Here is a 50703-nt window from a genome sequence, read left to right on the forward strand (position 1 = left end):
AAGATCGTCGACTGGTACATGGACCAGCAGATCCAGATCGACCCCTTGATCACCCACATCCTCAAGCTCGACGACATCAACGACGCCTTCGACCTCATGCACCAGGGCAAGTCGATCCGGTCCGTGGTCGTCTATTGAGCGTCTTCCGCTTCATCACCCACCCGGACGTCCGCATCGAGCCGGACGTCCCGGTGCCGGACTGGTCCCTGTCCGAACGGGGGCGGGAACGCATGGAGCGGGCTCTGGCCCTGCCCTGGATGGCGGACCTGCGCGCGATCTGGTCCAGCCAGGAGCGCAAGGCGGTCGAGGGTGCCGAGATCCTCAGCCGGGGCCTCCGCATCCCTCATCGCAGCATGGCCGAGCTCGGCGAGAACGACCGGACAGCCACGGGCTTTCTGCCCAAGGCCGAGTTCGAGGCCACGGCCGATGCGTTCTTCGCCCGTCCGGAGGAGAGCGTGCGCGGCTGGGAGCGGGCGGTGGACGCGCAGACCAGGATCGTCCAGGCGATGACGCGCATCCTGACACCCCGCCCCGCCGGCGACATCGCGATCGTCGCCCATGGTGCCGTCGGCGCACTCCTGCTCTGCTACCTCAAGCGCTGCCCGATCAGCCGCAGCGAGGACCAGCCGCCCGGCAATGGCGGCCACTATTTTTCCTTCGACATCGACGCCAGCCGGCTCCTCCACGGGTGGCAGTCCATCGACGCCTGAAAGCCCATTGGATCGCCTCCGAAGGGTGATCTGCGTCACCCCGAGCCAGCCGGTTTCCGGCGCATATGCTGCCCAGGCAACCGGCCGGCAGGAGGGCGTGGCCGGGCGAACGGGACAGTATCGAACATGGCCGATCCGGCGCATCACTGGCCGCAGAAGCAGCGCGACCTGCACAACCACCATATGGATTCGACCATCTGGGACGCGCTCGACTTCCGGGACGACGACATCGTCATCGCCACCTATGCGAAGTCCGGCACCACCTGGACACAGCAGATCATCGGCCAGCTCCTGTTCAGCGGATCACCGGACGTAGAGGTGGCTGAGCTTTCACCCTGGCTGGACCTGCGGGTGCCGCCCCGCGCGGTCAAGCTGCCGGCCGTGATGGCACAGCGCCACCGGCGCTTTCTGAAGACCCATCTGCCGGTGGATGCGCTCGTCTACTCGCCCAAGGCCAGATATCTCTATGTCGGCCGCGACGGGCGCGACGTGGTCTGGAGCCTCTACAACCACCACGTCCATGCCAACGCGCTGTGGTATCAGGCGCTGAACGACACGCCGGGGCGGGTCGGCCCGCCGATCGAGCCGCCGCCAGGCGACATCCGGCAGTATTTCCGCCAGTGGCTGGACGGAGACGGTTATCCGTTGTGGCCGTTCTGGGAGAACATCCGGAGCTGGTGGGAGATCCGCCACCTGCCCAACCTGATGCTCCTGCACTTCAACGAGCTGAAGGCCGACCTGCCGGGCCAGATCCGGCGGATCGCGGCCTTCCTGGACATCCCCATCGACGAGCGGGACTTTCCGCGGATCGTGGAGCATTGCAGCTTCGCGTACATGAAGGCCCATGCTGAACGGAGCGTGCCGGCCGGCGGCATCTTCTGGGAGGGAGGTGCCCAGACCTTCGTCCACAAGGGCAGCAACGGGCGCTGGCGGGACGTGCTCAGCGCGGCCGACATCCGGGATTACGAAGCGGCCGCCTTGAGCGAGCTTGGGCCGGACTGCGCCCGGTGGCTGGCCACCGGCGAGCAGCCGATGCCGGCCGGCTGCTAGGAACGCGGCCGGCCCGGACGGTCAGCCGGCCTGCTGGATCGCCGAGAGCACCCACTCGCCGCCACGCGGACGGCTGAAGGTCCAGATCTCGGTGATCTGCTCCGGCCGGTCCCGATCGCCCGCCACCACGGCACCGCTGGCGCGGTCCTCCGTCCAGTCCTTCATGCTGTAGCGCATCGCCACGGTGGCGTACTCGGTTCCGCCTTCCAGCCAGGCCTCGGCGAGATCGCCCTGCAGGAGGCTGATATCCGCCAGCCGGTTCACCCGGCCCTGCGCGTGGTTCGCCTCCAGTTCCTCGACGAAGTAGCCGAACATCTCGGGCGTGACGGCAGCGCGCAGGGCTGCCCGATCCTCCTGGCCATAGGCGGTCTGCACGGTCCGCAGGCTGTTCTCGAACGCGGAGTAGTCGGCCGTGGTGATGCCGATCTCGTCACGCACGCCGGGGCGTGCGCTCCTGCCAGCGCCGCCCAGGCCGCCGGCCATCGGCCCGCCCGCCGCGCGCTGGGCGCTGCGGACCGGCCGCCCGCCGGCCGCCCCGGCATAGGCCGGCGCGTGGCGGCTGCGGAAGAAGTTCATCGCCAGGCGGACGATGACCACCACCAGCACGATCTGCAGGAGGAAGCCCAGCACCCCGGCCAGGCTGCCGAGCCCGCCGAAGAAGCCGCCGCCGAACAGCATGCCGAACAGACCGGCACCCAGGAGGCCGCCCATCAGGCCCGGCATGAAGCCGCCGCGCGAGAACATCCCGCCGCGGGCCTGCTGCGCCGCCGGTGCCGCGGCACTCGGGCCGGCCTGCTGCTGTGTCGCCGAGCGCTGCATCGGCGCCGCCGTGCCAGGTGCGGTGGGCGTGGCCATCGGCGCCTGGTAGGTGCGCGCGCCACGGCTGCCGAACGAGCCGCCCTTGCGGGCCTCGGCCACCCCGGCACCCAGCGCCAGGACCATCACCAGCGTCAGCGCGGCCAGCCTATGCCACCTGCCCTTGCTGGACGTTGCCGACTTCCTCACCGTCACCTCCGCTCCGAATGTCATCGGCATCATATGGGCGCTGGACCGGCTCATTTTCAGGGGGAGCAGCCCCCTTCGTGCGAGCGCGCGCGGGCGACGAAAAATGTATCGGAAGACCCACCAACCCTCTTGAATCGAGGTAGCGACTTACCAAATCGCAGTCATCGGACGCCACTACGGGTCCGACGGCAAGGCTCAGAGCCCGGATGTTCCGGTCGGGACGGTACGGGCCGGCCTGCAGCAAGTCGCTCAATGGAGGACTTCTTATGCGTAACTTCGACCTTTCTCCCCTTCTCCGCGCCTCGGTCGGCTTCGACCGGTTCGACAAGCTGTTCGAGACTGCCTTCGGCGAGGCTGGTCGCGAGCAGGGCTATCCGCCCTACAACATCGTCAAGACCGGCAAGGACACTTATCGGGTGACGCTGGCGGTTGCCGGCTTCGGGCCCGAGGACGTCGATATCACCGTCCACGAGAACCAGCTGGTCGTGAAGGGCCAGATCTCCAAGCCCGAGCAGGGTGTGGAGTACCTCTACCGCGGCATCGCCCAGCGCGCCTTCGAGCATCGGTTCCAGCTGGCCGACCACGTCCAGGTGGTGAGCGCCAATCTGGTCAACGGCCTGCTCGACGTGCAGCTGAAGCGCGAGGTGCCCGAGGCCCTGCAGCCCAGGAAGATCTCGATCGGCGCCGCAGCGGAGCCCAAGGTGATCGAGCAGCAGGCCGAGAAGGCCGCCGCGTAACCGGGATCGCCGTCTGGATCAGGCGATCCACGCAGCCGCCGATGCATGAGCGGCGGCTGCGCTAGGCATGAAGAAGGAGCCGGTCGGGGCAGCGACCGGCTCCTTTGCTGTTTCTGGGCCCGACGGCAGCGCAGCAGCGCGCGATTGCCGTCGGCATGACGCGCGGGCCCGGCTGTTCAGCATTCCTCGTATTCCGCTTCATGGCCCCGCCAGCGGAAGGCGCGCAGTCGCGTCGGCAGCGGTCGATCACGCCGCACCCAGGGTCCGGGAACCCTTCGCCGTCGCCGCGAATTGAAGGCGACTGCGCAGGCTTGGCGGTCACGCCGACCGGCCGTCGCAGCCGGACCCGAGCCGCGGGGAACGACGTGCTGGACACAGCGGAAGCGAACGCGGCCCTGCCGGCCGCCGTCCCGATCATCCGGACCGTGTTGAACCAGACGCGGCGGATGGGGCACTATCATGGCGGCCACGAGGCGGCGTCCCACGCCGAGATCGCGCGGCGCCTGGCCCGCCTGCATGGCTATGTCTATGGCGGCTTCGCCAATCCCGCCGGGACCGATCCGGACAACCCCTATCTGGTGCCGAGCGACACGCTGGTGGAAGCAGGCAGCACCCGCTCGGTGCATGACCTGTTCGGCGGGCTGGTGCCCTGCCCGTTCGTCGCGACCAAGGCGATCAGCCATGGTCTGGTCCGGCCGGATGCCGCGGCACCCGACGGCTGGACGCCGATCTTCGCAGCCGCGGCCGGCGATGCGGTATTGGCGGGCTATTCGGTGTTCGAGCCGGGTGATGCCCGGCGCGCCGCCCGCCTGCTCTGGCGGTCCGGCCCGGTCCGGGCCAAGCTCGTCCACGGGGTGGCCGGGCGTGGCCAACGCGTCGTGGCGGACGAGCGGGCGCTCGACGCGCTGCTGGACGAGCTCGGTACGGCCCGGCTCGCCCGGGAGGGGCTGGTGCTGGAAGAGAATCTCGAGGAGGTCACCACGATCAGCGTCGGCCAGGTCGAGGCGGCGGGCCAGATCGTCTCCTACTGGGGCACGCAGCGCACCACCACCGACCATCTGGGGCAGACCGTCTATGGCGGTTCCGATCTCCGGCTGGTGCCGGGCCCGCTGAGCAGGCTGAGTGACCTCCCCCTGCCCCCGCCGGTCCGCCATGCGATCGGCCAGGCCTGCCGCTATGACCGTGCGGCCGATCTGGCCTGGCCGGCGCTGCGGGCGTCCCGGCGCAACTACGACGTGGCATTCGGCAGGAACGCAGCTGGTGCGTGGCGCTCGGGCGTGCTCGAGCAGTCCTGGCGGATCGGCGGCGCCAGCGGAGCGGAGATCGCGGCATTGGAGGCGTTCGGGGCCGACCCGCTGCTGCCGGCCATCCGCGCCAGTACCGTCGAGATCTATGGCACGGCCCCCTTGCCCGAGGATGCGGTGGTGTATTTCGATGGCATCGACGCAGAGAATGGGCCGATGCTCAAATATGTGACGGTCGGGCGGGAATGACGACCAGGGACGAGCCGATCACGCTCGAGGTCGACGACGAGACGGTCGTGGGCACGCTGGTGCGGCCGGCCAGGCAGCTGCCGGGCGTGCTGTTCGTGCATGGCTGGGGGGGCACCCAGGAACAGTATCTGGCGCGCGCCAGACAGATCGCAGCACTGGGCTGCATCTGCCTGACCTTCGACCTGCGTGGCCATGGCGGCTCGGCCGAGCGCCAGGAGAGCGTCACCCGCGAGGAGAACCTGCAGGACGTGATCGCGGCCTATGATCGGCTGGCGCGGCAGCCCTTTGTCGACCGCCAGGCGATCGCAGTGATCGGCAGCAGCTATGGCGGCTACCTCGCCGCGATCCTGAGCAGCCTGCGGCCGGTCCGCTGGCTGGGCCTGCGCGTGCCGGCGCTCTACCGGGACGAGGACTGGGCACTGCCCAAGCAGCAGCTCCGCAAGTATGGCCTCGCCGCCTATCGCCGGCAGATCATCAGCCCGGACGAGAACCGGGCGCTCGGCGCCTGCGCCCGGTTCGAGGGCGACGTGCTGCTGGTGGAATCGGAGCACGACGACATCGTTCCCCACGCAGTGTTCACCAACTACATGGCGGCATGCGAGAAGGCGCGCTCCCTGACCTACCGGATGATCCAGGGCGCGGATCACGGTCTGTCCGACGCGCGCGCCCAGCAGGACTACTCCTCGATCCTGCTCAAATGGGTGAGCGAGGTGGGGATCGGCCCTGCCAGGGCCGAGAATCCTGGCAGATAGTCGGTCGCTGGGTCAGCTGCCGTTCGCCATCCGCTTGCGCTTGCGCTTCAGCCACCACTGCTCGCCCCAGAGCAGTGCCCGCCGGGTGGGGCGCCGCAGCGGAGGGACGTCCTGGGCCAGGAGCAGGAGGCCCAGCGGCAGCATCCAGATGCCCAGAATCGGCAGGAAGCTGAGCAGGCCGCCGATGATCGACAGGATTCCTACGGGGATGCGGACCCAGCGCGACGAGGGCTCGCGCAGCCAGCGGAGCGTCCTGGCCGCCCGGGCGGGCAGCTCCTTCTCGATCCGCTGGAGCTGCCGCTCCAGCCGCTCCACTTCCCGATCGCTCATCGATCCCCCTGTCGGGCCCTGCCCGCCTGGCAGGGCCGATGCCGGGCCGGAGGCGGCTTCGGCTGCACAAGGTCCCGGACACAGGCGCCGGTTCCGACCTATTGGCTGTGGCCGGCTGCGTCCACCGAATTAGCCGGCACCGCCGGAGGTTTGCCGGCAGGCATCACCCGCCGCCCAGCGCCCGGGCCGAGATCAGCTTCGGCCGAGGCTGGAATCGGCTCTCGAATCGGGTGAAGGACAGCCAGGAGATCCCTACCGTCACCGCCAAATAGGCGATGAAGACCGCCAGGATCTGCGGGCTGAAGCGGCCATAGCCGGGCAGCCACGCCTCGATCAGCTGGAAGGTCACCAGCAGGATGGCGCCATGCATCAGGTAGACGCCGTAGGAGATCTTGCCGAGCAGGAGCAGCGGCGGCAGCGTCAGGAACCGGCCGAGCGGGCCGTCGTCGACCAGCGCCACGCAGATCAGCCCGGTGCAGCACAGGATCAGGAGGGTGTAACCCAGGCTCGCCTGGAGATGGTCGCCCATGAACAGGAGATAGGGCACGTCGCGGAACAGCAGGCCCACGCCCAGGAAGTAGCCGACGAACAGGGCGGCCGGCACCAGCAGGAGCCACCAGGCGCGCCGTCCCAGGCGCAGGAGATCGCGCTCGTGCAGCGCTGCGAGCCCGCCCAGCGCGAAGGCGTCGAAGTGAAAGACGGAGAAGAAGTAGACGAAGGCGGACGGGCGCACCGTCAGCGGCCCGGGCTCGGCCGAAAAGTACCAGAAGGCCGCCTGGCGCAGGATCGGGCTGATCAGCACGATGGAGAGCAGCAGGTTGCGCAGCGCATTGCGCCCCAGGAAGAAGGGCAGGAACGGGGCCAGGAGATAGAAGTGGATCTCCACTCCCAGGCTCCAGAAGTGGTCGTAGTAGAGCGTGTGCTGGACGGACGAGAATGGCTTGACCAGGTTGTGCACGAACAGGGCCAGGCTCGGTACGGTGACCGCCAGATGCTCCCAGTGCTGGAGGAGCACCACCACGGCCGTCATGATCAGGAGCAGCAGGTAGTAGAGCGGCAGGAGGCGCAGACAGCGCCGGACCATGAACTGGCCGTAGAACAGCCCGAACGGCATGTGCGGCTCTGCCTGCTTGGTCGCCAGCAGGTTCCGGAAGATGAAGAACCCGGACAGGGTGAAGAACAGCCAGACGCCGCTCCAGCCGAACGGCAGGTACTTCCAGTGGAACAGGATCACCAGGAAGACGGCGATGCCGCGCAACCCGTCCAGGGGTAGAAGACGGCCGTGTGCCGGGCGAGGCCGGGCGGTCGTTTGGTGGCTCACGCCGGACAGGAAGCTGATCGATTGCGCCATCTCGAGGCTTTCCTCACTGCCCCTGCGTCGCGGCGCAGGGCGGGGTGGCGGTGGTTGAGCGGCCGGACGGCCGGCCGGGTCAGCGGAACAGGAGGATCGGCACCTTGCAGGACCGGATCATCTCGGTGGTGGTGCTGCCGATGATCAGGTTGCGCAGCCGTGAGTGGCCAAAGGCGCCCATCACCAGCAGATCGATCCCCTGGGCCTGGACCTCCCGGGCGATGACCGTGTCGGCCTCGCCTGGGAGAAGCTGGGTCGTCACGGCATGGCCGGCCTGGCGCAACTGGCCGCTGGCCAGAGCGAGCTGGTTCTCCTCCCGCTCGCCTGGGTGGGAACCGGCCATCAGCAGCTGCAGCGGCAGCCCCTGGAACAGGCGGTCCTGCGCGATGTGGCTCACGGCCTTGCGGGCACTCGTCCCGCCGTCGAAGGCGATCATCACCCGCTCGATCGGGCTGAACGCCCGAGCCGCCACCAGGATGGGCCGCCTCGCCGCGCGGGCGATCCGCTCCAGGTTGGAGCCCAGATGCAGCCAGGCGAAGTCGGCGCCCTCGCCGCGCTTGCCGATCACCAGATAGGCGGCCTCCTCCTCGAACTCGTGGACCGCGTCGATCAGGTCACCATTGCGCAGCCTGGTCGAGACCTCTGCGACGCCGGCAGCACGCAGGCGCGCCGCGGCATTGTCCAGGATCAGCCGGCCGCGCCGCTGCGCCAGCCTGGCCTTCTGCTCGTCCAGCCGGGCGAGTTCGGCCAGAAGCGTGTCGCTCTCGTCGATGTTCAGGTTGCCGCTCAGGTCGGCCGGGGCGCTGGCGGTCTCGCGGCGGCCCAGCACGTGCAGCAGTTCGACCGGCTTGCCCAGCCGCCCTGCAGCCCAGGCAGCGAGATCGGCAACGCTCTGCGCGTAGATCGAGCCGTCGACCAGCGCCAGGATCCTGCTCGGCATGGCCGGCCTCCCCGTCAGTGACTGGCCAGGCGCTCGAGCGCGCCCGGCTTGTGGTGCTCGCCGAGGCGGTCGACGATGGTCTCGCTGGCCTGGTTCAGGCCGACCAGTTCGACCTCTGAGCCCTCGCGCCGGAACTTCAGGATCACCCGGTCGAGCGCTGCCACACTGGAGATGTCCCAGATATGGGCGCGGCTCACGTCGATGGTGACCTTCTCCAGCGCTTCCCGGAAGTCGAACGAAGCGGCGAACTCGTCCGCCGAGGCGAAGAACACCTGCCCTTCCACCACGTAGGTGCGGTGGGTGCCGTCCGGCGATAGCTCGGAGGTGACACGGAAGATCTGGGCGATCTTCCAGGTGAAGAAGATGCCGGACAGCAGCACGCCGATCACCACCCCGATCGCGAGGTTGTGGGTGATGACCACGCCGGCCACGGTCGCCAGCATCACGATGCTGGAGCTGCGCGGGTGGGTGCGCAGGTTGAGCAGCGAGCGCCAGCTGAACGTGCCGACCGAGACCATGATCATGACCGCGACCAGCGCCGCCATCGGGATCATCCCCACCAGGTCGCCCAGCACCACGATCAGGAACAGCAGGAAGATCCCGGCGCAGAAGGTGGACAGGCGCCCGCGGCCGCCCGACTTCACGTTGATCACCGACTGGCCGATCATGGCGCAGCCGGCCATGCCGCCGATGAAGCCCGTGCAGAAATTGGCGATGCCCTGGCCGAAGCACTCGCGCCGCTTGTCGCTCGACGTGTCGGTCAGGTCGTCGACGATCTGCGCGGTCATCAGCGATTCGAGCAGACCTACCGCCGCCACGCCCAGCGAATAGGGCAGGATGATCCGGAGCGTCTCGAGGTTGAACGGCACGTCGGGGACGAAGAAGGTCGGGAAGGAGTCCGGCAGGGCGCCCATGTCGCTGACCGTGCGCAGTTCCATGCCGGAGGCGACTGCCACGGCGGTGAGGACCAGGATGCAGACCAGGGGCGACGGGATCGCGGTCGTGATGCGCGGGAACAGGTAGATGATCGCGAGGCCGGCGGCGATCATCGGGTAGGTCAGGAGCGGCACGTTCACCATCTCCGGCACCTGGGCCAGGAAGATCAGGATGGCCAACGCGTTGACGAAGCCGGTCATCACCGAGCGCGACACGAAGCGCATCACGTAGTTCAGCCGGAAGACGCCGGCCAGGACCTGGATGATCCCGGCGAGCACGGTGGCGGCCAGCAGGTACTGGAGGCCATGGTCGCGCACGAGGCTGGTCATCAGCACGGCGGTGGCGGCGGTGGCGGCCGAGATCATGGCCGGCCGGCCGCCGGCGATGGCGCTGATCACCGCGATGGAGAAGGAGGCGTAGAGGCCGACCTTCGGGTCGACGCCCGCGATGATCGAGAACGCGATCGCCTCGGGGATGAGGGCGAGGGCCACGACCAGCCCGGCCAGCACATCCGCACGGATGTTGCCGAACCACTGTTCGCGCAAGGGGGCAACCTGCTGAAAAGGCATGAAGCTGTCCGTTGAACCGACGACGCCACCGCCATGGGCGGTGCGTGCTCGGGAAATGCTGCAGGGTCAGGGACGACAGGTCGTACAGGATCGCAGAGGCTCACCTGCGCCAGGAACGCGAGGTCGCTCGGGCTGCTGGAAGGCTGCAGCCGCTGGACACCGGGGCGCTATGGTAGCGGATCCTACATTGGCCTCTTCACGAGGAGGGTCGTCTTCGGACGGGCACGATCGGCGCCGACGGCCGGAGGGTAGAGGCAGTCACCGGTGCCGGCAACCAGGAGTATTCACCCCTGATCACATTTCGTTGTCGCACCCTTGACTACTCCGCCCGCGCTGTACGGCTTGGCCAAGTTGCGGCTTTGAAAGCACATGGTGGCAAACCGGACTGGAGCGAGTATCCTGCAAGGCTGTGATGCCGGATCGCGCTCTATGCCAAGCCCGGGCCTCAGATCTCGAAGGCCTGGCCCTTGGCAACGAAGCCCCGGAAGCCGTCGGCCTCGGCATCGGGCCGCCAGTCCGGCTGGTAGTGGTAGAGCCAGAGCTTGGCCCGCAGCCCGGCCGGCAGGGTCTTCAGCTCCTCGTAATGGGCATGGATGCCCGACGGTGCGGGCACGCCGTCGGTGCGGTAGGTGGTCTCGCAGTCATGGAAGATCATGTCGGCCCACTCGTAGAGCGCGCCGTAGCGCTCGGGCTCGAAGCGCGCGTCGCTGGTGATCAGGAAGCGGCCGCGGCCGGTCTCGAAGCGCAGGCCGAAGCTGATCAGCGGCACCGGGCCGTCCATGGCATGCAGCATCCCGGTCAACTCGAAGCGCTGGCCCTCCCACTCGAAGCCGCCGTCGGCCGGTACCGGCTCGACGTCGAAATAGTCCTCCAGCTTGGCCATCCCGCTGCGCGACATGCTGCCGCTCAGGCTGCTGGCCCATAGCCGGGCTACCCGGTTCTGCTCGACGAACATGCGTGGCCGGCCTGCTGCCGGATTGAAGAAGGTCGAGAAGCCCAGCCATTCCAGGCCGCCGATATGGTCGCTGTGCAGATGGCTGACATAGACCGCGTCGATGTCGGTCGCCCCCAGCCCCTGCTCGGCCAGGGACAGCCGCGCATCGCTGCCGCAGTCCACCAGGAGGCGGCGGCCGTCCTTGCTCTCGATCAGCATGTTGGACTGCCAGTTGCCGTCGCCGACGGTGAAGGCGTTGCCGCTCCCGAGGAACCTCAACCGCATCGCCATCGGTCCAGCTCCCGCCGTTGCCAAGTCGCCCACCCCTGGGGCCACCGCCTGTCGAGTCGCATGAGGTGAGCACTTCGCCCGGTGCGCGTAAAGCTCCTCCTCCGACCGGTCCGAACCGGAGGCGCCGGCAGGCGCCGCTCAGCCGGCCCCGGCCAGGAACTCGGCCAGCACCTCGGTCAGGAAGATGTGGTCCTCCTTCTGCGGCAGGCCCGAGACCGTCACCGTGCCGACCAGGCCGGTACCACGCACGGCGATTGGGTAGCTGCCGCCGGCCGGGGCGAACTCGGCAGGGTCCAGCAGGAACTTCTGGTGGAAGTCGTAGCCCTTGGCCCGGGCCAGGCAGCCCAGGTACCAGGAGCTGTGCCCGAACCGGCGCACCGCGCGTGCCTTACGCTGCACCCAGGCGTCGTTGTCGGCGCTGGTGCCGGCCAGGGCGGCATGGAAGATCTGCTGCTCGCCCCGCGTGACGTCGATGGTGACGCTGATCCCGCGCCGCCGTGCCGCTGCCAGAATGAATTGGCCGAGCTCCAGGGCGGTATCGTTGTCGAACCGTTCGAACTGCAGGCGCTCCTCTTCTGCCAGCAGTTCCTCCAGGTTCTCATGGTCGGACATGCCTCGCCTCCCCGCCTCAGCCCTTGAAGCCGATCGCCGCCATGGTCTGGTCGATCGACTTCTTCGCCTTGGCCGCGATCTCGTCGATCTGTGCCTCGGTGATGATCAGCGGCGGCGAGAGGATCATTCCGTCGCGCACCGCCCGCATCACCAGCCCGTTGCGCACCGAGAAGTTTCGGCAGGTGGAACCGACCTCGCGCTGCTCGTCGAACCGCTTGCGCTTTGCCCGGTCCTCGCTGAGCTCCAGGCAGGCGAGCAGGCCCTTGGTCCGGACTTGGCCGACCATCGGGTGGTCCTTGAAGGTCTGCTCCAGGACGTCCCGCCAATAGGTGCCGATCGGCCCGGCCGCCCGGGTCGCCAGCCCTTCCTCCTCCATGATTCGGATGTTCTCCAGCGACACCGCCGCTGCCACCGGATGGCCGGCATAGGTCACACCGTGGGCGTACTCTTTCTCGCCGGCGAAGATCGCGTCGCCGACCCTGGGCCCGAACGCCACCGCCGAGATCGGCACGTAACCGGACGAGAGGCCCTTGGCCATCGCCAGTATGTCCGGCTGGATCCCGTAGGTCTCGCTGCCCCACCAAGCCCCGGTCCGGCCAAAACCGCAGATCACCTCGTCGGCCACCAGCAGGACATCGTACTTCCGGCAGATCGCCTGCACGGCCGGCCAGTAATTGTCCGGCGGGATGATCACGCCGCCGGCCCCCTGGATCGGCTCGGCGACGAAGGCCGCGACGTTCTCCGGCCCCAGCTCCAGGATCTTGTCCTCTAGCGCCTGGGCGGCGCGCTGGCCGATCTGCTCCTCGGTCTCGCCGTCTTCCGCCTCGCCCCACCAGTAGGGGTTCATGATGTGGTGGAAGCGCGGCAGCGGCAGGTCGAACATGCCGTGCATGAACGACATGCCGGTCAGGCTGGCCGAGCCCACGCCCACGCCGTGATAGCCCAACTTGCGGGAGATGAACTGCTTCTTCTCCGGCTTGCCCATCAGGTTCCAGTAGTACCAGACCGACTTGATGACGGTGTCGTTCGCCTCGGAGCCCGAGGACGCGAAGAACACCCGCTTCATGCCGGCCGGCAGGATCTCGGCGAGCTTGGCGGACAGCTCGATGGTCGGCACCGACGCGCACTGGAAGAAATTGTTGTAGTAGCTGAGCTTCTTCAGCTGCTCGTATGCAATGCGCGCTAGGCGCTCGCGGCCATAGCCCACCTGGACGCACCACAGGCCGGCCATGCCGTCGAGCAGCTTGTGGCCGTCGGCTTCCCAGACATAGCAGCCCTCGCCACGCTCGATGACCCGGGTCCCCCTGCCCGCCAGCTCATGATGCGTGGTGAACGGGTGCAGATGGTGCTCCGCGTCCAGTTCCTGCCAGCGCTGCATCGCGCCCTGAAGATCCATGATCCACCTTCCAAGGTCCGCCGGGGAGGCACCCGGATCGGACGGCTTACCCTTCTGCCAGCCGAGGCCCCGGCTGAAACTGCTGCCGGTCACCAGCCTGACCATCCTGCCACGCCGGCCCGGACACCTGCCACCCCCAGCCGCAGGGCAAAAGGTGGCGAGCCGTTGGCAGAACCACTGCGGCATTCCCACCCGGCAGGGTAGGATGGAAGCCAGGGCCAGCAGCGGAGGATCCGGTCATGGCCGCAGGCGATCCGTGGGCAGTCGGTGATTCCTATGAACGCTATGTCGGGCGGTGGAGCCGGCAGGTGGCAGCGCGCTTCCTGGCATGGCTCACCGCACCTGCGGACCTGGACTGGCTCGATGTCGGCTGCGGTACCGGCGCCCTGGCCGGTGCCGTGGCGCAAACGTGCCGGCCGCGCAGGCTTGTTGGCATCGACCCGTCGACGGGTTTCCTGGACCTGGCGCGCCGCCAGCCGGGCCTGGCCCGGGCGGAACTCCGGCCAGGCGACGCACGGACCCTGCCCTTCCCGGACCGGACGTTCGATCGCGTCGTCTCGGGCCTGGCACTGAACTTCGTGCCGGATCCGGTGCTGGCACTGCAGGAGATGGCCAGGGTTACCCGACCGGGCGGGCAGGTGGCACTCTATGTCTGGGACTATGCCCGGGTGGAGCTGATGACCCATTTCTGGGCGGTGGCGGAGGCGCTCGATCCCGACGGGCCGGAGCTGGACGAGGCTGTCCGCTTTCCCCTGTGCCGCGAAGACGCACTGACGCAGCTCTTCGCCGGGGAAGGTTCGCTCGATCCCAGCGCCACCCGCGCCATCGAGATCGACACGCAGTTCCGGGACTTCGACGACTACTGGAGCCCGTTTCTCGGCGGCCAGGGCATCGCACCGGCCTACTGCATGTCGCTGCCCGAGGAACGGCGCGCGGAGCTGTGCCGGCAGGTACGGCGCCGGCTCCCGATCGCCGCGGACGGCAGCATCCGGCTGCGCGCCCGGGCCTAGGCGATCCGCGCCACCCGGCGCTGAACCCGGTCAGCGAGGCAGTGCCACCTCCACCAGCGTTCCCCCGCCCGGCCGGTCGAGCAGGCGGACCTCGCCGCCATGGGCGCGCACGATCCCGCGCGCCAGCGCCAGGCCCAGCCCGGTGCCGCCGGTGGCGCGCGAGCGCGAGGTCTCCAGGCGGAAGAACGGCTCGAACACCCGCTCGCGCATGGCAGGCGGCACGCCCGGGCCGCGATCGGCCACCGTCAGCTTGATCCAGTCGTCCTCCACCGCCAGGCGCACCTCGGCACTGCCGCCATAGGTGACGGCGTTGATCATCACATTGTCGATCGCCCGGCGCAGCGCGGTCGGCCGGCCGCGCAGGACCAGCCGGTCCGGCCCGTCATAGCTGGCCGCCCGGCCGGCATCTTCCAGGTCGTCAACCGCGGTGCGCACCAGGGCCGCGAAGTCCAGGTCGGTCGCCTGCTCGACCCCGGCCACGTCCTTGGCATAGGCCAGGGTCTCGCGCAGCATCGTCTCCATCGCATGGACATCCGCCTCCGAACGGCTGCGCGCCTCGTCGTCGGGCAGGTCCTCCAGGCGCAGGCGGAGCCGGGTGAGCGGCGTGCGCAGGTCGTGGGCAATCGCCGCCAGCATCGAGTTGCGCTCCTCCAGGAGGTCGCCGATCCGCTGGCGCATCCGGTTGAAGGCCGCCGTCGCCCGGCGGATCTCCGGCGGGCCGCTTTCCGGCAGAGGCTCGCCCGGCAGGCCGGCGGCGAACCGGTCGGACGCCACCGCCAGTGCGGTGACCGGCTGGGTGATGCGGCGGAACAGGAGCCAGGCGATCAGGGCCGCGGCCGCGACCACGCCGAACGCGATCAGGACCGCCCGCCGGAGCCATACCCGGGAAAGGGTGTCGGCTGGCACCGTGAAGATCAGCCAGGCACCGTCATCCTGACGGACTCCGACCTCGTAGCGGACGAAGGACGGCAGGAGGTCGGGCGGGTGATCGTCGTCGTCGCCGATGGACTCGCGATCGACCTCGCGCAGCACCACCTCGCGGCCCCGGAACACACGGCTCGGATGACGCGCGATCAGCCGCACCAGGTAGCGATCCAGGCGCGGGTCGTCGGTCGGCCGCCCGCGCGGCTCGTCGAGCATGCGCACCAGCAGGAGCGGGCCGGAGATCGCGCGCAGGGCCAGGCGCAGCTCGCTGGGCGGCAGCCGGTCGACCAGCATCTGGGTGGCGGCCATCCGGTCGACCGTGGCCAGCCGGACCAGGCGCTTGGCCATGTCGGCGCGCTCCCAGAAGGTCCAGGCCGCGGCGAACGCCACCACCAGCATCACCACGCCCACCGCCAGCAGCACCAGCCGGGTGGTCAGGTTGGCGGGCGCCAGCCATTCATGCAGGGTGGCCGGCAGCAGCCGCCTGGGCAGGGCATGGTCGCGCGGCACCCGCACCGGCCGGTCAGCCCTGCGTCACGGGTACGGACAGGACATAGCCGCCGCCGCGCACGGTCTTGATGAGCTGCGGCTCCTTGGGATCGTCGCCCAGCTTCTTGCGCAGGCGCGAGAGCAGCACGTCGATCGAGCGGTCGAACGGATGGGCCTGGCGGCCTTTGGTCCGGTCGAGCAGCTGGTCGCGGGTGAGCACCCGCCCGGCCGCTCCCGCCAGCACCAGGAGCAGGTCGAACTCGCCGCCGGTGAGCGGCACCAGCACGCCGGTCGGATCGCGCAGCTCGCGGCGCGCCGGATAGATCAGCCAGCCGGAGAAGCGCAGGGTCGGCTCCTGGCTGGTCCCCTCCTCGCCCGGGGCAGTCTGGCCGTCCTGGCGGGTGCGGCGCAGCACCGCACGGATGCGCGCCAGCAGCTCGCGCGGCTCGAACGGCTTGGCCAGATAGTCGTCCGCACCCAGCTCCAGGCCCACGATCCGATCGGTGGGATCGGCCAGTGCCGTGAGCAGGATGATCGGCAGCTGCGGCCGCTCGGCCCGGAGGCGCCGGCAGGCCGCCAGCCCATCCTCGCCCGGCATCATCACGTCCAGGACCAAGAGGTCGACCGGCTCCGCCGCCAGCACCGCATCCATGGCCTGGGCATCCTCGGCAGTGCGCACGGCCAGGCCGTGACGCGCCAGGAACGCCGCCACCAGGTCGCGGATCTCCTGGTCGTCGTCGACGATGAGCACGATGGGGTTCACGTCCATGCCACCAGTCTAGTGGAGCCGGCAGCATACCGGCAGTAGCCGTTGCACTTCGTCACATTCATGAAATCGTAGGCCTGATATCGTCGGCACGAACCGCGGGCACTGGGTGGGCTGCCTGGGAATCTGCCCGTTACTTCCGGCGACATCAATCGTTCACCGGACGGGGCCATAAGGAAGGTGCAGCAAGGAGGAGATGGAGATGCGCAACTGGACAGCAGCCGGTCTGGGTGCGATCGCCGCCGTCGCGGTGATAGGCGGCGCCGGTGTCGTCGCGGCGCCGCCCGAGGCCTGGGGGCCGGGCCATGGCCAGCGGCACGAGGTGCGGATGGGGCATGGCCATGGGCATGGCGGCATGCTGCGCGCGTTCTGCAGCGGCAATGCCGGCGAACGGCTGGCCGAGCGTCTCACTGCCTTCGAGAGCTTCGCCAAGTTCGAGGGGCGCCAGCAGGAGACCTGGGTCGCCTTGCGGGACACGCTCACTGGTGCCGAACCCCGCGTGCAGGAGATCTGCACCGACCTGAGCGAGCTGCGCGAAGGTAACTCGGTGGCGAAGCTGACCAATGTCGAGGAGGCGCTCGGCCGGGCGGCCGCGATTGCCGCGGACCTCCGTCCGGCTTATGCCGCCTTCTATGATACGCTGGACGACGCGCAGAAGCGCACCCTGGACAAGATGTTCGATCACCCGGGCCGGTTCATGCGGCGCGGCTGAGCCGCGCGCACGGCTGGACGCGGGCGGCCGGGTCGCGGCATGGCCCGCTTCCCGGTCGTCCGTGGCCCTGGCCTTCGGCGAACTTTGCGCGGGTCGTGGCGGGACGCACGGATGAGCATGCGCTACGACCGGATCGCCATGACGCTGCACTGGATGGTCGCTGCCCTGGTGCTGGTCCAGTTCATCACGGGCTGGACCTGGGGCATGTTCGAGCGGGGCAGCGACGGGCGCTTCTACCTGTTCCGCACCCATCTGGTCAGCGGCTGGGCGATCCTGGTCCTGGCCATCGCGCGCCTGGCCTATCGGCTGAGCGTGCCGCAGCCGCCCCTGCCCGACGACATGTCGCGGCTCCAGCGCAGCGCGGCAAACATCTCGCATGGCCTGCTCTACCTGGCGATCCTGGTCCAGCCGCTGCTGGGCATCGTCACCGCGTCCGCGTTCGGCAAGACCCTGGGTGGCTGGCCGGGTGCGATCCATGTGGCGCTCGCTTGGTCCATTGCACCCATCGTCCTCGTCCATGTCCTGGCAGCCTTCTGGCACCAGTTCGGCCGCCGCGACCGGCTGCTGGAGCGCATGCTGCCCGTGCGGCTGCCGTCGAGCTGAGCCTCAGACGCCCAGGTAGCGGCGCTGGAGGTCCCGGTCGCCCGCCAGCACGTCCGGGCTGGCGGCGAACACGATCCCGCCCTCGGCCAGCACCACGGCACGGGTCGCGACCTGCAGGGCCACCGCGACGTTCTGCTCGGCCAGCAGCACGGCCAGGCCGTCCTCCCGCAGCCGCCGGATCTGCTCGACCACCACGGCCTCGATGGCCAAAGGCGCCAGCCCTTCGGTCGGCTCGTCGAGCAGCAGGATGTCGGCGCCGGTAAGAAGGGCCCTGGCGATCAGGAGCATCTGCCGCTCGCCGCCGCTCAATGCCGCACCGGGCAGGCGCCGACGTTCGGCCAAGCGCGGGAACTCCGCATAGATGCGCGCCAACGTCCATGCCGAGGGCCTGGCCGCCAAGGTGGCGAGGCGCAGGTTCTCCTCCACGGTGAGCGCCGCGAAGGCACCGCGCCCCTGCGGCACCAGCGCCAGGCCCAGCCGGGCGATCCGGTGCGGCGGCCAGCTCGCCGGGACGTCCTGGCCCTTGACCAGGAATGAACCGCGCCTGACCGGACCCAGGCCCATGAGCGCATGGAGCAGTGTGGTCTTGCCGACGCCGTTGCGCCCCAGCAGGGCCACGACCTCGCCCGGACCGACCTCCAGCTCGATCCCGGCCAGGATCGGTGCGCCGCCATGGCCGACGGAGACCTCCTGCAGGCGAACGTGGCTCATGCCAGCTCTCCCAGATAGGCCCGCTGGACCCCGGGATCGGCCCGGACCGCGTCGGGCGGCCCCACCGCGATCAGCCGGCCCAGGTCGAGCACGGCCAGGCGCTGGCAGAAGCCGAACACGAGGTCCAGATCGTGGGCCACCAGCAGCACCGCCGGTGCCGGCCGCACCGTGCGCAGCAGGCCCAGCAGCCGCTGCGCCTCGTCCGTGGCGAGGCCGGCCGTAGGCTCGTCCAGCAGCAGGAGGCGCGGGCGCTGGGCGAGCGCTACCAGCACGTCCAGCACCCGCTGCAGGCCGTGCGGCAGGGCGCCCGCCAGGGTATCGGCCTTGCCCGCGAGGCCCGCTAGGTCCAGCAGTTCGGTCGCCCGTGCGGCCGCCTCCTCGGCCACCGCCCGGCCGCGCCACCAGCGATAGCCGCCGCCCAGGTGCAGGCGCACTGCCAGGGCCAGGTTCTCCACGACCGGCAGGCCCGGGAAGACCAGGCTCTTCTGGAAGCTGCGCACGAGGCCCATCCGGGCGCGTGCGGCCGGAGAGAAGCCCTGCAGGTCCCGGCCGGCGAAGGCGACGCTGCCGGCATCGGCCGGCAGGAACCCGCTGACCAGGTTGAACAGGGTGGTCTTGCCGGCCCCGTTCGGCCCGATCAGGCCCAGCGTCTCACCGTCCGCCATGTCCAGGTCGATGCCACGCAGCACCTCGAGCGCGCCGAACGAGCGGCGGATGCCGCGCAATGCCAAAAGGTTCATGCCTGTCTGCGCCACCAGCCCGGCCGGACGATCCCGTCGGGCAGGAAGATCACGATCAGCACGAACAGGATGCCGATCAGGAGCTGCCAACGGTCGGTGAAGGAGCTGAGATAGGTCTGCACCAGGAGGTAGAGGCCCGTGCCGACGAACGCGCCGTGCAGGGTGCCGACCCCGCCCAGGACCAGCATCACGATCATGGTCGCGGACATGCTCCAGTGGACCAGATTCGGCCCGACATAAAGGTTCACGAACGGGTAGAGGGCGCCTGCGGCCCCGGCGATCCCGCCGGCGAAGAGCATGGCCAGCAGGCGCAGGCGCCGCACCTCGTAGCCGAGTGCTGCCAGCCGCACCGGCTGCTCGCGGCTGGCGACGAGCGCCCGCCCGATGGGCGCTGCCAGGAAGGAGCGGGCCAGGAGATAGGCCACCAGCGCCAGGCCCGCGGCCAGCAGGAACAGGAACCGGGCACCGGTCGGCTTCCAGGCTTCGCCCCCCAGATGCAGCACGAGTGCCGGGATGCCGCGCAGGCCGTCGGCTCCGCCGGTCACGGTGCGCCAGTGGAAGGCCAGCTCGTAGACCATCTGGCCCACCACCAGGGTCAGGATCAGGAAGAACAGATCGACGCTGCGGGTCGCGACCAGCCCCATCACCAGGGCCAGCAGCATGCCGGTCACGATGCCGGCCAGGAGCACAGGCACCAGGCCCGCACCGGCGTGGATCGCCAGGAGCGCGCTGACATAGGCGGCACCGCCGAACAGTGCGGCATGGCCCAGCGACACCAGCCGGCCCTGGCCGACCAGGATGTCCAGGCTCATCACCGCCGTGCCGGTGATCAGGATCTCGGCGACAAAGCGCAGATGGTAGTCGTCGCCGAAGAGGGCCAGGAGGCCGGCCAGCGGCAGGCAGAGCAGCCAGGCATGGGTGCGCATCACACCTGCCTCAGCTTCGGCGCCACCAGCCCGTCCGGTCGGAGCACCAGCAGGAGTGCTATCGCCAGCAGGGTCAAAAAGCCCGCGAACTCCGACAGCCAGACCCTGGCGAAGGTCATGGCGAAGCCCAGGACCAACGCGCCCGCGACCGTGCCGCGGAACGTGCCGAGCCCGCCCAGCACCACGACGAACAGGGCGTGGAGCAGAATCTCCTCGTCCAGACCCGGATAGGCGGACAGCATGCCTACACCGAGCGCGCCGCTCAGCCCGCCCAGCCCCGCGGCGATCGCCATCACCAGGGCGAACACGCGGCGAGTGTCCAGGCCCAGCGTCTCGACCATCCGCCGGTCGGCGACGCTGGCGCGGACCACCGCTCCCCAGATGGTCCGGTCGAACAGGTACCAGAGCACCAGGGCCAGCACGCCGCCGGCCAGGATCAGGACGATCCGATAGATCGGGAACGGCATGCCCAGCACGAACACCACGCCGCGCAGCAGGTCGGGCAGCACCGGCGAGCGGATCTCGGCGCCGAAGCCCAGCCGCATCAGGTCGGCGAACATCACCGACAGGCCATAGGTGAGGAGCACCTGGGCCAGGTGATTGCGTCCGTAGAACCGGGCGAACGGGAAGCGGTCCAGGAGCAGCCCGGCCAGGGCGGCTGCCAGGAACGCTGCCGGGACGGCCAGCCACCAGGGTGCCCCCGACCCCAGCCAGACCACGGCTGCATAGCTGCCGAACAGATAGCTGGAGCCGTGGGTGAGGTTCACGAAGTTCATGAGGCTCAGCACGAGCGACAGGCCGAGCCCGCAGAGCATCAGCAGCACCGAGAATGCCAGCGCGTTCAGGGTCTGAATGAGATAGAAGCCCATGAGGCCGTCAGCCCGCCGGCCCCGGATCCTGCACGGCGGGAAAGGTGTGGACCACCGTGTTCAGCGGCTGCCCGTCCGGCCCCGCCACCAGCTCGTTCACATAGATGTCGAGCACCGCCTGATTGTTGCGCGGATCAAAGCGCATCGGCCCGATCACCGTCTCGATCGGCTGCTCCAGCAGGGCCTGGCGGAAGCGCTCCCGGTCGGACGGGTCGCCCGCCACCGCCTCCAGCCCAGCCCGGATCACTTGGCCGGTGACATAGCCGGCCGTGCTGGCCTCCCCCGGCAGCCGGCCGCCTGCCTTTAGATAGGCCTCGACGAAGCCATGGGCCGCCGGCGCGGTGGGCGACTGCTGGAAGGTGTTGATCCCGCCCAGCGCCGCCGAGCCGGCCGCTGGCACCACGTCCTCCTGGTCGAACAGGGCGCCCGGGCCGATCAGCTTCACCAGATCCTGGAGCTGATATTCCTGCATCTGCTGCAGGAAGCGCACCGCGTCGGCACCGGCGAAGAAGGCGTACACGAAATTCGGCTGCTCGGCAGCGATCGTGGTCAGGATCGGCGAGAAGTCGGTGGTGCCGAGCGGCGTCCAGAGCTGGGTCCCGACGCTGCCGCCCTGCTCCTGGAAGGTCTGGACGAAGTCACCGATATATTCGCGGCCGGCCGCATAGTCGGCGCCCACGGTGAGCCCGCCGTCCTTGGCGATGTTCTGGAAGGTCCAGAGCGCGCCCGTGTGCCCGAGCATCCAGCTGGTCTTGGTCGGCCGGAACACGAGCGGGCTCGCCGCCTCCCGGGCCAGCGCGTTGGCCGAGGCGTTGCTGATGAAGGTCGGCAGCCCCGCCTCGGTGACCACGTCGCGGATCGCGAGCGCCACACCTGCGCTGATCACCCCGCCCAGCACGTCGATCCCGTCCTGGGCGATCAGCTTGCGGACCTTGCGCAGCCCTTCCTCCGGCTTGCCGCCGTCATCCTCGACCAGCAGCTCGACCGGCCGGCCGCCCATCTGGCCGCCTGCATCCGCGATCAGCAGCTCCAGCCCGGCGCGCATGCTCTCGCCCAGCGAGGTGAAGGGCCCGGACAGGGAGGTGAGCAGGCCGATGCGCAAGGGTGTGGATCGGGCCACCGCCGGCGCGGTGCAGTGCGCCGCGAGCGCGACACCAGCCGTGCCCAGCAGAACTCCACGCCGCGTCAGGGGGTTGGGACGCACGATATAGCTCCTCAAGAATGATTCTCGGTTGTCTCGCGCTGATCCTGCTCACCAGGAACCGCAGTCTGGGCTATACTCTCGCTGTTGCGTCTCACCAAGGCCGAGCTTGCCGGCTCCACCGGCCACGTTCCGGTCTTGCCCCTTTAACGATCTTGTAACACTAGCCTGCTAAGACCATATTCATGAGCATGAACCGTAAACCATCCGTATTGCATCAACTCCACCACGAGTGGCCCTATGCGGCCGACAAGACTTCGCTGGTGCGCAGCCAGCTCGACCAGCGCGACCCGATCGACCGGATCGAGGAAGAGGAGGTCGCCAAGCTGCTCGAGAAGCTCACCGATCAGGGGCCCGAACTCCGCCCGGCCATCGCCGCCGCCTTGAGCGGCCACCGCTGGCGCCATGTCGCGGAGACCATCGGCCGGCCCAACTGAGCCGGTCCTGCCGACCTGTCCAGCCTGATCCTCCGGCGTGACGACTGGCCCTGGGTGATCTTCCCGTCGCGCGGGCGATCATGGTCGACGGCCGGCAGTGGCAATCGCAGGAACGTCGACCGACCGGACCCACCGGAGCCGGGGGATCCTCAAGGCGTGTTGGCTTGTCCGGCAGTGCGTCGCCGCCCTGTCAGGCAGTGACGATGCGCCGGATCATCGAACCGGATCGGCGTCCTGCCGCCATCATGATCGACACAGGGCGCGCCTCGGTCGATCGAGCCGTTGTGCCTGGGCTCGGCCAGGCGGCCGAGGCGCTGCCCGGGTAGATGAAGCCAACCAGGAAAGGATCGGCCATCCGATCCACCCGACCAAGGCCGGAGGTAACAACGTCCAGGCAAATTCCCGCAGCTGAACGACGGAACCCCCGGCGGCCTTCAGGCCATCGGGCGTCGGCAGCCGACCAGGGACGGGCGCGGTACGATCCGTCCTCCGCCCGCTCATCGGTGGCGAGCTAGAGCATCCTCCGACCTGATTGAATCGTTGGGGATTCCCAGGCGGCGCTGGCTCTGATTCAAGATGTCCGCCGGGATGGAGGCCGGCTGGATGTCAAAGGCGCTTTCCGTCGATCTTCGCGAGCGTGTTTTGAAATCAGTGGCTGAGGGCGCAAGCCACCGAACGGCAGCGTCGCGATGTGGCGTCAGCGCTGCGAGCGTGAGCCGGTGGCGCACGCTTATCGAGGCCGCAGGAGCGAGCTTGCTGTTCCTTCCGCCGTACAGCCCCGACTTCAACCCATGATCCGGCAGGACCCGGATCATCCGTACCCTGAAAGGGACCGGTCCAGCAGGACCGGAAGGCGAGAATGCCCTCGCCAAGCTCAAGGCCATGCTGCGCAATGCCACCGAGCGCACCATCGAGGGCCTCTGGACCGCCATCGGCCGCATCGCCGACGCCTTCGACCCTGAAGTGTGCACCAACTACTTCAGTGCATGCGGATATGATCCAGACTGATGGGATTCCGCTCTAGGCGGAAGCTGGCCCGCTGAATTGTGCCGTCTGCGATACCGACGATTGATCCCGTGCTGCCGAGCGGCGTGACATGGCGCAGCCTGCCGACAGGCTAGAACCCGGCCTGCCCGCGTCTGCGGCGATTTATCCGCTGCATCCGGTCAGCGATTCTGGCGCAGGAGCAGGACGCCATGGCCCGCTGCAGCCGCCCCGGCCATGCCTCATGTGAACCATCCGCTACCTGGGGCACCCGGTCTCCTCTCCCACCCTACGGCACGCCCCAGACACCGCCAGCTCTGCCTGGATCCGTGCCTGCCACTGCCGCGGTGCGCCCTCGGGACCGGCCGGAGGAGTGGAACGCCATCACCGCCATGCCCAAACACTGACGGATCCCATCACGGCGGCACCTCTTGCTGCGCCTGACCGAACGGCCGCTCCGTCCAGCGTTTGCGGCATGCTCCGGCCGTGCAGCCCCGGTCGGGCTGCCGCGGTTCAGGAGCGCACTACCAGACAGTCGTGGCCATGGCGCTTGATCGCCTTGCAGGCGCTCTGGGCCTTGCTCTGATCGTAGCCGACCAGCCGGGCGAGATAGATCTTCTTGCCCTTGCTGGTCGAGGCGATCACGGTCGGATTGCCGCGCAGCTTCTTGGCCATCTCGCCGGCCACGCGCTGGACCTGGCGGCGAGCCGCCTTCTCCGAGGAGAAGCCGCCGACCTGAACCGAATAGCGGTGGCGCTGGCCGGCGGCCGGCGGTTCTGGCGTGACCGCGGCGACCACCGTGGGCTTCGCGGCCGGCGGTGGTGCCATCGTCCCTCCTTCCGCGTCGCCCTGGTCACGCGCGGCGGCGAAATCCGCACCATCGCCCTGCGCGACCGGCGTCCGCACCGGGCCGGCCGCGGCGACGGCGGTGTTCGCCGACGCAGTGCCGAGCAGCGGCATCGCCCGGGCGATCTGGACCGAAGCAAAGCCGTCGTCCAGCAGCCGCATGGTCTGCCGGTCGCGGGCGCGCGCGGTCTTGCCGCCCAGGACCACCGCGATCAGTCGCCGCCCACCGCGGACCGACGAGGCGACGAGGTTGTAGCCGGACGCACTGATATAGCCGGTCTTCAGGCCATCCGTGCCCGGATAGCGGCCGAGCAGCCAGTTGTGGTTTCGGATCGTCCGGCCGGCATAGCTGAACTCGGCGCGGGAGAAGTAGGGATAATATTCGGGAAAGTCTTCGATCAGTCGGCTCGCCAGCGTGGCCATCTCGAGCGCGGTGCTCACCTGTTCCGGATGCGGCAGGCCCGAAGCGTTCTTGAACCGGGTCTTCTTCATGCCGAGCTGGCGAGCCTTCTTGGTCATCTGCTCGGCGAACGCGTCCTCGCTGCCGGCCAGTCCCTCGGCCACCACGCTGGCCGCATCGTTGGCCGACTTGGTCAAGAGCGCCATGATCGCGTCGTCGAGCGAGATCGACTTGCCGGAGCGCAGCCCGAGCTTCGATGGCGGGCGCGACGCAGCCCGGGCGGAAATCGGCAGCTTGGTGTCGAGCGTGACCTTGCCGGCACGCACCGCCTCGAACGCCAGATAAACCGTCATCATCTTGGTCAGCGAGGCCGGATGACGCAGCCCGGTCTCATCCTCGCCGATCAGCACCTCGCCGCTGGCATGGTCGACCACCACGGCGGCATAGCGCGGCACCAGCGCACCCTTCGCCACGGCTCCTGCGGCCAGCAGCTGACATAGCCCCAGGGTCAGGGCCAGGCAGAAGGCCGCCAGAACACGTCTCGAACCGGTTGAGCTAGCCATGCCGACGTCCACTTGAGCGCGCCGGACCGTCGCGATCGGCTCAAGCCCGCGAACTGCGACTCAGCCAGCCGTTCCGGTCACTTGCGATGCGCGCATCACACCGTACCTCAGCCACGACTAACCCCGACCGGAGGTAGAAATCAATGCCGGAAATATTGCCCGCGCATTATTCTGCGGGAATGAGGAAACGGCGATACACCCAGCCGGTCGGGCGTCCGTCCTCGGCGGGAATGCGATACCAGCCGAGTTGCTCTCGGTCGGTCCGGACGAGCGTTCCTTCGGTCAGAACGCCCACCACGGGGAAGGAATTGTCCGGCCCCCCGCGCATGTTCACCGCGGCGCTGATCCGGTAGCGATCTACGGCCTCGGCAGCCTCGACCGCGGCCTCCCCGGTTCCGGGCGATGCCGCCTGCGGCTCGGCTGGCGCGTCCTGTTCGACTGCCGGACGCTCCGACCGCCCGGGCACCGGAGCCGCCGCCACATCGCGGCCCTCGGGCAGCACCTCCTCCTGCGCGGCTCCCTCCTGTGCGTCATCCCGCTGCCCGGCCGCATCCTGCTCCGGCCCCGCGGTCGGCTCGGCCTCGCGGGCGGCCCTCAGCGCCTCGTCGAGCGAGGCCTGCGCCCGTTCTTCCGCACTCCTGCTGCGCTCGACCGCCGCCGCCATCGTATCCGGGTTCGGGCCGGCCGCCGGACCATCCGGCGCCACTCCGGCCACGGCTCCGGGCTCACCCGGAGCCCCGGCTGGCGGGCCCGCCTCCGCCCGTTCCGCCAGCGTGGCCAGCGCCGCAGCGGCGGCGGCATTGCCGGGCTCCAGGGCCAGCACCTGACGGAAGTCCCGGGCCGCTTCCTCAGCCATGCCCAGCTCGATCCGCAAGGCACCCCGGTATTGCAAGGCTTCCAGATAGTTCGGGTCGATCGCCAACGCCCGGTCGTAATCGGTCAGCGCGGCACTCCGATCGCCCGACTGGGCGCTGGCCAGGCCGCGCGTGAGATAGGCATAGCGGAGGTTGCGGATCGTGGTCGGATCGTCGGCCTTGAGCTTCTGGGCCTCCAGATAGTCGGCGATCGCGGCGTCGTAATCACCCAGCTGCGAATAGGCGACGCCACGATTGTTGAGCGTCACCGCGAGCGCCTCCGGATCCAGGCCGCCTGCCTCGATCGCCCGGCCGAACGCGGCCGCCGCCTGGGCGAATTCGCCGGACCGGTAGGCCTCGTATCCTTGCCGGAGATCGTCGGGGAGCTGAGCGCCGGCCGTACCGGCCACTACTAGGCAACCGGCCACGACCATGCCCACCAGGTGCCGTCGACACCGATAGCCGGCCCTCACGACCCGGCCCCCGTCTTGCGCGCCCGGTACCGGGCGCGCAGCGTCGCCGCATGGCCCTCGCGTATGGCCTGCTGCGGCCGGGTCACCGCCAGCGCATCGTCCGGAACATCCCTGGTGATCACGCTGCCAGCCCCCACCAATGCGCCGGCACCCACGTTGACCGGCGCCACCAGTGCGGTGTTGGAGCCGATGAATGCGCCCGCCCCGATGGCGGTGCGGTGCTTGCCGAACCCGTCATAATTGCAGGTGATGGTGCCGGCCCCGAGATTGGCGGCCTCCCCCACCTCCGCATCGCCGACATAGCTCAGATGGTTGAGCTTGGCGCCGGCACCCAGCCACGCATTCTTGGTCTCGACGAAATTGCCGACCTTGGCGCCTTGGCCGATCCGGCTGCCCGGCCGGACCCGGGCGAACGGGCCGATCTCGGCATCGGCCTCGATCGTGCAGCCCGCCAGGTGGGAGAACGCATGGACCCTGGCGCCGGCCTCGAGCCGCACCCCGGGCCCGATCATCACATAGGGCTCGATCATGGCACCAGGCGCCACCTCGGTGTCTGCCGAGAAATGGACGCTGTCCGGCACCGGCATGATCACGCCCAGCTCCAGATGACGCTCGCGCTGCCGGTCCTGGAACAGCTGGTAGGCGTCGGCCAGCTGCCGCTGGCTGTTGACCCCCACCCCGTCCTGCCAGGGCCCTTCCACCGCCACGCAGGCCCAGCCGCGCTGCCGCGCCAGCTCGACGATGTCGGTGAGATAATACTCGTTCTTGTCCGGCCGGTGCGGCACCGCCGCCAGCAGCTCGGGCAGCCGTGCGGCGTCCATCGCCATCACCCCGGCATTGCACAGGCCCGAGCGCCGCAGCTCCGGATCGGCGTGGCGCTCCTCCACGATCGCCAGCAGCTGCCCGCCCTCCTGGCGGAACCGGCCATAGCCGGTGCGGTCGGGCGGATCCATGCCCAGCACCGCCACCGCGGCATCGGCGGCCCGCCTGGCCGCCAGCAGCTCCTGCAGCGTCCGGGCCCGGATCAGCGGGGTATCGCCGTATAGTACCAGGACCTCGCCGCTCGCCGGCAGCCCGGCGATGCCGGCCTGCACGGCATGGCCGGTCCCGAGCGGCGGATCCTGGATCGCCACGGACAGTGGCAGGCCAGAGCGTGCTGCCGCCTCGGCGACCTCCTCCATGCCAGGAGCCAGGACCAGGACCACCCGTGCCGGGTCGAGCTCGCCCGCCACCGCCAGCACATGCTCCAGCAAGCTGCGCCCGGCCAGCGGATGCAGGACCTTGGGCCGGCCGTTCCGCATCCGGGTGCCCTTGCCCGCGGCCAGGATCAGGACATGCAGCGCTGTCGTCATCGATCTCCGTCTCTCGATCCTGCGGCCAACGATCATGCGGGCCGACCGAAAGTGAGTCCTATCCGATCGGCGATCCCTCTGTCGCCCTGCCCCAACAGGCTGGCCCTAGCAAGCCGGTATGCCTGCCGAACGCAACCGCTCCGAGTGTAACGAGTCCGCTTGACCGGACAATCCGGGCACCGCTTCCTGCGGCGATGTCTGCCTCCGGTGCCACCGCACTCGGCGCAGCCATCGTCCCGTCCAGCCTTGTTGGAGCACTGATCTTGGCCTCGTTTCCGCCGCTGCGGGCAATCCTGTTCGACCTGGACGGCACCCTGGTCGAATCCGCGCCGGACCTGCACGCTACGCTCGTGGAGGTGACGGCGGAGCTGGGTGTCGCGGCGCCCAGCCTGCCCGAGTTGCGTGCCATGATCGGCGACGGCGCCCGCGTCCTGATCCGGCGGGCCCTGGACGCCGCTGGGCACCCGGACGACCCGGAACTGCTGGAGCGGCTGTTCCAGAGCTTCCTCGCCCGCTACACGGCCAACCCCTGCCGGCACAGCTTCATCTACCCTGGCGTGGTGCCGGTGCTCACCGACCTGAAGGCCAGCGGCATCCGGATGGGGGTCTGCACCAACAAGCCGTATGCGCCGACGCTCGGCCTGCTGGACGCACTGGGCCTCGCCGGCTTCTTCGGCGCGGTGGTGGGCGGCGACAGCCTGCCGGTGCGCAAGCCCGACCCCGAACATGCGCTGGCAACGTTGCGTGCCCTGGAGATCCCGCCCGAGGAGGCGATCTTCGTCGGGGACAGCACCAATGACGTGGTCACCGCGCGCGCGGCCGGCATGAAGGTGATCGTGGTCAGCTTCGGCTACACCACCATCCCGCCCCGAGAGCTGGGCGCCGATCTGGTGATCGACCATTTCGATGACCTGCCGGCCGCAATCGACCAGCTGCGCCCGGGCAGCCGCCCTGCCGGCAGGATTGCGTCTTGACACCGGGCGGACGACGATGCACCAGACGCGCGGCGTCGGGCGCTTAGCTCAGCGGTAGAGCACTACCTTCACACGGTAGGGGTCGCAGGTTCGAACCCTGCAGCGCCCACCATCCCCGGCCTCCGCCGATTGGCGCCTTCCCCGCAGAAGGGGTGGGCCCGGCCATGACGTTCGCTCTCGCAAACGGCTGGTCCGCTCCCTACATCTGCTGGGACCAGGAATCGCTCGACGAGGGAAAGACGCCGTCCATGAACATGGTCTTGCGCAAGGTCGCAGGATTCGGCCTGCTCGCCGCGACGCTCGGCATCGCCGGCTGCCAGGCGCTGTTCGCCCATGCGTTCTGACCGGCGCGGCGGGCCGGGCAGCGACATCCTGGGCGGCCGCACCCCGCCGGAGCGCTGGATCCCGGAGGCGGGTGCCCGCATCGGCAGCCGGCTGGACGGGCTGATCCTGTATCTGTTCGCGTTCTGGCCCATCCTGAGCGCTTTGGTGGCGCTCACCCGCGGCCGGGCGGATGCAGCACTGGTCGATGCCCTGGCCGCTGCCCTGATCATCGTTGGCGCTGGCCTCGTCCGCTCCGGGCGCAAGGCCGAGCGGGCGTTTCGTGCGCGCGCCGTGGCACGGGCCCCGGGCCTGCCGCGCAAGACCCTGGGTGCCGCCGCCATGGGGCTCGCCGCCTTCGTCCTGGCGTCCATGGGTGCGGGACACGATCTCCTGTCCGGCCTGATGTTCGGGGTAGGCGCCGGCTTCGGCACCCTGCTCATGTACGGCCTGGATCCAAGGGGCGAGAAGCAGCCGGCCGGTGACGTCGGCGTCGACACCGACCTGTTCCGCCACGCCCTCGATGCCGCTGCGGCCCGGATCGCCGAACTGGACCAGATCCGGCGCCGGCTGCGCTCGCGCGCCCTGGCCGACCGGCTGTCCCAGGTGGTCACCCGGGCCAGGGGCCTGGTCGAGACCATCGAGCGCCAGCCGGACACCTTCAACCGCGCGCGCAAGGTCCTGAACCTCTACCTGGACGAGACCCTGTCGATCGCGCGCCGCTTTGCCGGGTCGGGCCTGGATGGCGCGGATCCCGCGATCGAGCGGAAGTTCACCGTGGCACTGGACGCCATGGAGCAGGCCATGGTGGAGCAGCAGCAGAAGCTGCTGGCGGCCGATGCGCTCGACCTCGACGTCCAGCTCGAAGTATTGACCAGACGCCTGAAGAGCGAGGGCATTCACGGATGAGGGCACGGATGCTGGCCCGCTCCGGCGTGCCCGGGCCATTGCGCGGCCGGTGCGCCGGCAGCCCTGCCGTTGACCAACATTCCGAGGGAGGAACGCCCCGATGAACGAGCCGTCCAGGACGTCCCCGCCCCCCATGGCTACCTGGAGCGACGAGCCGGCACCGGTGGCGGTCCGGCCGACCGTGGCCGAGCCGCTGGTGCCGCAGCCGGCACCGGTACGCGAGACCCCTCCGGTCGCCCAGCCTCAGGCGACCTCGCCCGGGCTTACCGCCACCAGTGCCGAGATCGAGGCCGCCACCGCGATGGCACCGGAGCAGCGCGCCAAGATCGAGCAGCTCTTGGCCGAGATCGACCTGGGCGACAGCAACTCGGTCGTGCTGTTCGGTGCGAGGGCGCAGGGCGAGCTCACCAACATCAGCGAGCAGATGCTGGAGGGCGTGCGCAACAAGGATGCCGGCCCGGCCGGCGACGCGCTCTCGCGCATGCTGCTGACCCTCAAGGGCTTCGACACCAGCGACCTGAAGGACGTGAAGAAGCCCGGCTGGCTCAAGCGGATGCTTGGCGCCACCGAGCCCGTCCACAAGTTCGTGCAGAAGTATCAGGAAGTACGCGGGCAGATCGAGACGATCGGCGACAGCCTGAACAAGCACAAGAACACCCTGATGGTGGATGTCGAGAAGCTCGACCGTCTCTACGATGCCACCCTCTCTTATTTCCACCAGCTGGCGCTCTACATCAGTGCCGGCGAGGAGATGCTGCGCAAGATTGACGTCGAGCAGATCCCGGCCCTGACCCGCGCGGCCGAGCAGTCCGGCGACGTGCTGGCCGCCCAGCAGCTGCGCGACCTGCGCAGTGCGAGGGATGACCTGGAGCGCCGCGTCCACGACCTGAAGCTGACCCGCCAGGTCACCATGCAGGCCCTGCCCTCCATCCGGCTGGTCCAGGAGAACGACAAGGGCCTGATCACCAAGATCACCAGCACGCTCGCCAACACCATCCCGCTCTGGAAGACCCAGCTCGCCCAGGCGATCACGATCTACCGCTCTAGCCAGGCCGCCAAGACGCTGAAGGAGGCGACCGACCTCACCAACCAGCTGCTCGAGGCGAACGCGAAGAACCTGAAGGACGCGAACGCCATGGTCCGCGAGCAGATCGAGCGCGGCGTGTTCGACATCTCGGTGGTCGAGAAGGCCAACCGCGCCCTGATCGAGACCATCCAGGACAGCCTGCGGATCGCGGACGAGGGCAAGATCAAGCGGGCCGACGCGGAGAAGCGCCTGATCGCCTGCGAGAACGAGCTGAAGCAGGTGCTGCGCGCCGCCTCGGCCGCGCGGACCACCGGCAGCCCCGGCCAGCCTGCCTGGAGGAGCTGAGCCATGTCGCTCTGGGAGCGCCTGACCGGCGAGTTCGTCGACGTCATCGACTGGAAGGACGACAGTTCCGACACGCTGGTCTGGCGGTTCGAGCGCTGGCAGGACGCGATCAAGCAGGGTGCCAAGCTGACGGTGCGCGAGGGCCAGGTCGCGATCTTCGTCAGCGAGGGTCAGCTCGCCGACGTGTTCCCGCCCGGGCTCTACTCCCTGGAGACCCGCAACCTGCCGGTACTCACCACCATCCGGCACTGGGACCACGGCTTCAACTCGCCCTTCAAGGCCGAGGTCTACTTCGTCTCGACCAGGCGCTTCACCGACCTGAAATGGGGCACGCGCAACCCGATCATGCTGCGCGACCCGGAGTTCGGCCCGGTCCGGCTGCGTGCATTCGGCACCTACACGCTGAAAGTGGCGGACGCGCCCCTGTTCCTGCGCGAGGTGGTCGGCACGGATGGCCACTTCACCACCGAGGAGATCTCGAACCAGCTGCGCAACCTGATCGTGGCGAAGATGGCCGAGGGCTTGGCCACCAGCGGCGTGCCGGTCCTGGACCTGGCCGCCAACTACGAGAAGCTCGGCCGGTTCGTCACCGAGCGCACCGCACCCCTGGTCCGCGAGTCCTACGGCATCGACCTGCTGCAGCTCCTGGTCGAGAACGTCTCCCTGCCGCCGGCGGTGGAGCAGGCGCTGGACAAGCGCAGCTCGATGGGCGTGATCGGCGACCTCGACCGCTACACCCGCTTCCAGGCAGCCGAGGCGCTGGGCCAGGGCGGCACGGACGGCGCGCTGGGTGCCGGGATCGGCCTGGGCGCCGGCATGGCCATGGCGCAGCAGGTGGCAGGCGCCTTCGGCGCCGCTGGCCAGCCAGGTGGCGGTGCGACGCCGCCACCTCTGCCGCAGGCCCGGAATTATCACGTGGCGATCGCCGGAACCGCACAGGGTCCTTTCGACATCGCGACGCTGCGCCGGCTGGTCGCCGAGGGCAAGCTCGGCCGGGACAGCATGGTGTGGACCGCCGGGATGCCCGAGTGGGGCAAGGCGGCCGATCGGCCGGACCTGGCGGAGCTGTTCGCGAACCTGCCCCCGCCCCTGCCGCCCGGCTGATCGATGCAGGGACCCTGGGGGGAACGGGCCGCCACCGGGCCAAACGGCGCGCCCGAGGCTGCGCCGACAGCAGGCGACCGACGCTTTCCGTGCAGCCAGTGCGGCGCGTTCCTGACCTTCAAGCCCGGCACGCAGGTCATGGTCTGCGGGTTCTGCGGCCACGAGAACCGGATCGAGGAGGTCGAGAAGCCCGGCACGCTGCGCGAGCTCGACTTCCATGCCTGGCTCGGCCGGCTCGCCGACCAGCGCGACGTCGAGGAGACGCGTACCGTCAAGTGCGACGCCTGTGCCGCCGAGTTCAGCTTCGAGGGCGACCGGTTCAGCGGCGCCTGCCCGTTCTGCGGCTCGGCCACGGTCACCGATACCGGGATCAACCGGCACATCAAGCCGTCCGGGCTCCTCCCGTTCGGCATCGACCGGCGGGGGGCCGAGGCGGCCTTCGACCGCTGGCTCAGGGGCCGGTGGTTCGCGCCCTCGGACCTGAAGCAGCGATCGGAGCGGCGCGAGCGGCTGAGCGGGATCTACCTGCCCTACTGGACCTATGACAGCGCCACCCGCTCCACCTATCGCGGCCAGCGCGGCGACCGCTACACGACGATGGAATGGGTGGCGGTGCGCGACGCCAAGGGCGGTGTCCGCCAGGTCCAGCAGCCGGTGACCCGGATCCGCTGGCGCCCGGCCGCAGGCCAGGTGGCACGCGATTTCGACGACGTGCTGGTTCCAGCCTCCGAAAGCCTGCCGGTCGCCATGGTGGACCGGCTGGAGCCATGGGACCTGCAGGACCTGCGCTTCTACCGCCAGGAGTACCTGGCGGGCTTTCAGGCCGAGGCCTATGGCATCGACCTGTCCGCCGGCTTCGACCAGGCCCGGGTCAAGATGGACGCGGTGATCCGTCAGGACGTCGCCCAGGCCATCGGCGGCGACGTGCAGCGGATCGACCATGTCGAGACCCGCCATGCCGACGTCACCTTCAAGCACGTGCTGCTGCCGGTCTGGATCGCCGCCTACCGCTACCGGGGCCGACCCTACCGCTTCCTGGTCAACGCCCGCACCGGCCAGGTCCAGGGCGAACGGCCCTGGTCCTGGGTCAAGATCACGGCGGCCGCCACCCTCGCCGCCCTGATCCTGGTGATCGTGTTCGCGCTCCTCCAGGACGGCGGCATCATCGACCAAGTACTGCGCGGCTTCTGAGGCAGAGGGCCCTCCGGCGCCCTGCCCGATGCGTCGACCGGCCGACCCCTAGCACGAGACGTGCCAAAGCCGAGGCAGGGCACTTCTCAGACGCGCAGCCGGCTTTCTTGCCCCGGACACAGGTTGCGCCCGTGCCGGCGAACGCCGCCGCACTTCACGTCCGTGGAACAAGGCAGACGGATCCGCCGCCACCTTCGCCCGAAGCCATGGATGGGACGGAGCCGCCTCATGAGCCGGAAGGTCCCGCTCCGCCCAGAGTCGTCGTTCATGGCTGCCGCGGTCCGAACGCCTGGCCGGTCACGGCTTGGCAGACGGGCAGCACACGCCACACTGCCCTGAGATCCTGCCGGCGGGAAACCCGCCCTGGACCGGTCCCGGCCGGCCGGCGAGCCTCCGGCAGGCGCTGCCGCTCGTCCGGGGCCGATTCATGCGGCACGGCGCCCAACGTTGAAGCGGCTCGCCCCGGAACCCCGGCGAGCCAGGATGGACGACCATGGCATCGGCGAGCCGTATGGGGAGTTCCCGCGGCCCACGACCGAAGCCAGATCTGGCGGAGCGAATATTCCTGACGAGCCAGACGGTCCCGGCGACGGCCCCTCGGCTGTGCTGCCCCGCCACCACCTCGAACGCACAGGCTCGTGGCGTCGCTCGATCATCCGGCAGCCACCAGGCAACCAGGACCAGCACCGCCGGCCGTCCGCCGCCTCCACACGCCACGCCCCAGGGCAAGATCGTCGCCGGCCATGCACCGCAAGCGACGCCGACTGTTACACCAGAAGGACCATCGGCGTCCCATGACCGATCCTCCTGTCGATTTCCGGAGTGTACCCGGCCAGACATGAATGACTGCGGCAATCCCCAGTCGGGCGGCTCCTGGACTGATCCGCTGCCTCCGACTGCCGGCAGCTTCGGGCGCAACCGGCGGGCTACCGGATCGAACCGCCAGCCAAGCCTCTCGTGTGGCACGAGCAGGCCCGCCTGACTTCCCCTGTGCCGCCACATGCTGGAGGAAGACCATCGAAGCCGAGGCGGAAGCGGCGTGCCCGAAAGGATTGGTCCGCCGACAATGCTGTCGCAGCCGGAGCCGCACCCCCTTGCCGCTTCCTGCGGTCGTGTCCACCAAGGGGACGCGGGCCCGTAGCTTCGGCGAGGAGCATGTCGTTCGCCCACCGGTGCCGCTTGGCCGTCCAGCCTGAAGGTCCACTCGATGCACACGCCCCTCACCCAGATGCGCCCACCCGGCCCGACGGGCGGCGCGGCCCTGCCGAGCGGCCGGGTGCTGCAGGTCGGCAGCGCGCTGGTGGCGGGGGCGGCGGTCGCGATCGGCGCCATGGGCGCGCACGCCTTTCGAGAAGTGGGGGATGCGCGCGGTGCCGACCTGATGGCGCTCGCCAGCCAATACCTGATGTGGCACGCCCTGGCCGCACTGGCGCTGACCCGGCTGGCCGCGCGGCTCGAGGCCGCCATCATCGTGCTGCTGGTCTCGGCTGTGCTGTTCGCCGCCACACTCGTCCTGCTGGCGCTGGGAGCCCCCTCCTGGCTCGGCGCCATCACCCCGGTGGGTGGCTCCGGCCTGATCATCGGCTGGCTGATGGCTGCCTGGGGGCTCCTGCAGGGACGCCGCCCGGCCTGAGCGGAGGCCGGCTGCAGCCGGTGAACGGGTCGGCCCTGGGCCGTCATGCGCCGAAGCTCTGCACCAGGCTGCCCGCCACCAGGTACCAGCCGTCCACCAGGACGAAGAAGATCAGCTTGATCGGCAGCGAGATCATCACCGGGGGCAGCATCATCATGCCCATCGACATCAGCACCGAGGCGATCAGCAGGTCGATCACCAGGAACGGAATGAAGATCAGGAAGCCGATCTCGAAGGCACGCCGCAGCTCGCTGATCATGAATGCCGGGATCAGGGTGCGCAGCGGCGTCGCCTCGGCCGTCTCGGGTGCCACGCCCGCGAGGTCCAGGAACAGGTCGAGGTCCTTCTCGCGGGTATGGGTCAGCATGAAGGCGCGGACCGGGGCGCTGGCCCGCTCGAAGGCGGTGGCCTCGTCGATCTCCTCGGCGAGATAGGGTGCCAGCCCCTGCTCATAGGCCCGCTGGAAGGTCGGCCCCATCACGAACGCCGTGAGGAACAGGGCGAGCCCAATCAGGACCGGGTTGGGCGGCGTCTGCTGCAGGCCCAGTGCGCTGCGCAGGAAGGACAGCACGATCACGATCCGGGTGAACGAGGTCACCATTACCAGGATGCCGGGCGCCAGGCTCAGGACCGTGATCAGCGCCACGATCTGGACGAGCTGACTCGTATAGGAGCCACCACCCAGGTCCAGGGTCAGCCCGGCAGCACCGGCCGGTGTCGCCGCCCATGGCAGCAGGCCGGCCGCCAGCAGGATCGGCGTCATGAGACGCGCCTTCATGCCGCGCTCTCCCGGCCGGCACCAGCGTCTGCAGCCGCCAGGGCGGGCGTCGCCGGCAACGGGCAGCCTTCGCCTGCCACGACGACCGGCAGGCTGCCGCCCAGGATGATCAGGTGCTCGCGCCCGCCGTGGCGGATCACCAGCAGCCGGTGGCGGAGGTCGAGTGCCCGCTGTGCCACGATCGCCGGCCCGGATGCGGGTCCGGCCGCGGGCAGCCGCCCCTGCAGGCGGCGCAGGAGGAAGGGCAGGCCCGCCAGCAGGAGGGCTGCCACCAGCACGGCCAGGACGATGCGGAGCGGGTCGGGGCCGAGACCGATCACGGCCGCACCGTGTGCCACCGGTAGGCACCGAGTGCCCGGCGCCGCCGGCCCTGCCGGGCGAGTTCCGCTGCTGCCGCCACGCCCCGCTCGGCGAGCAGGTCGACCAGGGTCTCGAGCTCGTCGAGCAGCGCCAGCACGGCAGGCAGCCGGCTGCTGACCTGGGTGTCGCCCAGATCCGCCCCGAGATCGCGCAGGAGTTCCGCCAGGGCCTCCGGATCGCGGTCGACCTCGCGGCGGATCGCGGCCAGCCGCGCGGCCAGTGCCGCGACATCGTTCCTGCCGGACCCGGTCGTTTCCGGATCTGCGGGGCCGGGCCCGGCCTCCTGCGCTTGCGGCCGGCTCATCGATCGTCCTTCTGGCTGCGTCGCTGCATGACCGGATCTTGGGCCGGCAATGGTTAAGATTCCGTTGCCACGATCGCAGGTCGGCCCTTCGTCCACGACGTCGGCCACCCATCTGCTGGAAAAGGTTCACCTTGGGAGCCCCGGCATTGCGGGAATGGACGGAAGAGGAACTGGCCCGGTTCTCGCGCCAGATCGTGCTGCGCGAGGTGGGCGGCGTCGGGCAGGATCGGCTGCTGCGGGCGAAGATCGCACTGGTCGGGGTCGGCGGAATCGGGGCACCGGCCTCGCTCCTGCTGGCGGCGGCCGGGATCGGAACGCTCCGCCTGATCGACCACGACCAGGTCGAGCTGTCCAACCTGCACCGCCAGGTCCTGTTCGGCCCGGATGATGTCGGGCGGGGCAAGGTCCGGGCTGCCGATGCCCGGCTGGCGGCCACCGCACCCGGTCTGCGGGTCGAGCCCTTCCCGGTGAAGCTCGAGCGGAGCAATGTCGACAGGCTGCTGGAGGGCGTCGACCTGGTGCTGGATGGCACCGATCAATTCGGGGTGAGGAGCCTGGTGGCAGATGCCTGTGCGGCCGCCGGGATCCCGTTGGTCTCGGCCTCGGTGCAGGGCTTCGACGGCCAGCTCATCCTGTTGCGCCCCTATCTGGGCGCGCCGCATCCGAGCTATCGCTGCATCTATCCCGAGGCACCCGGCCTCGGACAGCTGCCGAGCTGCAGCCTTTCCGGCGTGCTGGGGCCGGTGGCGGCGACGGTTGCCGGACTTGCCGCCACGCTCGCCATCAAGACGCTGCTCGGCCTGGAAGACCCCGCCGTGGCGGCACCGCTCTGCTGCTATGACGGACTGGGCGGATCACTGCATCATATCGAGATACCGCGCACGGCCGCGGCCGATCATGCGGCACCATGCATATCCGCCTGCGCCGACGGCTGAGCCGAGTCCATGATTGTGGCGTCGATGATCTTGCATGTGCGAGAGCTTTTCACTAACCCAGCGCCATCTCGGTGTGGCGAGCCGGGATCGGTAAGCGGACGTAGTGCCTGAGATGGCATGCGCGTTCTAGTGTCCTTGACTTCCTTTTTTTCAGGCAGGGGCGATGAACAACACTGGCGCTATCGTGAACGACTATGTCGAGATCGACGACGACTACCGCCCGTCCGACGATGAAGTCTACATGAACCCGAAGCAGGAAGCGTATTTTCGCAAGAAGCTTCAGGCGTGGCGCGACGAGATTCTGCGTGGTTCGGACGAGACTCTGAAGCAGCTGAAGGAACAGGATACCCGACTTCCCGACGCCACGGACTGGGCGAGTGCTGAGATCCAGCGTTCGTTCGAGCTGCGGACCCGTGATCGGGAGCGCAAGCTACTGAGCAAGATCGAGGCAGCGCTGCGGCGGATCGACGAGGGTTCCTACGGCTACTGTGAGGAGACCCAGGAGCCGATTGGAATCAGGCGTCTGGAGGCTAGGCCGATTGCCACGCTGGCGATCGAGGCCCAGGAGCGCCACGAGCGACGCGAGCGGACCTACCGCGAGGAATGAGGCGCGCACGCCCGGCAATAGCTGCCGGGCAGATCCTGCCGGAATGCGGTTCTGCCGTGCCGGATCGGATCACGCGCTTCCCCCATAGGTACGGCCTGACCGCCCGATCTTCAGGCCGCTCCCGGGTTGGCACAGGTGTTGCTGCTTCGTTCACCGAGCTTTACCGGCGAACGATGCATGCCCGACCCTGCTGCTCTCATCCCAGTCAGCCCTGCCCTGCCGGCAGGGAGCGGTCCGCTCCCTGCCCACGTCACCCATGCGCGTCTGGCCGCGCAGTCGCCACCGTTCGGAGAATTGATTGCCGTTGCCCAGGCGGGTGACGCTGTCAGTGCCGGGCCGGGCATCGTGCCGGCCCCAGCACCGCCCACGCCTTCCGGCCTCGTTCAGGGCGATTGCGTTGCGGCGGATGGTCTGATTTCGCTCCTCGGTACCACACAGGACGCAGCGGAGCCGGCGTCGCTCATCGGCGAGGACGTCGCCCCGGCAAATCCCCCAGACGCGGACGCCGCGGCCGACCTGCCGCCGGCCGATGACGCCACCCTGCCCGCCGATGCCACGCCGCCGGCTGCCCTCGCCCTGCTGGTCCCGGCCGTGCTGCGCCCGGTGGAGCCGGGCCTGCCTGCCGGCATGCAGGCCGCGCCGTCGGCAGCCGCCCCCCAGGAAACCGATCCTGCTGGTCCGCCGGCTGGCGGACCAGCAGGATCCGGCAGGGTCGCATCACCCGACATGGCTGCAGCACCGCCTGAGAAAGAACTGCCCGAAGCCCTGGACGCCACCACGCTGGCAGGCACGCGGGCCAAAGCCGGCCAGCTCACGGTATCCGCGCAAACCGCGCTGCACCCGCTCCGCGTCAGCTCGGCCACTCCTGCCGGAAGCCCGGCACAGAGCGAGCATAGCACCGCCACCGCCACCGAAATCTTAGCCAGCGGCGCCTCCGGGATGCCCGCGAGCCAGCCGCGGCCAGATCCGCTCCCCGCTGCGGCAGCGCCGGGTCCGGCCATGGGCTGGTCCGCGGCAGCACAGACCGGCGGCCAGCCGGATGCGGATCCCGGTCCGGCCAAGCCGGCGGGCACACCCGCCGAGGCAGCCTCGACCGGATCCGCCCCCAGCGACAACCAAGTAGGGGAGATGCCGGACGTCTCGGTCCGCACACCCGGACCGGCTCTGCCCCCGGAGCCGGCGGTAGCCACGATGAGCGGATCCTATGGCCGTGGCAGCGAAGCCTATGTGCGGGCGACACCGCAGGCCGACCCGGCGGCCCAGCTGGCACCCACCATCGCTCAGAGCCTGTCAGGCGACCGTCGGGTCGTGTCCGTGCAGCTCCATCCCGCCGAGCTGGGCGTGGTGCAGATCCGGGTCGTGGTGGAGCAGGACCGTCGGATACGCGCCGTGCTCAGCGCCGCCCGACCGGAAACAGTCGAACTCCTGCAGCGCCACGCCCCGGGCATCGAGCGCGCGCTCACCACGACCGGCCTGAGCCTCGCCGGCTCCGACGCCCTGACCTTCGATCTCGGCACGTCCGGGCAGCAGGGTGGGCAGCAATCCGACCGTGGCCCGGACCGGCATGCGCCGGCGTCCGGTTCGTCCGGGCCGCTGGCAGTGCTGCCCGATGAACCGGCACCCGCAGCCCTGCGGCCGGCCACCGGTCTGTTCGATCTCGTCCTCTAGGAAGAGGCCAGCCCCATGCCCGCCATCGAATCCACGCTCGCCGCCCTGCCCGAGGGCAGCGGCAGCGCCGCCAAGTCGGCTGCCGCCAAGCTCACCGACCATTTCGACAGCTTCCTCACGCTGCTGACGACCCAGCTGAAGAACCAGGACCCGCTGTCGCCGATGGACACCGAGACCTTCACCCAGCAGCTCGTCCAGTTCACCTCGGTGGAGCAGTCGATCAAGACCAACGACAGCCTGGAGCAGCTGATCGGCCTGGTGCAGGGCACCCGGCAGACCGCGATGCTCGGCTATCTCGGCACCACCGTGCAGGCGAAGAGCAACCGGATAGCATTGGGCAGCGAGGGCTCCGGCACGATCAGCTACGAGCTGCCGGCCGCGGCCGCGTCGGTGTCCATCAAGATCTATGACGGGTCCGGCACCCTGGTCGCAGAGACCCGCGGTCCCACGGCCGCCGGCCGGCATCAGGTCGCCTGGGACGGCGCGACCTCCAGTGGCGGCCGCGCACCTGCCGGCACCTACCGGGTGACGGTCGCCGGCCAGACGCTGGACGGCAAGGCCCTCGGCGTCACCCAATACCTGTATGGCAGGGTCGATGCGATCGACCCTGCCGCCGACCAGCCGACCCTGTCGGTCAGCGGCGTCGACGTCCCGATCACCGATATTACGGCGATCGCCCGGCCGAACGGCTGATCGGCAGCTCCATTCCTCCACCTTCGTAAGGACCTTCCCGACATGAGCCTGTTCGGTTCCCTGTTCACCGGCGTGTCCGGCCTGGCGGCACAGAGCCGCTCGATGTCCGTCATTTCGGACAATGTCGCGAACGTCAGCACGATCGGCTACAAGGGCGGCGTTTCCAACTTCGCCTCGCTGGTGGTGAGCCCGGACCAGCAGCGGGCCTTCAGCCCCGGCGGCGTCCAGCACTCGACCAGGTTCCTCGTGGAGAAGCAGGGCCTGGTCCAGGCGACCGGCTCGGCCACGGATGCCGCCATCGTCGGCAACGGCTTCTTCGTGGTCGCCCAGGACCCGGGCGGCAACTCGCCGCCGCTCTATACCCGGGCCGGCTCGTTCACGCCGGACGCGGACGGCTATCTGCGCAGCGCCAACGGCTTCTACCTGCTGGGCTGGAAGCTCGACACCAGCGAGCAGCCGCTCGACATCAACGTCACCCAGCCGGTCAACGTGCGCGATCTCAACGCCACCACGGTGGCCACCGCGCGGCTCAAGCTGGGCGCGAACCTCGATTCCGGCCAGGAGATCCATACCGGCGCCTATGCTTCCGGCGACATGGCGGAATTTGCCGCGACCAACGGTGCCAGCGGGACCGCGCCCGACTTCAAGCGGCAGATCCAGGTCTATGACAGCCTGGGCAACGCCCGCAGCATCACCGTGGCCTTCCTGCGCACGCCGGGGGCCGCGACCTGGAGCGTCGAACTCTACGCGGACACGGCCGACATCGAAAGCGGCACCCACCCCAACGGCCTGCTGGGCTCGGGCACGGTGAGCTTCAACGGCAACGGCAGCATCGCCAGCCTCGCCATCACGCCGACCTATCCCGCCAGCGCCGTGGCCGGCGACCCGCTCGGCATCGACTGGCTGAACTCGGCCAACTCCGCCGACTCGTCCATCGTGATCGACTGGGGCGCGATCGGCGGGACCGATGGGCTGACCCAGTTCGCCGGCGAGAGTGCCGTCTCGTTCGTCACCAAGGACGGTGCCGGCTTCGGCGAGCTGAATGCGGTGCGGATCGACGAAGACGGCTTCGTCGAGGCAGCCTTCTCCAACGGCGAGGTCCGCCGGATCTTCCAGATCCCCGTCGCCACCTTCGCGAACCCGAGCGCCCTGCAGCCCCGGTCCGGCAACGTGTTCGCGATGACCCGCGCTTCTGGTGACGCGAACCTGCAGACCGCCGGCAGCGGCGGTGCCGGGCAGATCTCGCCCGCCGCCCTGGAAGCGGCCAATGTCGACCTCGCCGACGAGTTCACCAAGATGATCGTGACCCAGCGGGCCTACTCCGCCAATGCCAAAGTGATCACGACCACGGACGACATGCTCGACGAGTTGATGCGCATCAAGCGCTAATGACAGTATTCAGGTACGATTCGCAGTGGACTGCCACCCTTGTTTACCATTCGTCTTATCAGACGATTAGGGAAGCGGGATGTATTCGAGCTTCATGGAAACGTGTCGGCCGTCATAGGAGAACCACGATGTCCAGAACGATGGGAGCACCGGTCCAGGCCGCCGTCGGCCCGAACGGTACGCTCCTGCGCCTAGAGGACCTGCCACCCAGCGACACCAGACGCTGGGTGGCACGGCGCAAGGCCGAGGTCGTGGCCGCGGTTCAGGCCGGTATCCTGTCCCGGGAAGTCGCCTGCATCCGCTACAGCATCTCGGAAGAAGAGTTCGAGATCTGGCAGGACGCCATCTATCGCCACGGCCTGAGCGGCCTGCGAGTCACTCAGATTCAGGCGATCAAGCGTCGCGACCGTGAGCGGGGCCGCTCGTGAAGCCGGTTCCGGGTCAGGACCTGTCCGCCCGTTAACCTGCGCTTAACCAGTCCGGGCCTAGGTTCCGGGTCAGGGCGGCAACCCGCTGCCGACGAGCGACCCGGGACCCATGGACATAGCCACTCCATCGCCCTCGACCGGTCCAGTACCAGCGCCAGGCGAGCCAGCCGGCGGAGCAGCCAGCCGCCTCCAGGCGGCCATGGCCGCGGCTCAGGCACTGGGGCCGGCCCGCCTCCTGGCGCTCGGCACGATCCTGCTGGGCTTCGTCATGTTCTTCGCCTTCGTGGCGAGCCGTGCGCTCGAACCGTCCTTCGCGCTGCTCTACGCCGAACTGCGCCCGGAGGATGCCCGCCTGATCACCGAGCGCCTCCAGGCGCAGGGCGTGCCCTATCGGCTGAACGCGGCGGGTGACGCGATCATGGTGCCGCAGGACCGGATCGGCGGGCTGCGCATGGATCTGGCCGCGGACGGCATGCCCCAGGGCAATGTCGTGGGCTATGAGATCTTCGATCAGGGCAGCAGCTTCGGCCAGACCGATTTCCTGTCGAACGTCAATCTGCGCCGCGCCATGGAAGGCGAGCTCGCGCGCTCGATCACGACGCTCCAGCCCGTCCGTGCCGCCCGGGTCCACATCGTCCAGCCGGAGCGCTCGCTGTTCCGTCGCGACGAGGCCAAGCCCAGCGCGTCTGTCGTGCTGGGCCTGCGCGGGGGCAGCGGACTCGACGGCCGGCAGGTCCAGGCGATCCGGAACCTGGTCGCCGCAGCCGTTCCCGGGCTGGACCCGTCTGCCATCACCATCGTGGATGACCGCGGCAACCTGTTGGCCCGCTCGGGCGAGGCCGGCGAGGCCGGAATGTTTCCCGGCGAGATCGATGAACTGCGCAGCGGCTACGAGGCCAGGATCAAGCAGAAAATCGTGCAGCTCCTGGAGCGGACCGTGGGCCTGGGCGGGGTCGATGCGGAAGTGACGGTCGAGATGAACTTCGACCAGGTGACCACCACCGCCGAGACCTTCGATCCGCAAAGCCAGGTCGCCCGCAGCACCCAGACAGTCGAGGAGGACTCCAGCCGCGACGAAACCGATGCGGATCAGCCGGTCTCGGTGGCGAGCAATCTGCCGACCGCGGCGGCTCCCGCCAGTGCGTCCGCCGGCAGCCGGGAGCGCAGCAACCGCAGCGAGGAAACCGTCAACTTCGAGATCTCACGCACCGTACGCAATGAAGTGCAGCGCCCAGGCGGCATCCGCCGCCTGTCCATCGCCGTCCAGGTCGACGGGCTGCGCATGCCCGGCCCCGATGGCACCATCGGCTATGCACCCCGCTCTGTGGAAGAGCTGGCCGAGCTGGAGGCGCTCGCCAAGGGTGCCGCGGGCTTCGACGAGGCGCGCGGGGACGTGTTTCGCATCGTCAGCCGTCGCTTCGTCGAGGCACCAGTGCCCCCCTTGCCCGAGCCCGGCCTCCTGGAGCGACTCGGGGTCGATGCCCCCCGCTGGGGTGAGCTCGGCCTCTTGGCGCTCCTCACGCTTGCGGTCGTCTTCTTCGGGGTCCGACCGGTCCTGAACCGGCTGCTGCCACCTGCCCGCGACACCGGGGCGGCCCCGCTCGCCGACCAGGCCGGCACCATCCCGCTGCTGGCCGCAGGGCCGGCGGGTGGGCTGGCCGCCGATGCCATGACCGGCCATGGCGATGCTACCGGCGGCGATCCACAGCGCCGGCTGCCATTGCCGGGATCGCCCGCTCCGCACGACCAGCTGCTGCATGAGGTGGTGCGGATCGTCGACGAGCGGCCGGACGAGGCGGTCAAGATGATCCGCACCTGGCTTGGAGAATGACATGGCCAACCAGCTGGTGACCGTGCCCCCCGCCGCGATGCGCGGGATCGACAAGGCGGCGGTGCTGATGCTCTCCCTCGACCCCGACCGTTCGCGCCGCCTCATGGAGAGCCTGGAGTTCGACGACATCCGCACCCTGTCGCAGGCGATGTCGGCGCTCGGCCGGGCCGACCGCCCGACGGTCGAGCGGGTGCTGGGCGAGTTCTGCGAGCGGGTGGGCGCCACCAGCGGGGTGGTCGGCAGCTATGACGCGACCGAGCGGCTGCTCGCCTCGTTCCTGGAGAGCGAGCGGGTCGAGACGATCATGGAGGAGATCCGCGGGCCCGCTGGCCGCACGGTCTGGGAGAAGCTCGCCAACGTCAACGAGGCGGTGCTCGCCTCCTACCTGAAGAACGAATACCCGCAGACCGTGGCCGTGGTGCTCTCCCGGATCGAGGCCGCCCATGCGGCCCGGGTGCTGGCGAACCTGCCGGACGACTTCGCGCTCGAGGTCGTGTCCCGCATGCTGCGCATGGAGGTCGTGCAGAACGAGATCATCGGCGACGTGGAACGCACCCTGCGTGCCGAGTTCATGAGCAATCTCGCCCGCACCAACCGGCGCGACAATCACGAGGTGATGGCGGAGATCTTCAACTTCCTCGACCGGCAGACCGAGAGCCGGCTGATCACCTCCCTCGAGGAGCGCGACAAGGACGCGGCCGACCGGATCAAGGCGCTGATGTTCACTTTCGAGGATCTGGTACGGCTGGACGCGGCCGGGGTCCAGACACTGATCCGCAGCGTCGGCAACGAGCGCATCGCCCTGGCGCTGAAGGGTGCCAGTGAACAGCTGAAGGACCTGATCCTCGGCAACATGTCCGAGCGGGCCGGGAAGATCCTTAAGGACGACATGGCCGCGATGGGCCCGGTTCGGCTCAAGGACGTGGAGGAAGCACAGCAGTTCCTGGTCAACACCGCCAAGGAGCTGGCAGCCACGGGCGAGATCTATGTCGCCGACGACAAGAACGACCAGCTGGTCTACTGAGATGCGAAACGTGGCACCGGGTTCCATTGCGGTCGATGCCAGCCTCTTCCCGGCCAGTGTCCGGATGACGCGTTTCGTCTTCCCTGAGCTGTCCTGGCCGGCGTCGCCCACCGAGGCTGCGGAACCCGAACACGCCCGCCCCGTCGCAGTAGAGCCCAGCTTCAGCGAAGCGGAGCTGGCGCGGGCGATGGGCTGGGCCGCCATTCAGGCCGATGCCGCTGCCAAGTGTACCATGGCGACCAGCGGTGAGGCGGCACTGCTGCGCACGGCAGAGCGGCTGGCCGAACAGCTGGCCGAACTGCAGGTGGCCAGGCGTGCCGTGGCCGATGCGGCCGCTCGTCAGGCCACTGCCTTGTTCGCGATCCTGGCACGTACCTGCCTCGACCAGCTCTGCGGCAAGGCCACGGCCGAAGTCATGGCCGATGCGGTGACCCGGACCCTGGCGGAGCTGCCGGCCGATCAGGGTATGGTCGTGATGGTGGCGCCGGAACTCGTGGCGCCGGTGGCGGCCCTGCTGACAGCCGGCGACCCCGGCTCCGGCAGCTGCGAGGTACGCGGCCAGGTCGGCATGACCCCGGGCGATGTCGCGATGTCCTGGCCATCCGGTTGGTCGGAATGGTCGTTCGAGCAGCTGCGCCGGCAATTTCTCACGGCCCTCGAGGCCATGCCCGTCCCGGCGGACGATCCTGCCCTGCCAATCCCGGCCGAGGCCGGCCCATAGATCCAGCGCTACCCATCAGGCCAGCGCTACCCATCAGGAGTGAGCCAGCATGACCTCCCGGACCCTGCCTCTCGACAGTTTCGAACCGACCCAGGAGGAGCCCGGCGCCGAGCCTCGGCCAGGCATCGTTTCGCCAGCACCGCTGGGCGCGGTCTATGACATCCCGGTGCAGCTCTCGGCGGTGCTGGGCAAGGCATCGATGCCGCTCAACCAGCTCCTGCGCCTGGGCCGCGGCGCCGTGGTCGAGCTCGACCGCAAGGTGGGCGAGCCGATCGACATCTTCGTCAACAACCGGCTGGTGGCGCGTGGCGAGGTGATCGTCGTGGAGGACCGGCTGGGCGTCACCATGACCGAGATCATCAAGGGCGAGCACTAGCTCCGCGGCCCTGGGGGAGATCCAGCGATGCGTCTACTGATCATCGGCAAGAGCCTGCCCGAGGTGACCCTGGCGGCCGAGATGGCCGCCAGGCGCGGCGCCAGCGTCCGCCAACAGGACGATCTGCCGAGCGCACTGGTAAGCCTGTGCGAAGGTCAGGGCGCCGATCTCCTGCTGCTGGACGTCGGCAGCGACATCGCCGACGCGCTGCGCCGGCTCGCCGCCGAACGCATCCATCTGCCCGTGATCGCCTATGGCGTGCATACCGATCCCCGCCAGGCCGCCCAGGCGATCCGCGCCGGTGCCCGCGAGTTCCTGCCCCTGCCGCCGGATCCAGACCTGATCGCGGCGATCCTGGAGGAGACCTCCCAGGAGCAGTCGGACTTCGTCGCCGAGGATCCCAGGATGCTGGAGGTGCTGGAGCTGGCGCGCCGCTTCGCCCCCACCGACGCCAGCGTGCTGATCACGGGCGAGAGCGGCACCGGCAAGGAGGTGATGGCACGGCTCATCCATCGCCACAGCAAGCGTGCCGCCGGCCCGTTCATCTCGGTCAACTGCGCGGCGATCCCTGAGAACCTCCTGGAATCCGAGCTGTTCGGGCATGAGAAGGGAGCGTTCACCGGTGCGATTGCGCGGCGGATCGGCAAGTTCGAGGAGGCCAGCGGCGGCACGCTGCTCCTGGACGAGATCAGCGAGATGGAGCCGCGCCTGCAGGCGAAGCTGCTGCGCGCCATCCAGGAGCGCGAGATCGACCGGCTGGGCGGCTCACGACCGGTCAAGGTCGACATCCGTCTGATCGGCACCAGCAACCGCGACATGGAACAGAGCGTGCGCAGCGGGCAGTTCCGCGAGGATCTCTACTTCCGCCTGAACGTGCTGCGCCTACAGCTGCCGAGCCTGCGCGAGCGGCCGGGTGACGTGGCGCCGCTCGCGCGCTGGCTGCAACGCAAGCACGCCCGCGCCAACCAGCTGCCCGACCGGCCGCTCAGCACGGCGGCACTGGCAGCACTCGGTCGCTGTCGCTGGCTGGGCAATGTCCGCGAGCTCGACAACTGCATGCACCGCGCCGTCCTGCTGGCGTCCGGTCCGGAGATCGGGCCCGAGGCGATCCTGTTCCAGCCGGACCGGCTGCACCAGGCAGAGCCGGACGAGTCTGCGGCCGAGGCCCCGGCCGCTGCCGCCGGCGGACTGGGTGCAGCATCGGGCGAGGTGCGGGTCGGCCGCACTTTGGCCGTCGTGGAGCGCGACCTGATCCTCGACACCCTGCAGCATGCCCGGGGCAACCGGACCCACGCCGCCGTGCTGCTCGGGATCTCGATCCGCACCCTGCGCAACAAGCTGAAGCAATATGCGCAGGAGGGCGTACGTCTGCCCTGCCTCGATGGAGCCGCCTCGTGAGGACGGTCGCACTCGGCGGCATCGGCCGCGAGCTTTGGGGTGGCCTGCGCCGCTCGGGCGGCAGCAGCGAGGTGCTGCTGGCCGCCGGCATCCTCATCATCCTGGCAGTCCTGGTGGTGCCGCTGCCGCCCATGCTGCTCGATCTGCTGCTTGCCTGCTCGGTCAGCCTGTCGGTGCTGATCCTGGTGACCGCGCTGTTCATCGAGCGGCCGCTCGACTTCAACTCCTTCCCGACCGTGCTGCTGATCGCGACCATGCTGCGCCTGGCGCTCAACCTCGCCAGCACCCGCCTGATCCTGTCCAGCGGCCACGAGGGCAGTGCCGCTGCCGGCCACATCATCGAGGCGTTCGGCCACTTCCTGATGCAGGGCAACTTCGTGATCGGGGTGATCGTGTTCGCCATCCTGGTGATCGTGAACTTCGTGGTGATCACCAAGGGCTCGGGCCGCATCGCCGAGGTCGCTGCCCGCTTCTCGCTGGACGCGATGCCGGGCAAGCAGATGGCCATCGACGCGGATCTCTCGGCCGGCCTGATCGACGAGCAGACCGCCAAGCGCCGGCGCAAGGAGCTGGAAGAGGAAAGCTCCTTCTTCGGTGCGATGGACGGTGCCGCCAAGTTCGTGCGCGGCGATGCGGTGGCGGGTCTGCTGATCACCGCGATCAATCTCGTGGGCGGGCTGGTGATCGGGGTGGCCCAGATGGGCATGGGGGTGGCCGATGCCGCCCACACCTTCACGCTGCTCACCATCGGCGACGGCCTGGTCTCCCAGGTGCCGGCACTGATCATCTCGGTGGCGGCCGGCCTGCTCGTGACCAAGGCCGGCGTGGAGGGACGCACCGATGCCGCCCTGCTCCGCCAGCTGGGGGCCTATCCCCGTGCGCTCGGCCTGACCGCCGTGATCAGCCTGATCCTGGCGGTGCTGCCGGGCCTGCCGACCCTGGTGTTCCTGACGATCGCCGCCGGCAGCGGTTATGCCGCCTGGCATGCGACCAGGCGCGTGGCCACTCCGGTCCCGGCCGAGCCTCAGCCGACACCCGCTGCCAGTGGCGACGAGCCGATCGCGTCGGTGCTGGTCATGGACCCGATCCGGCTCGAGCTGGGCTACGGCCTGCTGGGCCTGATCGGCGAGAATGCCTCGCCGCGCCTGACCGACCAGATCAAGGCGCTGCGCCGCCAGCTCGCGATCGAGCTGGGCTTCGTCCTGCCCTCGGTGCGCATCCAGGACAACATCCAGCTCCCGGCCAACAGCTACACGGTCAAGATCAAGGAGATGGAGGCCGGGCGCGGCGACATCCGGGCCGGCATGCTGCTGGTGATGGACCCGCAGGGCCGGCCGATCGGCCTGCCGGGCGAGCCGACCACCGAGCCCACCTTCGGCCTGCAGGCGACCTGGATCAGCCCGGCACTGCGCGAGGAGGCGAGCTTCCGGGGGCTGACCGTGGTCGACCCGGCCACGGTGGTCACCACCCACCTGACCGAGCTGGTCAAGGACAATCTCGCGGAACTGCTCACCTATGCCGAGACCCAGAAGCTCTTAGGCGACCTGCCGCCGGAGTGGCAGAAGCTGGTGGGCGACCTGGTGCCGGCGCGCATCTCCATGGGCGGCGTGCACCGCGTCCTGCAGGGCCTGCTCGCCGAGCGCGTGTCGATCCGCGACCTGCCGACCGTGCTGGAGGCGATCGGCGAGGCCCTGACCCACTCGCAGAACACCGTGGTGATCGTCGAGCATGTCCGCAGCCGCCTCGCCCGCCAGATCAGCACCATGTTCACCGGCGAGGGCGGCTACATCCCGATCGTCACCCTGTCGGCCGGCTGGGAGCAGGCGCTGGGCGAGGCGCTGGTCGGCAATGGCGAGGAGCGCCAGCTCGCGATCGCGCCCGACCGGCTGCAGCAGTTCGTGCGCTCGGTACGCGAGACCTTCGAAGCGCTGGCGCTGCGCGGCGAGTTGCCGGTGCTGGTGACCACGCCGGCACTCCGGCCCTATGTCCGCTCGCTGATCGAGCGCTTTCGGCCCAGCACCGGCGTGCTGTCGCAGAACGAGATCCATCCCAAGGCCCGCATCAAGACCATGGGGCAGGTGTGACCATGCTACTCCGCGTATTCCATGCCCCGTCCGCCTCGGAGGCGATCGCGCGGGTCGCCGCCGAACTGGGCGAGCAGGCGGTGATCATCGCCACCCGCGAGGACCGCACCGGCGTCAGCGTGACCGCCGCGGCGCCCGATTCCGGCCTCGACCTGGACAAGCTGCTCCGGACCGACCTGCCGGAACCCGACACCGCGCGGATCCAGGACGGGCTGCGCTGGCACGAGACCGCCCCCGATCTGGTCCAGCGGCTCCTGGCCGCGGTGCGCGCCGAGCGCTGGCAGGACCCGGTGCAGGCGCTGGGCCAGGCGCTTCAGGCGGTGCTGCCGTTCGGCGAGCTCACCGCGTCCAATGGCGTCCTGATGGTGGTGGGCCCGAACGGGGCCGGCAAGTCGGTGACCGTGGCCAAGCTCGCGACCGCTTTGGTGCTGGCGGACCGCCGCCCGCGCGTCCTGTCGGCGGACGGGGCCAAGGCCGGTGGCCTTGCCCAGCTGGCCGACCTCCTGCGTCCTCTGCAGATCCAGCCCTCCGGCCTGGATCCCCGGGCATTCGTCACCGGCGAGGGCGAGGGGCCGCTGCTGGTGGACAGCCAGGGCGTGAACCCGTTCCAGTCCCAGGAGATGATGCGGCTGGCCGA

The 50703-nt window shown here is 69.4% G+C and carries 51 protein-coding genes, 1 tRNA gene and 3 pseudogenes; 33 read left to right on the forward strand and 22 right to left on the reverse strand.

Going from position 1 to position 50703, the window contains the following annotated elements; all coding sequences use genetic code 11:
• From VNS22_RS24410 to VNS22_RS24420, 3 genes and pseudogenes are all read left to right on the forward strand, one after another.
• Window positions 1–138, forward strand: a pseudogene (locus VNS22_RS24410) (S-(hydroxymethyl)glutathione dehydrogenase); the annotation flags it as partial.
• Window positions 135–710 (forward strand): histidine phosphatase family protein, encoded by a 576-nt coding sequence (locus tag VNS22_RS24415; protein ID WP_325737157.1) that lies wholly within the window; start codon window positions 135–137, stop codon window positions 708–710. The pseudogene VNS22_RS24410 and the gene VNS22_RS24415, both read left to right, overlap by 4 nt.
• Before the next feature lie 126 nt (window positions 711–836).
• Window positions 837–1760, forward strand: a complete 924-nt coding sequence (locus tag VNS22_RS24420; protein ID WP_325737159.1) for a sulfotransferase domain-containing protein — start codon at window positions 837–839, stop codon at window positions 1758–1760.
• A gap of 21 nt (window positions 1761–1781) precedes the next feature.
• Here the strand turns inward: VNS22_RS24420 and VNS22_RS24425 are convergent, their stop codons facing one another.
• Window positions 1782–2765, reverse strand: coding sequence for a Tim44 domain-containing protein (locus tag VNS22_RS24425; protein ID WP_325737161.1), 984 nt, complete (start codon window positions 2763–2765; stop codon window positions 1782–1784).
• Window positions 2766–3031: 266 nt separating this feature from the next.
• Here VNS22_RS24425 and VNS22_RS24430 point away from each other — a divergent pair, with 266 nt between their 5' ends.
• The 3 genes from VNS22_RS24430 to VNS22_RS24440 all read left to right on the forward strand — a co-directional run bounded on the left by VNS22_RS24430 (window position 3032) and on the right by VNS22_RS24440 (window position 5747).
• Entirely contained in the window at window positions 3032–3502 is a 471-nt protein-coding gene (locus VNS22_RS24430) for an Hsp20 family protein (RefSeq protein WP_325737163.1), read from the forward strand.
• A 365-nt stretch (window positions 3503–3867) separates the two neighbouring features.
• Window positions 3868–4995: a DUF3182 family protein gene (locus VNS22_RS24435; protein WP_325737165.1), complete on the forward strand. Its 1128-nt coding sequence runs from the start codon at window positions 3868–3870 to the stop codon at window positions 4993–4995.
• Window positions 4992–5747, forward strand: a complete 756-nt coding sequence (locus VNS22_RS24440; RefSeq protein ID WP_325737167.1) for an alpha/beta hydrolase family protein — start codon at window positions 4992–4994, stop codon at window positions 5745–5747. The genes VNS22_RS24435 and VNS22_RS24440 overlap by 4 nt, the downstream gene beginning before the upstream one ends.
• 12 nt (window positions 5748–5759) lie before the next feature.
• On the opposite strand, the gene VNS22_RS24445 is transcribed toward VNS22_RS24440, so the two are convergent.
• From VNS22_RS24445 to VNS22_RS24475, 7 genes are all read right to left on the reverse strand, one after another.
• Complete coding sequence (locus VNS22_RS24445; protein ID WP_325737169.1) at window positions 5760–6077, reverse strand: hypothetical protein; 318 nt, start codon at window positions 6075–6077, stop codon at window positions 5760–5762.
• Window positions 6078–6240: 163 nt separating this feature from the next.
• On the reverse strand, window positions 6241–7428 hold the full coding sequence (locus VNS22_RS24450; RefSeq protein ID WP_325737171.1) for an acyltransferase: 1188 nt from the start codon (window positions 7426–7428) through the stop codon (window positions 6241–6243).
• A 79-nt stretch (window positions 7429–7507) separates the two neighbouring features.
• Window positions 7508–8368, reverse strand: coding sequence for a universal stress protein (locus tag VNS22_RS24455; protein ID WP_325737173.1), 861 nt, complete (start codon window positions 8366–8368; stop codon window positions 7508–7510).
• Between the two features lie 14 nt (window positions 8369–8382).
• Window positions 8383–9873: a SulP family inorganic anion transporter gene (locus VNS22_RS24460; protein ID WP_325737175.1), complete on the reverse strand. Its 1491-nt coding sequence runs from the start codon at window positions 9871–9873 to the stop codon at window positions 8383–8385.
• A 445-nt stretch (window positions 9874–10318) separates the two neighbouring features.
• Complete coding sequence (locus VNS22_RS24465) at window positions 10319–11098, reverse strand: MBL fold metallo-hydrolase (RefSeq protein ID WP_325737177.1); 780 nt, start codon at window positions 11096–11098, stop codon at window positions 10319–10321.
• Between the two features lie 138 nt (window positions 11099–11236).
• Window positions 11237–11710, reverse strand: a complete 474-nt coding sequence (locus VNS22_RS24470) for a heme-degrading domain-containing protein (RefSeq protein WP_325737179.1) — start codon at window positions 11708–11710, stop codon at window positions 11237–11239.
• Between the two features lie 16 nt (window positions 11711–11726).
• On the reverse strand, window positions 11727–13106 hold the full coding sequence (locus VNS22_RS24475; RefSeq protein WP_325737181.1) for an aminotransferase: 1380 nt from the start codon (window positions 13104–13106) through the stop codon (window positions 11727–11729).
• A gap of 239 nt (window positions 13107–13345) precedes the next feature.
• Between VNS22_RS24475 and VNS22_RS24480 the strand changes: the two genes are divergently transcribed.
• Entirely contained in the window at window positions 13346–14116 is a 771-nt protein-coding gene (locus VNS22_RS24480) for a class I SAM-dependent methyltransferase (protein ID WP_325737183.1), read from the forward strand.
• Between the two features lie 30 nt (window positions 14117–14146).
• Here VNS22_RS24480 and VNS22_RS24485 read toward each other — a convergent pair whose 3' ends face one another.
• Both VNS22_RS24485 and VNS22_RS24490 read right to left on the reverse strand, forming a co-directional pair.
• Window positions 14147–15439 (reverse strand): sensor histidine kinase, encoded by a 1293-nt coding sequence (locus VNS22_RS24485; RefSeq protein ID WP_414653431.1) that lies wholly within the window; start codon window positions 15437–15439, stop codon window positions 14147–14149.
• A gap of 124 nt (window positions 15440–15563) precedes the next feature.
• Window positions 15564–16298, reverse strand: a complete 735-nt coding sequence (locus VNS22_RS24490; protein ID WP_325737187.1) for a response regulator — start codon at window positions 16296–16298, stop codon at window positions 15564–15566.
• A 199-nt stretch (window positions 16299–16497) separates the two neighbouring features.
• Between VNS22_RS24490 and VNS22_RS24495 the strand changes: the two genes are divergently transcribed.
• Both VNS22_RS24495 and VNS22_RS24500 read left to right on the forward strand, forming a co-directional pair.
• The gene (locus VNS22_RS24495; protein ID WP_325737189.1) at window positions 16498–17007 is read left to right on the forward strand and encodes a Spy/CpxP family protein refolding chaperone; all 510 of its coding nucleotides are present in this window, start codon (window positions 16498–16500) and stop codon (window positions 17005–17007) included.
• Window positions 17008–17118: 111 nt separating this feature from the next.
• Window positions 17119–17610 carry a cytochrome b gene (locus VNS22_RS24500; protein WP_325737191.1) on the forward strand — a complete coding sequence of 164 codons (492 nt, stop codon included), beginning with the start codon at window positions 17119–17121 and terminating at the stop codon, window positions 17608–17610.
• A 3-nt stretch (window positions 17611–17613) separates the two neighbouring features.
• Here the strand turns inward: VNS22_RS24500 and VNS22_RS24505 are convergent, their stop codons facing one another.
• The 5 genes from VNS22_RS24505 to VNS22_RS24525 are packed head-to-tail and all read right to left on the reverse strand — an operon-like array spanning window position 17614 to window position 22060.
• Window positions 17614–18321: an ABC transporter ATP-binding protein gene (locus tag VNS22_RS24505; RefSeq protein WP_325737193.1), complete on the reverse strand. Its 708-nt coding sequence runs from the start codon at window positions 18319–18321 to the stop codon at window positions 17614–17616.
• Window positions 18318–19061, reverse strand: coding sequence for an ABC transporter ATP-binding protein (locus VNS22_RS24510; RefSeq protein WP_325737195.1), 744 nt, complete (start codon window positions 19059–19061; stop codon window positions 18318–18320). Before VNS22_RS24510 ends, VNS22_RS24505 begins: the two co-directional genes overlap by 4 nt.
• Window positions 19058–19987, reverse strand: a complete 930-nt coding sequence (locus VNS22_RS24515) for a branched-chain amino acid ABC transporter permease (RefSeq protein ID WP_325737197.1) — start codon at window positions 19985–19987, stop codon at window positions 19058–19060. The genes VNS22_RS24510 and VNS22_RS24515 overlap by 4 nt, the downstream gene beginning before the upstream one ends.
• Window positions 19987–20856, reverse strand: coding sequence for a branched-chain amino acid ABC transporter permease (locus VNS22_RS24520; protein WP_325737198.1), 870 nt, complete (start codon window positions 20854–20856; stop codon window positions 19987–19989). The genes VNS22_RS24515 and VNS22_RS24520 overlap by 1 nt, the downstream gene beginning before the upstream one ends.
• A gap of 7 nt (window positions 20857–20863) precedes the next feature.
• Window positions 20864–22060, reverse strand: a complete 1197-nt coding sequence (locus VNS22_RS24525) for an ABC transporter substrate-binding protein (RefSeq protein WP_325737199.1) — start codon at window positions 22058–22060, stop codon at window positions 20864–20866.
• A gap of 209 nt (window positions 22061–22269) precedes the next feature.
• Here VNS22_RS24525 and VNS22_RS24530 point away from each other — a divergent pair, with 209 nt between their 5' ends.
• On the forward strand, window positions 22270–22494 hold the full coding sequence (locus VNS22_RS24530) for a hypothetical protein (protein WP_325737200.1): 225 nt from the start codon (window positions 22270–22272) through the stop codon (window positions 22492–22494).
• Between the two features lie 190 nt (window positions 22495–22684).
• Here the strand turns inward: VNS22_RS24530 and VNS22_RS24535 are convergent, their stop codons facing one another.
• A complete protein-coding gene (locus VNS22_RS24535) occupies window positions 22685–22849 on the reverse strand; it encodes a hypothetical protein (protein WP_325737202.1) in 165 nt (54 codons plus the stop codon).
• Window positions 22850–23097: 248 nt separating this feature from the next.
• On the opposite strand from VNS22_RS24535, the pseudogene VNS22_RS28645 reads away from it, so the two are divergent.
• Both VNS22_RS28645 and VNS22_RS28650 read left to right on the forward strand, forming a co-directional pair.
• Window positions 23098–23241: pseudogene (locus VNS22_RS28645) on the forward strand (helix-turn-helix domain-containing protein); the annotation flags it as partial.
• A 135-nt stretch (window positions 23242–23376) separates the two neighbouring features.
• Window positions 23377–23502, forward strand: a complete 126-nt coding sequence (locus VNS22_RS28650) for a hypothetical protein (protein WP_414653430.1) — start codon at window positions 23377–23379, stop codon at window positions 23500–23502.
• 489 nt (window positions 23503–23991) lie between these two features.
• Here VNS22_RS28650 and VNS22_RS24545 read toward each other — a convergent pair whose 3' ends face one another.
• The 3 genes from VNS22_RS24545 to glmU form a co-directional block, all read right to left on the reverse strand.
• A complete protein-coding gene (locus tag VNS22_RS24545; RefSeq protein WP_325737204.1) occupies window positions 23992–25287 on the reverse strand; it encodes a D-alanyl-D-alanine carboxypeptidase in 1296 nt (431 codons plus the stop codon).
• Window positions 25288–25453: 166 nt separating this feature from the next.
• On the reverse strand, window positions 25454–26575 hold the full coding sequence (locus VNS22_RS24550) for a tetratricopeptide repeat protein (protein ID WP_325737206.1): 1122 nt from the start codon (window positions 26573–26575) through the stop codon (window positions 25454–25456).
• 35 nt (window positions 26576–26610) lie between these two features.
• The gene (gene glmU / locus VNS22_RS24555) at window positions 26611–27966 is read right to left on the reverse strand and encodes a bifunctional UDP-N-acetylglucosamine diphosphorylase/glucosamine-1-phosphate N-acetyltransferase GlmU (RefSeq protein ID WP_325737207.1); all 1356 of its coding nucleotides are present in this window, start codon (window positions 27964–27966) and stop codon (window positions 26611–26613) included.
• A gap of 263 nt (window positions 27967–28229) precedes the next feature.
• Between glmU and gph the strand changes: the two genes are divergently transcribed.
• The 8 genes from gph to VNS22_RS24595 all read left to right on the forward strand — a co-directional run bounded on the left by gph (window position 28230) and on the right by VNS22_RS24595 (window position 35470).
• Window positions 28230–28940, forward strand: coding sequence for a phosphoglycolate phosphatase (gene gph, locus VNS22_RS24560; protein WP_325737209.1), 711 nt, complete (start codon window positions 28230–28232; stop codon window positions 28938–28940).
• 37 nt (window positions 28941–28977) lie between these two features.
• Window positions 28978–29052: transfer RNA gene (locus tag VNS22_RS24565), tRNA-Val, on the forward strand.
• Between the two features lie 52 nt (window positions 29053–29104).
• A complete protein-coding gene (locus tag VNS22_RS24570; RefSeq protein ID WP_325737211.1) occupies window positions 29105–29284 on the forward strand; it encodes a hypothetical protein in 180 nt (59 codons plus the stop codon).
• A complete protein-coding gene (locus tag VNS22_RS24575) occupies window positions 29274–30170 on the forward strand; it encodes a 5-bromo-4-chloroindolyl phosphate hydrolysis family protein (RefSeq protein WP_325737213.1) in 897 nt (298 codons plus the stop codon). Before VNS22_RS24570 ends, VNS22_RS24575 begins: the two co-directional genes overlap by 11 nt.
• 133 nt (window positions 30171–30303) lie before the next feature.
• Window positions 30304–31542 carry a toxic anion resistance protein gene (locus VNS22_RS24580; RefSeq protein ID WP_325737215.1) on the forward strand — a complete coding sequence of 413 codons (1239 nt, stop codon included), beginning with the start codon at window positions 30304–30306 and terminating at the stop codon, window positions 31540–31542.
• Between the two features lie 3 nt (window positions 31543–31545).
• A complete protein-coding gene (locus tag VNS22_RS24585) occupies window positions 31546–32646 on the forward strand; it encodes an SPFH domain-containing protein (protein ID WP_325737216.1) in 1101 nt (366 codons plus the stop codon).
• Window positions 32647–32649: 3 nt separating this feature from the next.
• Complete coding sequence (locus VNS22_RS24590) at window positions 32650–33837, forward strand: hypothetical protein (RefSeq protein WP_325737218.1); 1188 nt, start codon at window positions 32650–32652, stop codon at window positions 33835–33837.
• A 1207-nt stretch (window positions 33838–35044) separates the two neighbouring features.
• A complete protein-coding gene (locus tag VNS22_RS24595) occupies window positions 35045–35470 on the forward strand; it encodes a DUF423 domain-containing protein (RefSeq protein ID WP_325737219.1) in 426 nt (141 codons plus the stop codon).
• A 43-nt stretch (window positions 35471–35513) separates the two neighbouring features.
• Here the strand turns inward: VNS22_RS24595 and fliP are convergent, their stop codons facing one another.
• From fliP to VNS22_RS24610, 3 genes are read right to left on the reverse strand one after another with little or no spacing between them, the layout of a single operon-like run.
• Window positions 35514–36248, reverse strand: a complete 735-nt coding sequence (gene fliP, locus VNS22_RS24600) for a flagellar type III secretion system pore protein FliP (protein WP_325737220.1) — start codon at window positions 36246–36248, stop codon at window positions 35514–35516.
• Entirely contained in the window at window positions 36245–36568 is a 324-nt protein-coding gene (locus VNS22_RS24605) for a hypothetical protein (RefSeq protein WP_325737222.1), read from the reverse strand. The genes fliP and VNS22_RS24605 overlap by 4 nt, the downstream gene beginning before the upstream one ends.
• On the reverse strand, window positions 36565–36912 hold the full coding sequence (locus tag VNS22_RS24610; protein WP_325737224.1) for a hypothetical protein: 348 nt from the start codon (window positions 36910–36912) through the stop codon (window positions 36565–36567). The genes VNS22_RS24605 and VNS22_RS24610 overlap by 4 nt, the downstream gene beginning before the upstream one ends.
• A 146-nt stretch (window positions 36913–37058) precedes the next feature.
• Between VNS22_RS24610 and VNS22_RS24615 the strand changes: the two genes are divergently transcribed.
• From VNS22_RS24615 to VNS22_RS24675, 13 genes and pseudogenes are all read left to right on the forward strand, one after another.
• Complete coding sequence (locus tag VNS22_RS24615) at window positions 37059–37847, forward strand: HesA/MoeB/ThiF family protein (RefSeq protein WP_325737226.1); 789 nt, start codon at window positions 37059–37061, stop codon at window positions 37845–37847.
• Between the two features lie 163 nt (window positions 37848–38010).
• Entirely contained in the window at window positions 38011–38454 is a 444-nt protein-coding gene (dksA, locus tag VNS22_RS24620; protein WP_325737228.1) for an RNA polymerase-binding protein DksA, read from the forward strand.
• Between the two features lie 1191 nt (window positions 38455–39645).
• Window positions 39646–40122 carry a flagellar hook-length control protein FliK gene (locus tag VNS22_RS24625; RefSeq protein WP_325737230.1) on the forward strand — a complete coding sequence of 159 codons (477 nt, stop codon included), beginning with the start codon at window positions 39646–39648 and terminating at the stop codon, window positions 40120–40122.
• A gap of 15 nt (window positions 40123–40137) precedes the next feature.
• Window positions 40138–40815 (forward strand): flagellar hook assembly protein FlgD, encoded by a 678-nt coding sequence (locus VNS22_RS24630; protein ID WP_325737232.1) that lies wholly within the window; start codon window positions 40138–40140, stop codon window positions 40813–40815.
• A 42-nt stretch (window positions 40816–40857) separates the two neighbouring features.
• Complete coding sequence (gene flgE, locus VNS22_RS24635) at window positions 40858–42204, forward strand: flagellar hook protein FlgE (protein WP_325737234.1); 1347 nt, start codon at window positions 40858–40860, stop codon at window positions 42202–42204.
• 128 nt (window positions 42205–42332) lie between these two features.
• Window positions 42333–42632 carry a DUF1153 domain-containing protein gene (locus tag VNS22_RS24640; RefSeq protein WP_325737236.1) on the forward strand — a complete coding sequence of 100 codons (300 nt, stop codon included), beginning with the start codon at window positions 42333–42335 and terminating at the stop codon, window positions 42630–42632.
• A gap of 199 nt (window positions 42633–42831) precedes the next feature.
• A complete protein-coding gene (gene fliF, locus VNS22_RS24645) occupies window positions 42832–44463 on the forward strand; it encodes a flagellar basal-body MS-ring/collar protein FliF (RefSeq protein ID WP_325737238.1) in 1632 nt (543 codons plus the stop codon).
• A 1-nt stretch (window position 44464) separates the two neighbouring features.
• Entirely contained in the window at window positions 44465–45487 is a 1023-nt protein-coding gene (fliG, locus tag VNS22_RS24650; protein ID WP_325737240.1) for a flagellar motor switch protein FliG, read from the forward strand.
• 64 nt (window positions 45488–45551) lie between these two features.
• On the forward strand, window positions 45552–46208 hold the full coding sequence (locus tag VNS22_RS24655) for a hypothetical protein (protein WP_325737242.1): 657 nt from the start codon (window positions 45552–45554) through the stop codon (window positions 46206–46208).
• A 49-nt stretch (window positions 46209–46257) separates the two neighbouring features.
• Complete coding sequence (gene fliN / locus VNS22_RS24660) at window positions 46258–46584, forward strand: flagellar motor switch protein FliN (protein WP_325737244.1); 327 nt, start codon at window positions 46258–46260, stop codon at window positions 46582–46584.
• A 27-nt stretch (window positions 46585–46611) separates the two neighbouring features.
• A complete protein-coding gene (locus VNS22_RS24665; RefSeq protein ID WP_325737246.1) occupies window positions 46612–47982 on the forward strand; it encodes a sigma-54 dependent transcriptional regulator in 1371 nt (456 codons plus the stop codon).
• Window positions 47979–50066: a flagellar biosynthesis protein FlhA gene (flhA, locus tag VNS22_RS24670; RefSeq protein ID WP_325737248.1), complete on the forward strand. Its 2088-nt coding sequence runs from the start codon at window positions 47979–47981 to the stop codon at window positions 50064–50066. The genes VNS22_RS24665 and flhA overlap by 4 nt, the downstream gene beginning before the upstream one ends.
• A 2-nt stretch (window positions 50067–50068) precedes the next feature.
• Window positions 50069–50703, forward strand: a pseudogene (locus tag VNS22_RS24675) (hypothetical protein); the annotation flags it as partial.

The sequence above is a fragment of the Geminicoccus sp. genome (genome assembly GCF_035556675.1).
Lineage (GTDB): Bacteria > Pseudomonadota > Alphaproteobacteria > Geminicoccales > Geminicoccaceae > Geminicoccus.

Coding starts and splice junctions, on each gene's coding strand:
- VNS22_RS24470 (WP_325737179.1), bottom strand. CDS start 11,710: ATGTCCGACCATGAGAACCTGGAGGAACTGCTGGCAGAAGAGGAGCGC.
- VNS22_RS24445 (WP_325737169.1), bottom strand. CDS start 6,077: ATGAGCGATCGGGAAGTGGAGCGGCTGGAGCGGCAGCTCCAGCGGATC.
- VNS22_RS24520 (WP_325737198.1), bottom strand. CDS start 20,856: ATGGGCTTCTATCTCATTCAGACCCTGAACGCGCTGGCATTCTCGGTG.
- VNS22_RS24550 (WP_325737206.1), bottom strand. CDS start 26,575: ATGGTCGTGGCCGGTTGCCTAGTAGTGGCCGGTACGGCCGGCGCTCAG.
- VNS22_RS24595 (WP_325737219.1), top strand. CDS start 35,045: ATGCACACGCCCCTCACCCAGATGCGCCCACCCGGCCCGACGGGCGGC.
- VNS22_RS24455 (WP_325737173.1), bottom strand. CDS start 8,368: ATGCCGAGCAGGATCCTGGCGCTGGTCGACGGCTCGATCTACGCGCAG.
- VNS22_RS24610 (WP_325737224.1), bottom strand. CDS start 36,912: ATGAGCCGGCCGCAAGCGCAGGAGGCCGGGCCCGGCCCCGCAGATCCG.
- VNS22_RS24460 (WP_325737175.1), bottom strand. CDS start 9,873: ATGCCTTTTCAGCAGGTTGCCCCCTTGCGCGAACAGTGGTTCGGCAAC.
- VNS22_RS24640 (WP_325737236.1), top strand. CDS start 42,333: ATGTCCAGAACGATGGGAGCACCGGTCCAGGCCGCCGTCGGCCCGAAC.
- VNS22_RS24535 (WP_325737202.1), bottom strand. CDS start 22,849: ATGGCCGATCCTTTCCTGGTTGGCTTCATCTACCCGGGCAGCGCCTCG.
- VNS22_RS24545 (WP_325737204.1), bottom strand. CDS start 25,287: ATGGCTAGCTCAACCGGTTCGAGACGTGTTCTGGCGGCCTTCTGCCTG.
- VNS22_RS24465 (WP_325737177.1), bottom strand. CDS start 11,098: ATGGCGATGCGGTTGAGGTTCCTCGGGAGCGGCAACGCCTTCACCGTC.
- VNS22_RS24490 (WP_325737187.1), bottom strand. CDS start 16,298: ATGGACGTGAACCCCATCGTGCTCATCGTCGACGACGACCAGGAGATC.
- fliG (WP_325737240.1), top strand. CDS start 44,465: ATGGCCAACCAGCTGGTGACCGTGCCCCCCGCCGCGATGCGCGGGATC.
- VNS22_RS24630 (WP_325737232.1), top strand. CDS start 40,138: ATGCCCGCCATCGAATCCACGCTCGCCGCCCTGCCCGAGGGCAGCGGC.
- VNS22_RS24655 (WP_325737242.1), top strand. CDS start 45,552: ATGACGCGTTTCGTCTTCCCTGAGCTGTCCTGGCCGGCGTCGCCCACC.
- VNS22_RS24505 (WP_325737193.1), bottom strand. CDS start 18,321: ATGAGCCACGTTCGCCTGCAGGAGGTCTCCGTCGGCCATGGCGGCGCA.
- VNS22_RS24420 (WP_325737159.1), top strand. CDS start 837: ATGGCCGATCCGGCGCATCACTGGCCGCAGAAGCAGCGCGACCTGCAC.
- VNS22_RS24580 (WP_325737215.1), top strand. CDS start 30,304: ATGGCTACCTGGAGCGACGAGCCGGCACCGGTGGCGGTCCGGCCGACC.
- fliF (WP_325737238.1), top strand. CDS start 42,832: ATGGCCGCGGCTCAGGCACTGGGGCCGGCCCGCCTCCTGGCGCTCGGC.
- VNS22_RS24485 (WP_414653431.1), bottom strand. CDS start 15,439: ATGCTGGTGGTGGCGTTCGCCGCGGCCTGGACCTTCTGGGAGCGCGCC.
- VNS22_RS28650 (WP_414653430.1), top strand. CDS start 23,377: ATGCTGCGCAATGCCACCGAGCGCACCATCGAGGGCCTCTGGACCGCC.
- flgE (WP_325737234.1), top strand. CDS start 40,858: ATGAGCCTGTTCGGTTCCCTGTTCACCGGCGTGTCCGGCCTGGCGGCA.
- VNS22_RS24495 (WP_325737189.1), top strand. CDS start 16,498: ATGCGCAACTGGACAGCAGCCGGTCTGGGTGCGATCGCCGCCGTCGCG.
- dksA (WP_325737228.1), top strand. CDS start 38,011: ATGAACAACACTGGCGCTATCGTGAACGACTATGTCGAGATCGACGAC.
- glmU (WP_325737207.1), bottom strand. CDS start 27,966: ATGACGACAGCGCTGCATGTCCTGATCCTGGCCGCGGGCAAGGGCACC.
- VNS22_RS24585 (WP_325737216.1), top strand. CDS start 31,546: ATGTCGCTCTGGGAGCGCCTGACCGGCGAGTTCGTCGACGTCATCGAC.
- VNS22_RS24480 (WP_325737183.1), top strand. CDS start 13,346: ATGGCCGCAGGCGATCCGTGGGCAGTCGGTGATTCCTATGAACGCTAT.
- fliP (WP_325737220.1), bottom strand. CDS start 36,248: ATGAAGGCGCGTCTCATGACGCCGATCCTGCTGGCGGCCGGCCTGCTG.
- VNS22_RS24575 (WP_325737213.1), top strand. CDS start 29,274: ATGCGTTCTGACCGGCGCGGCGGGCCGGGCAGCGACATCCTGGGCGGC.
- VNS22_RS24510 (WP_325737195.1), bottom strand. CDS start 19,061: ATGAACCTTTTGGCATTGCGCGGCATCCGCCGCTCGTTCGGCGCGCTC.
- VNS22_RS24590 (WP_325737218.1), top strand. CDS start 32,650: ATGCAGGGACCCTGGGGGGAACGGGCCGCCACCGGGCCAAACGGCGCG.
- VNS22_RS24665 (WP_325737246.1), top strand. CDS start 46,612: ATGCGTCTACTGATCATCGGCAAGAGCCTGCCCGAGGTGACCCTGGCG.
- VNS22_RS24475 (WP_325737181.1), bottom strand. CDS start 13,106: ATGGATCTTCAGGGCGCGATGCAGCGCTGGCAGGAACTGGACGCGGAG.
- fliN (WP_325737244.1), top strand. CDS start 46,258: ATGACCTCCCGGACCCTGCCTCTCGACAGTTTCGAACCGACCCAGGAG.
- VNS22_RS24570 (WP_325737211.1), top strand. CDS start 29,105: ATGACGTTCGCTCTCGCAAACGGCTGGTCCGCTCCCTACATCTGCTGG.
- VNS22_RS24430 (WP_325737163.1), top strand. CDS start 3,032: ATGCGTAACTTCGACCTTTCTCCCCTTCTCCGCGCCTCGGTCGGCTTC.
- VNS22_RS24450 (WP_325737171.1), bottom strand. CDS start 7,428: ATGGCGCAATCGATCAGCTTCCTGTCCGGCGTGAGCCACCAAACGACC.
- VNS22_RS24440 (WP_325737167.1), top strand. CDS start 4,992: ATGACGACCAGGGACGAGCCGATCACGCTCGAGGTCGACGACGAGACG.
- VNS22_RS24515 (WP_325737197.1), bottom strand. CDS start 19,987: ATGCGCACCCATGCCTGGCTGCTCTGCCTGCCGCTGGCCGGCCTCCTG.
- VNS22_RS24625 (WP_325737230.1), top strand. CDS start 39,646: ATGAGCGGATCCTATGGCCGTGGCAGCGAAGCCTATGTGCGGGCGACA.
- VNS22_RS24500 (WP_325737191.1), top strand. CDS start 17,119: ATGAGCATGCGCTACGACCGGATCGCCATGACGCTGCACTGGATGGTC.